At 45.5% G+C, this 57,671-nt stretch carries 51 protein-coding genes and 1 tRNA gene (1 of these 52 running past the window's edge); 13 read left to right on the top strand and 39 right to left on the bottom strand.

Annotation, left to right across the window (positions count from 1 at the left end):
- The 22 genes from AMS66_RS17210 to rpsF form a co-directional block, all read right to left on the bottom strand.
- Positions 1-247, bottom strand: the start of a protein-coding gene (locus AMS66_RS17210) for a peptidoglycan DD-metalloendopeptidase family protein (RefSeq protein WP_053781973.1). 1,286 nt of this gene lie to the left of the window's left edge; the window shows 247 of its 1,533 coding nt (coding positions 1-247); it begins with the start codon at positions 245-247; the stop codon falls past the left edge of the window.
- Positions 248-859: 612 nt separating this feature from the next.
- Positions 860-1,570 carry a hypothetical protein gene (locus AMS66_RS17205; RefSeq protein ID WP_053781972.1) on the bottom strand — a complete coding sequence of 237 codons (711 nt, stop codon included), beginning with the start codon at positions 1,568-1,570 and terminating at the stop codon, positions 860-862.
- A gap of 225 nt (positions 1,571-1,795) precedes the next feature.
- The gene (locus tag AMS66_RS17200; RefSeq protein ID WP_053781971.1) at positions 1,796-3,082 is read right to left on the bottom strand and encodes an adenylosuccinate synthase; all 1,287 of its coding nucleotides are present in this window, start codon (positions 3,080-3,082) and stop codon (positions 1,796-1,798) included.
- 444 nt (positions 3,083-3,526) lie between these two features.
- Positions 3,527-4,888, bottom strand: a complete 1,362-nt coding sequence (gene dnaB / locus AMS66_RS17195; protein WP_053781970.1) for a replicative DNA helicase — start codon at positions 4,886-4,888, stop codon at positions 3,527-3,529.
- Between the two features lies 1 nt (position 4,889).
- Positions 4,890-5,333, bottom strand: coding sequence for a 50S ribosomal protein L9 (rplI, locus tag AMS66_RS17190; protein WP_053781969.1), 444 nt, complete (start codon positions 5,331-5,333; stop codon positions 4,890-4,892).
- Positions 5,330-7,318: a DHH family phosphoesterase gene (locus AMS66_RS17185; RefSeq protein ID WP_053781968.1), complete on the bottom strand. Its 1,989-nt coding sequence runs from the start codon at positions 7,316-7,318 to the stop codon at positions 5,330-5,332. Before AMS66_RS17185 ends, rplI begins: the two co-directional genes overlap by 4 nt.
- An 11-nt stretch (positions 7,319-7,329) precedes the next feature.
- Positions 7,330-8,250 carry a DUF2232 domain-containing protein gene (locus AMS66_RS17180; RefSeq protein ID WP_269084552.1) on the bottom strand — a complete coding sequence of 307 codons (921 nt, stop codon included), beginning with the start codon at positions 8,248-8,250 and terminating at the stop codon, positions 7,330-7,332.
- Positions 8,247-8,549, bottom strand: coding sequence for a MazG-like family protein (locus AMS66_RS17175; RefSeq protein ID WP_017691445.1), 303 nt, complete (start codon positions 8,547-8,549; stop codon positions 8,247-8,249). The genes AMS66_RS17180 and AMS66_RS17175 overlap by 4 nt, the downstream gene beginning before the upstream one ends.
- A 265-nt stretch (positions 8,550-8,814) precedes the next feature.
- The gene (locus tag AMS66_RS17170; RefSeq protein WP_024629546.1) at positions 8,815-9,240 is read right to left on the bottom strand and encodes a CBS domain-containing protein; all 426 of its coding nucleotides are present in this window, start codon (positions 9,238-9,240) and stop codon (positions 8,815-8,817) included.
- 183 nt (positions 9,241-9,423) lie between these two features.
- Positions 9,424-10,458: an LCP family protein gene (locus tag AMS66_RS17165; protein WP_053781967.1), complete on the bottom strand. Its 1,035-nt coding sequence runs from the start codon at positions 10,456-10,458 to the stop codon at positions 9,424-9,426.
- Positions 10,459-10,779: 321 nt separating this feature from the next.
- Positions 10,780-12,372 carry an MFS transporter gene (locus AMS66_RS17160; RefSeq protein WP_053781966.1) on the bottom strand — a complete coding sequence of 531 codons (1,593 nt, stop codon included), beginning with the start codon at positions 12,370-12,372 and terminating at the stop codon, positions 10,780-10,782.
- A 237-nt stretch (positions 12,373-12,609) separates the two neighbouring features.
- Complete coding sequence (locus AMS66_RS17155; RefSeq protein ID WP_236703474.1) at positions 12,610-15,030, bottom strand: S9 family peptidase; 2,421 nt, start codon at positions 15,028-15,030, stop codon at positions 12,610-12,612.
- Positions 15,031-15,194: 164 nt separating this feature from the next.
- Complete coding sequence (locus AMS66_RS17150) at positions 15,195-16,085, bottom strand: D-alanyl-D-alanine carboxypeptidase family protein (RefSeq protein WP_082350754.1); 891 nt, start codon at positions 16,083-16,085, stop codon at positions 15,195-15,197.
- Between the two features lie 304 nt (positions 16,086-16,389).
- Positions 16,390-18,216 (bottom strand): oligopeptide ABC transporter substrate-binding protein, encoded by a 1,827-nt coding sequence (locus AMS66_RS17145; RefSeq protein ID WP_053781964.1) that lies wholly within the window; start codon positions 18,214-18,216, stop codon positions 16,390-16,392.
- Between the two features lie 19 nt (positions 18,217-18,235).
- On the bottom strand, positions 18,236-19,141 hold the full coding sequence (locus AMS66_RS17140; protein ID WP_053781963.1) for an ABC transporter permease: 906 nt from the start codon (positions 19,139-19,141) through the stop codon (positions 18,236-18,238).
- A gap of 29 nt (positions 19,142-19,170) precedes the next feature.
- Positions 19,171-20,133, bottom strand: coding sequence for an oligopeptide ABC transporter permease (opp4B, locus tag AMS66_RS17135; protein ID WP_053781962.1), 963 nt, complete (start codon positions 20,131-20,133; stop codon positions 19,171-19,173).
- 7 nt (positions 20,134-20,140) lie between these two features.
- Entirely contained in the window at positions 20,141-21,073 is a 933-nt protein-coding gene (locus AMS66_RS17130; protein WP_053781961.1) for an ABC transporter ATP-binding protein, read from the bottom strand.
- 4 nt (positions 21,074-21,077) lie between these two features.
- Positions 21,078-22,076: an ABC transporter ATP-binding protein gene (locus AMS66_RS17125; protein ID WP_053782005.1), complete on the bottom strand. Its 999-nt coding sequence runs from the start codon at positions 22,074-22,076 to the stop codon at positions 21,078-21,080.
- A 730-nt stretch (positions 22,077-22,806) separates the two neighbouring features.
- Positions 22,807-23,400 (bottom strand): M15 family metallopeptidase, encoded by a 594-nt coding sequence (locus AMS66_RS17120; protein WP_053781960.1) that lies wholly within the window; start codon positions 23,398-23,400, stop codon positions 22,807-22,809.
- A 220-nt stretch (positions 23,401-23,620) separates the two neighbouring features.
- The gene (gene rpsR, locus AMS66_RS17115) at positions 23,621-23,893 is read right to left on the bottom strand and encodes a 30S ribosomal protein S18 (protein ID WP_017691433.1); all 273 of its coding nucleotides are present in this window, start codon (positions 23,891-23,893) and stop codon (positions 23,621-23,623) included.
- Positions 23,894-23,949: 56 nt separating this feature from the next.
- Positions 23,950-24,435: a single-stranded DNA-binding protein gene (gene ssb, locus AMS66_RS17110; protein WP_053781959.1), complete on the bottom strand. Its 486-nt coding sequence runs from the start codon at positions 24,433-24,435 to the stop codon at positions 23,950-23,952.
- Positions 24,436-24,483: 48 nt separating this feature from the next.
- The gene (gene rpsF, locus AMS66_RS17105; protein WP_036611944.1) at positions 24,484-24,777 is read right to left on the bottom strand and encodes a 30S ribosomal protein S6; all 294 of its coding nucleotides are present in this window, start codon (positions 24,775-24,777) and stop codon (positions 24,484-24,486) included.
- A 201-nt stretch (positions 24,778-24,978) separates the two neighbouring features.
- Here rpsF and AMS66_RS17100 point away from each other — a divergent pair, with 201 nt between their 5' ends.
- The gene (locus tag AMS66_RS17100; RefSeq protein WP_053781958.1) at positions 24,979-25,173 is read left to right on the top strand and encodes a YjzC family protein; all 195 of its coding nucleotides are present in this window, start codon (positions 24,979-24,981) and stop codon (positions 25,171-25,173) included.
- Positions 25,174-25,602: 429 nt separating this feature from the next.
- Here AMS66_RS17100 and AMS66_RS17095 read toward each other — a convergent pair.
- The 4 genes from AMS66_RS17095 to AMS66_RS17080 form a co-directional block, all read right to left on the bottom strand.
- Positions 25,603-25,693: transfer RNA gene (locus AMS66_RS17095), tRNA-Ser, on the bottom strand.
- Between the two features lie 112 nt (positions 25,694-25,805).
- Positions 25,806-26,015: a DUF951 domain-containing protein gene (locus AMS66_RS17090; protein WP_053781957.1), complete on the bottom strand. Its 210-nt coding sequence runs from the start codon at positions 26,013-26,015 to the stop codon at positions 25,806-25,808.
- Positions 26,005-26,940: a mechanosensitive ion channel family protein gene (locus AMS66_RS17085; protein ID WP_053781956.1), complete on the bottom strand. Its 936-nt coding sequence runs from the start codon at positions 26,938-26,940 to the stop codon at positions 26,005-26,007. The genes AMS66_RS17090 and AMS66_RS17085 overlap by 11 nt, the downstream gene beginning before the upstream one ends.
- Positions 26,941-26,954: 14 nt before the next feature.
- On the bottom strand, positions 26,955-27,218 hold the full coding sequence (locus AMS66_RS17080; RefSeq protein ID WP_029880815.1) for a DUF3343 domain-containing protein: 264 nt from the start codon (positions 27,216-27,218) through the stop codon (positions 26,955-26,957).
- A 116-nt stretch (positions 27,219-27,334) separates the two neighbouring features.
- Between AMS66_RS17080 and yyaC the strand changes: the two genes are divergently transcribed.
- Complete coding sequence (gene yyaC, locus AMS66_RS17075) at positions 27,335-27,940, top strand: spore protease YyaC (protein ID WP_024629529.1); 606 nt, start codon at positions 27,335-27,337, stop codon at positions 27,938-27,940.
- On the opposite strand, the gene AMS66_RS17070 is transcribed toward yyaC, so the two are convergent.
- The 12 genes from AMS66_RS17070 to rpmH form a co-directional block, all read right to left on the bottom strand.
- Positions 27,915-28,415: a DUF4446 family protein gene (locus tag AMS66_RS17070; protein ID WP_024629528.1), complete on the bottom strand. Its 501-nt coding sequence runs from the start codon at positions 28,413-28,415 to the stop codon at positions 27,915-27,917. The genes yyaC and AMS66_RS17070 overlap by 26 nt on opposite strands.
- A gap of 235 nt (positions 28,416-28,650) precedes the next feature.
- A complete protein-coding gene (locus AMS66_RS17065; protein ID WP_053781955.1) occupies positions 28,651-29,811 on the bottom strand; it encodes an aminotransferase class V-fold PLP-dependent enzyme in 1,161 nt (386 codons plus the stop codon).
- A 152-nt stretch (positions 29,812-29,963) separates the two neighbouring features.
- The gene (locus AMS66_RS17060; protein ID WP_024629526.1) at positions 29,964-30,809 is read right to left on the bottom strand and encodes a ParB/RepB/Spo0J family partition protein; all 846 of its coding nucleotides are present in this window, start codon (positions 30,807-30,809) and stop codon (positions 29,964-29,966) included.
- Positions 30,802-31,563 carry a ParA family protein gene (locus AMS66_RS17055; protein ID WP_024629525.1) on the bottom strand — a complete coding sequence of 254 codons (762 nt, stop codon included), beginning with the start codon at positions 31,561-31,563 and terminating at the stop codon, positions 30,802-30,804. The genes AMS66_RS17060 and AMS66_RS17055 overlap by 8 nt, the downstream gene beginning before the upstream one ends.
- Positions 31,564-31,748: 185 nt before the next feature.
- Positions 31,749-32,567, bottom strand: a complete 819-nt coding sequence (gene noc, locus AMS66_RS17050) for a nucleoid occlusion protein (RefSeq protein ID WP_053781954.1) — start codon at positions 32,565-32,567, stop codon at positions 31,749-31,751.
- A 739-nt stretch (positions 32,568-33,306) separates the two neighbouring features.
- Positions 33,307-34,029 (bottom strand): 16S rRNA (guanine(527)-N(7))-methyltransferase RsmG, encoded by a 723-nt coding sequence (gene rsmG / locus AMS66_RS17045; RefSeq protein WP_053781953.1) that lies wholly within the window; start codon positions 34,027-34,029, stop codon positions 33,307-33,309.
- Positions 34,029-35,918, bottom strand: coding sequence for a tRNA uridine-5-carboxymethylaminomethyl(34) synthesis enzyme MnmG (gene mnmG / locus AMS66_RS17040; protein WP_053781952.1), 1,890 nt, complete (start codon positions 35,916-35,918; stop codon positions 34,029-34,031). The genes rsmG and mnmG overlap by 1 nt, the downstream gene beginning before the upstream one ends.
- 221 nt (positions 35,919-36,139) lie before the next feature.
- A complete protein-coding gene (gene mnmE / locus AMS66_RS17035; protein ID WP_053781951.1) occupies positions 36,140-37,516 on the bottom strand; it encodes a tRNA uridine-5-carboxymethylaminomethyl(34) synthesis GTPase MnmE in 1,377 nt (458 codons plus the stop codon).
- A gap of 269 nt (positions 37,517-37,785) precedes the next feature.
- A complete protein-coding gene (gene jag, locus AMS66_RS17030; RefSeq protein ID WP_053781950.1) occupies positions 37,786-38,487 on the bottom strand; it encodes an RNA-binding cell elongation regulator Jag/EloR in 702 nt (233 codons plus the stop codon).
- Complete coding sequence (locus AMS66_RS17025) at positions 38,484-39,365, bottom strand: YidC/Oxa1 family membrane protein insertase (RefSeq protein ID WP_024629519.1); 882 nt, start codon at positions 39,363-39,365, stop codon at positions 38,484-38,486. The genes jag and AMS66_RS17025 overlap by 4 nt, the downstream gene beginning before the upstream one ends.
- A gap of 74 nt (positions 39,366-39,439) precedes the next feature.
- Entirely contained in the window at positions 39,440-39,790 is a 351-nt protein-coding gene (rnpA, locus tag AMS66_RS17020; protein WP_053781949.1) for a ribonuclease P protein component, read from the bottom strand.
- Between the two features lie 270 nt (positions 39,791-40,060).
- The gene (gene rpmH, locus AMS66_RS17015) at positions 40,061-40,195 is read right to left on the bottom strand and encodes a 50S ribosomal protein L34 (RefSeq protein WP_024629517.1); all 135 of its coding nucleotides are present in this window, start codon (positions 40,193-40,195) and stop codon (positions 40,061-40,063) included.
- A gap of 781 nt (positions 40,196-40,976) precedes the next feature.
- On the opposite strand from rpmH, the gene AMS66_RS17010 reads away from it, so the two are divergent.
- The 9 genes from AMS66_RS17010 (at position 40,977) to gyrB (ending at position 52,097) form a co-directional block, all read left to right on the top strand.
- The gene (locus tag AMS66_RS17010) at positions 40,977-41,651 is read left to right on the top strand and encodes a GntR family transcriptional regulator (RefSeq protein WP_053781948.1); all 675 of its coding nucleotides are present in this window, start codon (positions 40,977-40,979) and stop codon (positions 41,649-41,651) included.
- A 243-nt stretch (positions 41,652-41,894) separates the two neighbouring features.
- Positions 41,895-43,256 carry a GntP family permease gene (locus AMS66_RS17005; RefSeq protein WP_053781947.1) on the top strand — a complete coding sequence of 454 codons (1,362 nt, stop codon included), beginning with the start codon at positions 41,895-41,897 and terminating at the stop codon, positions 43,254-43,256.
- Between the two features lie 87 nt (positions 43,257-43,343).
- Positions 43,344-44,891, top strand: a complete 1,548-nt coding sequence (gene gntK, locus AMS66_RS17000) for a gluconokinase (protein WP_053781946.1) — start codon at positions 43,344-43,346, stop codon at positions 44,889-44,891.
- A 772-nt stretch (positions 44,892-45,663) separates the two neighbouring features.
- Complete coding sequence (gene dnaA, locus AMS66_RS16995; RefSeq protein ID WP_053781945.1) at positions 45,664-47,010, top strand: chromosomal replication initiator protein DnaA; 1,347 nt, start codon at positions 45,664-45,666, stop codon at positions 47,008-47,010.
- A gap of 221 nt (positions 47,011-47,231) precedes the next feature.
- Positions 47,232-48,374 carry a DNA polymerase III subunit beta gene (gene dnaN / locus AMS66_RS16990; protein WP_053781944.1) on the top strand — a complete coding sequence of 381 codons (1,143 nt, stop codon included), beginning with the start codon at positions 47,232-47,234 and terminating at the stop codon, positions 48,372-48,374.
- A 16-nt stretch (positions 48,375-48,390) separates the two neighbouring features.
- A complete protein-coding gene (gene yaaA / locus AMS66_RS16985; protein ID WP_024629511.1) occupies positions 48,391-48,606 on the top strand; it encodes a S4 domain-containing protein YaaA in 216 nt (71 codons plus the stop codon).
- 57 nt (positions 48,607-48,663) lie between these two features.
- Positions 48,664-49,776 carry a DNA replication/repair protein RecF gene (gene recF / locus AMS66_RS16980; RefSeq protein WP_024629510.1) on the top strand — a complete coding sequence of 371 codons (1,113 nt, stop codon included), beginning with the start codon at positions 48,664-48,666 and terminating at the stop codon, positions 49,774-49,776.
- Between the two features lie 13 nt (positions 49,777-49,789).
- A complete protein-coding gene (gene remB / locus AMS66_RS16975) occupies positions 49,790-50,038 on the top strand; it encodes an extracellular matrix regulator RemB (RefSeq protein WP_017691405.1) in 249 nt (82 codons plus the stop codon).
- Positions 50,039-50,186: 148 nt separating this feature from the next.
- Complete coding sequence (gyrB, locus tag AMS66_RS16970) at positions 50,187-52,097, top strand: DNA topoisomerase (ATP-hydrolyzing) subunit B (RefSeq protein WP_053781943.1); 1,911 nt, start codon at positions 50,187-50,189, stop codon at positions 52,095-52,097.
- A 69-nt stretch (positions 52,098-52,166) separates the two neighbouring features.
- On the opposite strand, the gene AMS66_RS16965 is transcribed toward gyrB, so the two are convergent.
- Positions 52,167-53,117, bottom strand: a complete 951-nt coding sequence (locus AMS66_RS16965) for a YheC/YheD family protein (protein WP_053781942.1) — start codon at positions 53,115-53,117, stop codon at positions 52,167-52,169.
- Positions 53,118-53,543: 426 nt separating this feature from the next.
- Between AMS66_RS16965 and gyrA the strand changes: the two genes are divergently transcribed.
- Positions 53,544-56,099: a DNA gyrase subunit A gene (gyrA, locus tag AMS66_RS16960; protein WP_053781941.1), complete on the top strand. Its 2,556-nt coding sequence runs from the start codon at positions 53,544-53,546 to the stop codon at positions 56,097-56,099.
- A gap of 217 nt (positions 56,100-56,316) precedes the next feature.
- Positions 56,317-57,435: an HD-GYP domain-containing protein gene (locus AMS66_RS16955; protein ID WP_053781940.1), complete on the top strand. Its 1,119-nt coding sequence runs from the start codon at positions 56,317-56,319 to the stop codon at positions 57,433-57,435.
- Positions 57,436-57,671: the final 236 nt, after the last annotated feature.

Genomic DNA, 57,671 nt, shown 5'->3' with positions numbered 1-57,671 from the left:
CCATCACTTTATAATATGGAACGGTGTTTGCAGCAACGTATTGTTTGCCTGCGAATCCGATCGATGCAGCGATGAATAAACCGCATGCTGCTGTAATGATCCATTTGCGCGAGGCCAGAACGCGCCTTTTGTTACCACTGAAGTTGGACATGCTCATGTTGTTTTTGTCTTCGGCCGTCCGGTGTTCTCCGGATTGTTCGTGTTCCCGGTTCTTGCCCGGTTGGCGTATGCCTCTGAAACCTTTCATGATTCTCTCCTTTTCAGCACTTCTCAGTTCGCATTTCTGTCAAGACATCACCCATTGTGTCTGTCCCATGCTTGTCGATATTTGTATTCGGGTGTCCGCAAATCCGGACTTTAGCTGCGCTCGTAAAAGTGTCAAAATTTTAACCTTTTATCACACCCGTATACTTTAACACAGGTTTTACACTCATTTCAACTGTACACGTCATAGCGCAAAGCCGCGCCACGCTTGGTTTTCCTGTATTATCCATAAGATGGCAGGTCAGTATTGTTCCTCATAATGCCTCTACTTCAGGTATACTATGTACTTTTGGTCATTTTTTAAGACTAGGTTCTAAGACCCACTGTAATGTGATTTCTTTTTCATAAAAATACAAGTTGAAAATCCCTCGCCAAATCATCTCTGGTAAGGGATTTCATGAAATTCATGCTATAGGATGCCTCAAATTGGCAGGATTGTATGCTAACCAATTTCTGCTTTTATTTTATCGCCCAAATTGCCGGAATTAATAAATCTTTTCTAAATTAACCGCTCAGAATTCGATCTTTCGATCCCCTTTTTGAATATTCAGCAAAGGGTCTCGGATTTACGGATTTTCCCCTATATGAACTTGGTTTATTCCGCCTGAAGGACTTCCATCAGGTTATCGTATTCTTCACTGGTCAGATACTTGGAGATTACCTGCTCAATATCGCGCAGCTCCTGCTCAGTCAAGCCACCTTCCATAGCGCCTGAGATTTGTTGCATTTCTTTCTGAGGCAGCTTATTCATCAGCAGACTGAAAATCTTTTCTTTTTCCTCCAACGGTAGCTTGTCCTTTTTGCCTGTGATGTCATCCGGAGATACTACAATCTCATCATTCCCTGAAGAAGCCGTACCATTGGAACTCGTACCTGTTCCATTGCCCGATGCTGTACTGTTGCCAGGTGTTGTCCCAGATTCGGTGCCCGCATTTGTGCCAGCATCTGCGTCTGTCCCCGCGACTGAGCTCCCCCCTGAGCTGTTGCCAGTATTGGCGCCTGTTTCTCCGCTTTCTGTTCCATTGCCCATGACAGATATCGCATCTTCTGGAACGTGTTCCTCCTCCGCTCCTGCTGGCTGATCTGTCGTACCTGTTCCCGGCTTCTTCTCTTCACCGGACTTACCTCCCAGTGCACCCTGAAACATGGCCGTTAAGCCCATGGGTTGGCCTTCCCACTGAATATTGAAACTCGCCAGCAGCGATTTTACATAAGACTGAACGATTAATCCGGTTGTCAGCAGGGTCAGTGAACTGACCAGCATCACGGTAAGCAATATTTTAATGAACCATTGAAGCAACTTCATTCCCGTTCTCTCCCTCCGTTTTCCGACCCCATATCACATTCGATGTTCAGGATCTATGAGTCTACTGTTAACCAGTATTGACGGAAATTCGGGGATTATATCAGGGAGGCGTGCGAAAAACCCCAGCCATCGCTATTTAAGCGATAACTGGGGCTCTATGATGCCTGTATAGGCATATCATTTGGATAAACGTTTAACTTAGTATTGCCGGGTTAACCTAGCTGCTTATTCGTAGATAGGAAGAACCTGATTCGTTTGCTCACGATTCCGGCCTACGGAGAAGATGGCAATTGGAATGCCAGTCAGTTCGGAAACACGTTTCACATAATTCTGTGTGTTCAGAGGCAGATCTTCCAGCTTCTTCGCTGCAGTGATATCTTCGCTCCAGCCTGGAAGCTCTTCGTATACCGCTTCGCATTCTGCCAACATTTTCAGGCTTGCCGGATAGTGAGTGATGACCTCGCCGCGGAATTTGTATCCTGTGCAGATTTTCACCGTTTCCAGACCTGTCATTACATCCAGGGAATTCAGGGAAAGACCTGTAATCCCACTAACACGACGTGCGTGACGAACAACGACACTGTCGAACCAACCAACACGACGTGGACGTCCCGTTACCGTACCGTACTCATGACCCGTCTCACGGATTTGGTCACCAATCGCATCATGCAGTTCTGTCGGGAAAGGACCATCTCCTACACGTGTTGTATAGGCTTTAGCCACACCGATAACCTGCTGAATACGAGCTGGGCCAACGCCAGAACCGATACATACGCCGCCTGCAGACGGATTGGATGAAGTAACAAATGGATAAGTTCCTTGATCAAGATCCAACATAACGCCTTGTGCGCCTTCGAACAATACTTTTTTGTCCTCATCGATGTATTCGTTGAGCACAACTGATGTATCACGCACATAATGACGCAGGATTTCTGCATATCCCAGGTAATCTTTCAGAATTTCTTCTACATCTACAGGCTCGCCGCCATAGACTTGCTCGATTACACGATTCTTTTCTTTGACCAAATGACGCAGTTTCAGTTCGAACTCTTCCGCATCAAGAAGATCAACCATACGAATACCGATACGGGCTGATTTGTCCATGTAACATGGACCAATTCCCTTGCCAGTTGTACCGATTTTGTTCGGGCCTTTGCTCTCTTCCTCCAATGCATCCAATACCATGTGATAAGGCAGGATGATGTGTGCGCGTTCGCTGATGGACAGGTTTTTCGTCGTAAAGTCATTGTCATGAATATAGTTAATTTCTTCGATGAGTGCCTTCGGGTTGATAACCATACCGTTACCAATTACACATGCTTTATCCGTATAGAAGATACCCGATGGAATCATCGTCAATTTATATTTTTTGTTATCAATCAGAATCGTGTGTCCTGCATTGTTACCGCCTTGGTAACGAGCAACCACGTCTGCGGATTCCGCCAAATAATCCGTAATCTTGCCTTTACCTTCGTCTCCCCATTGCGTTCCCACTACAACTACCGTTGACATAGTACATACCTCCGTGGGTGCCTTGCGCACCTTTGTATTGGTCTGTCCGTCCTCTATCTCGGCAGGAATTTGAAGTGAAATTACCAGCGGAGAAGCGTGCTAACGGACAGTGAAAATCCCCCTCGGTTTACATCCAAGGGAAGGTTTTCGCTGCTTTAACGCAGCAGTACTAGTGTACCAGTCCCTTTTTTCAAAGTCAAATCAAATGGCGAACAATTAGATATAGTCAAACTCTAATGTTCGGAATTGACTCAATATTCCGACGCAAAAAACCGGCGAAGCCAGTCAAATCTTGCTTGACGGCTAACCCCGGTTATACGCTACGTAATCCAATCCGACGCTAAATGTCGTATTCACAACGTATTTATGAGTTCATATGATCTAATGGTTGATGTCGGGGACAGACGAATTCGCTTCCTTATCGAAGCAGCCTGTACCTGTCCCCTACATGGCAAAGGCATCATTATGTGCCCGCTCGTAGTTAACGAATTTATTAAAGTTTTTCAGGAACACCAGTTCCACCGTACCTACTGGACCATTACGCTGTTTGGCGATAATAATCTCGATAATGTTTTTCTTCTCGGTCTCCTGGTTATAGTAGTCATCCCGGTACAGGAACGCTACGATGTCAGCATCTTGCTCGATCGAACCCGATTCCCGCAAGTCACTCATCATCGGACGTTTATCCTGACGTTGCTCTACACCCCGGCTGAGCTGAGACAAGGCAATAACCGGAACTTCCAATTCCCGGCCAATCTGTTTTAGTGTACGTGAGATCTCAGATACCTCTTGTTGACGGTTCTCCCCGGCTTTACCACGTCCACTAATCAGTTGAAGGTAGTCGATCAGAATCATGCCAAGGCCTTTCTCTTTCTTGAGACGACGGCATTTGGCACGAATATCAGCTACTGTGATTCCTGGCGTATCATCAATATAGATGTTTGCTTCGTTCAAGGCAGCAATGCCCATCGTCAGCTTCTGCCAATCTTCATCACCTTTGAAGTCACCCATACGCATGACACTCGCATCCAGATTGGCTTCTGCACAGATCATACGCTGAACGAGCTGCGCGGCCGACATCTCCAGACTGAATATCGCAACCGTCTCCTGCGCCCGAATCGCTACGTTCTGAGCAATATTCAGGGCGAAGGCGGTCTTCCCTACAGATGGACGTGCCGCTACAATGATCAAGTCACTCCGCTGGAACCCGGCGGTCATCTTGTCCAGATCAATGAACCCGGACGGAATGCCCGTTGTTGTGCCCTTGTTCTGATGCAGCGTCTCCACACGATCGAATACTTCCATCAGTACATCCTGAATAGCTATAAAACCGCTACTAGAACGTCGATTTGAAATTTCCAGAATACGCCGCTCTGCTTCTCCAAGCATAGCTGCGACATCCTCGCCGCCCGTGTATCCTTCACTCACGATCTGGGTAGCTGTACGAATCAGGCGACGCAGCATGGATTTCTCTTCGATAATCTGCGCGTAATAATCCACGTTCGCGGCAGTCGGAACACCATGAGCCAGCTTGGCCAGATAACTGACGCCGCCGATGTCCTCGAGCTCGCCTTTATCCTTCAGCAGCGAAGTCAGTGTCACGAGGTCAATCGGTTGATTTCCCTCGCCAAGCTGGATCATCGCTTCAAATATTAATTGATGGGGTTTATCATAGAAATCCTCGGTTTGCACCCGTTCCATCGCTGTAATCAGGGCTTCGCCCTGCAACAGGATTGCACCCAGCACGGCCTGTTCGGCTTCCAGGTTCTGTGGGGGAATCCGGTCGAATAACATTTCGCCGCCCATCTTACTCCTCCGTTACCTGTACCTTCAAGGTAGCCTTCACTTCAGGGTGAACCTTGACGGAGACTTGCGTTACGCCGAGTGTGCGAATAGGCTCGTCCAGCTCAATTTTGCGTTTGTCGACTTTCAGACCTTTCGCTGCCAGAGCTTCTGCAATCTGTTTGCTTGTGATTGCACCAAATAGACGGCCGCCTTCGCCGGCTTTAGCTTTCAATTCAGTCACTTCAGCTTCCAGCTTTTTAGCCAGTGCTTCCGCTTCAGCTTTCTCTTCCTGTTTACGTCTGTCTTCCGCTGCCTTCTGGTTGTCCAGTGTCTTCATGTTTCCGTCTGTTGCTGGACGTGCGATTCCCCGTGGCAGAAGGAAGTTCTGTGCGTATCCCTCGGACACTTCCTTCACTTGTCCTTTTTTCCCCTGACCCTTAACATCTTTTATAAAAATGACTTTCATTCGAACAGCCCCTCTTCCTTTTCGATTTCAGCCAGTACGTTCGTCAGCCGTTTTTCTGCCTCTCCAAGCGTTCCTTCAAGCTGCACGGCAGCATTCGTCAAGTGTCCGCCACCGCCCAGTCGTTCCATGACCACCTGAACATTCATACGCCCCAGCGATCTCGCGCTGATGCCAATCAGTCCATCTGGACGTTCACTAATGACAAATGAAGCGACCACGTCGGTCATATTTAGCAATGTGTCCGCCACTTGGGCGATCATCATCTGTGGAATCTTGATGCCAGGGTCCGTGACCGCCAGCGCAATGTTCCCGTATACCATTTTAGCATGCTTTATGATTTCTGCCTTAGCAATATATTCTGACAGATCTTCCTTCATCAGCCGCTGTATCATAATCGTGTCTGCACCACTACGACGCAGGAAGCCTGCCGCTTCAAACGTTCTCGAACCTGTGTGGAGTGCAAAATGCTTGGTATCCACCGTAATGCCGGCCAATAAGGCGGTAGCTTCAAGCGGAGTGAACTGTACTTTGTCGTGAATATACTGTAAGAGCTCAGTCACCAGTTCTGCAGCAGAGGACGCATAAGGCTCCAGATAGATCAAGACCGCATCGTTAATGAACTCTTCACCCCGGCGATGGTGGTCCACAACCACTACACGTGTAGCGGATTGAACCAGCTTCGGCTCCATGGTCATGGATGCCTTATGCGTATCCACAACAACAAGCAGCGTATGCTCCGTCATCATCTGAGTAGCCTGTTCCGGCAATACAAAGGCTTTGGACAGCTTCTCATCCTTGTTCACCTGTTCCATCATGCGTTCAATGGATGGGTTGGGTCCATCCAGCACAATTCGTGCCTCCACATTGTACAGACTCGCAGCTTTCCATACACCAATGGACGCGCCAATCGCATCCATATCGGGCATTTTGTGGCCCATGATAATTACCCGGTCGCTCTCCTGCATCAGATCACGCAATGCATGGGCGATAACCCGGGCTCTTACCCGTGTACGTTTCTCCACCGCGTTGGACTTCCCACCATAGAAGGACAATCGTTGTCCAGATTTTACGGCAGCCTGATCGCCACCACGGCCAAGTGCCATATCTAGACTGGACTGAGCCAGTTCTCCCATCTCACTGATGGTATCCGAACCAAATGCCAGTCCAACACTTAATGTCATCGGTACCTTAAGATCAGCGGTCATCTCCCGGACTTCATCCAAAATGACAAATCGGCTCTGCTCCAGCTCCTGCAAAGACTTATAATTCAGCATCATGAGATAACGATCAGAGGAGAGTCGACGCAGGTATACCTCATACCGTTTCGCCCAAGACGTAATCTCACTTGTTACACGAGCAATCAGCGCAGTCCGCTGTTGGTCATCCATGCCCTGAGAAGCCTCGTCCAGGTTATCGAGAACCAGAATACCCAGTGCAATACGTTCATTCTCATATTTATCACGAAGAATGGCTAGCTCCGTAATCTCGTAGACATATACATACCGCTCCTGCGGATTATGAATGACTCCATAATAGCGGTCATCCAGTTGGAATTCGTCATGAAGTTCCTTGGACGACTCCTTGTTCCCATCCTTCTTCTCCTTAGGTTGAGGAAGTTTGGGAAACAAATTTTGCAGCGGATTGCCCACCATCGTCTTCTCTTGGAACATGTCCGCGACGAAGCGGTTATGCCACTCTACCGTACGATCCTCACTGTACAGCACAATACCGAATGGAAGCATGCTGACCGCTTCCCCCTCCATTCGCTTGATACGAATGGAAAGGCCATTAATGTAGTCGTTAAGCTCACGACGGAATGCGAGCTCCGCCTTAATCATGACGATTCCCAGCGCCGAAGCCAGTATCAGACTAATCAAACCAAGCGTCCAGTTGTAGATGGTCACGAACATAACAAGCAGCAGCAGCAGTATGAACGCCCATACGGTATAGTAGCCGTGCCAGCGTTTCTTCAGAAATTTAGGCATGACTCATCACCCTATCGTTTTGGTTTCGATATTGCCTCGCGAAGCGGGAACGCCAGATCGATAATCCCGATAATCCGCAGCGGTCCGATGAAGAAGACTGCTGCCGCCAGCAAATACGGTACAACCGGATTCCATTTCTTTGCATGTGAGAGAAAGAAGAAGAATCCGATGGCTTGAATCATGAAGCCCAGATTGATTAGAGGCGACAGGTTCACAGCAATCATGGTCCAGTACGTTCCGTCACTCTGTCTGGATATCACTTCGAACAACAATGCCAGGAAGTAATACCAGATCAGGGCACGCGGCATACGCCATTCACGCGCAGGTGGAAATTTCGGTACAACCACGCCCATCACTTTCAGAATCGGACGTGCAATGAGATGTGTGATTAGAGCCATGACCAGAGACGTGACCACCAAGGCGAATGGAATCATAAGCTGCGTCTGCCTTGCAACATCCTGAGTCATTTCAGGTGTCCATACAAACCCATTTACCATCTGACTGGATGTATTCGTCAGGGGTTCAATCGTCAATCTGACCACATCATCAATATAACTCGACAAATCAAATTGGAAGATTACACTTCCAATCAACAGGAGCAACAGATATTCGGCCAGCATGGCTCCACTTCCCGCCATTAGTGCAAACAGGGCCGACTTCTTTTTCTTATACGCATTGCCCATGATGATCGCGGGCAGGGTGAACAAAAGCAGTAATAACAAATAAATCGGGCTAAATACGACCAAAATAATCGCCACTGGGACGAGATGCCATATAAATGATTTTACCGGTAATGAAGCAAACAAAATAACTCCTGGTATCATCATGAAAAATATGGCCAAAACCGATAAAGGAGTTAACAGCGAAAGTAGCAAGAGCAGATAGACTACGCTCCAGACAGCTGATTTAAAGCTAAATTTCAACAAATTCACCTCTTACGCATGTGATCTTCTAGCGCGGAAATATCCTGGTACCAGTCTTCCAACTGGTGACCTTCCTGTTTATGCTTTTTTAATTTCTCAACAAGCAGTGCATCCAGATCCTTGAAAGGAATACCGAGCCTGCGGCCCAATATGTAACTACTCATTATCAAACTGGCGAGACTGTCCCCGATTCGGGTTGTACTGCCTTCCCATAACGCTTTGAATAATCGGGATACCTGATCAAGCACTTCGGTTTTAAGCCATTCAATCACTTTAGCGCGTTTGGCTACATCCAGTTCTTTAGGCATATTGGCGAAAGTCACTCTCCCCCGAAAAAGCTTTATTCTCCATTATAGCATAAAAAGGGGTGCCGCAAAATCACCCCAAAAAGCGGAGAAGTCCTCCGAAACTCATTTTAGGAACTTTGCGGGGACCCCGTACAACGAATTCGCACTTTATCTTGTGGAAAATTCATTTAAGCTCGCTCTTGTTCTGCTCTTCTTAAGTTTAACATGATACCGGACGGCTATGATTATCCACGCAGTTTGCAACAATATTGAAAATTGTTTCGGCTTACTTCACTTTCATGGATTCCTTCGCCACAATACCCTCGCAATACTCAATAATCTGACTCCGTCTTACGATCCCAATGAAGCGCTCCATATCATCGACGACCGGCACAAAGTTCTGAACTTTGGCCAGATTGATCAGGTCCTCCATATTGGCTTCAATGGATACCGGCTTGATATCCAGGCGAAGCGGAACGTCTTTGAGCAAGAATTTTGAAGCGTTTTCAAATGAAATCTTTCCCTCAGAGTTCTTCATATACCACAACAGGTCACCTTCGGTTACCGTGCCAATATACTTGCCTTCCTTATTCAAAATGGGCACTGCTGTGAACCGATGATATTCCATCCGTTCCAACGTTTGCCGCAGAGTAGAATCCGACGTTACACACGTAACCTCTTGTTTGGGCAGCAAAAAAAATGCAATGTTCATACCCTTACGTATCCTCCTTGTGAATTTCATCATTCAGCTTATCTCACTCAACTTATATAATACGAATCAGGACGCCAGATGTTCCAAAAGGATGCTATTCCTTCTACAAAGAAAAAAAACAGCAGTCCGCCAATAAACGCACTGCTGATCGTTCTCTGAAACATAACGTCTGTATGGAATTGGTTATTCGATCTTCTGCCGGTCAGGAATCATCACTTCACCGGCTGGGGTCGACTCATCCATCCAGTTGTTAATCAGCTCTTTGGCATATTGGACATCTTTCTCATCTGCCTTACCGTAATAAATTCCGTCTTTCCGCATCCCTTCGCCCAAGATAGTGAAGCTTGAGATCTGCGGTTTTTCCTGAGTCAGTACTTGCTTGGCCAGATCGATAATGAAGGAAGGTTGCATATCCGTCTGGAAGCTGTCTCCCATAATCTGAATCAATTCAGGAATTTTGCTGATGGCGTTCAGATTAAGCATCTCATTCGCCATAGCATTCAGGAAAATTTGCTGCCGCTTGGTCCGATTAAAATCGCTATCCTCGCGGTATCTTACATAATAAAGTGCTTCCTGTCCGTCATAGATCGGCTTGCCGCCTTCTATTGTGAACTGCACATGTTCTGGGTTCTTGTTCACAATGTCCTCATCAATCGGCAGCTTCACGCCACCAAGTGCATCAACGACTTTTTTGATCCCGTCAAAGTTAATCGTTGCATAGTAGCCTACATCCGCATCGAGAAACTTCTCCACCGTATTGATAGACATATTCTCCCCACCGAAAGCGTAGGCATGCGCAAGCTTGTCATAATCATCCTCGCCATCCTTGTTCGCATCACGTCCAACAATCTGAACATAGGTGTCACGCGGAATGGATACCAGAAGCACGCGAGATTCTTTCGGACGAACAACGGCATAGATGACTGTGTCTGAGCGCCCACGCGTCTTCTCATAAGCACGTTTGTCCGAACCGAGCAGCAACACCGAGAACGGCTCTTTGCGATATACGGTTGGGTCGGGCGTATTGTTGCCTTCCTGGGGAACATAGGAACGAGACAATTGATCTTCAACCGAACCAGCGAGAAACAGATCGAAGGCTGCTACAGCAAGCTGCTGACGAAACAAATAGCCCCCGATTAACAAAACAACGAGCGATACGAGCGTTATATATAGACCTTTTCTTCTTTTCTTCTTCTTATCTTTAGTTCTGCTTGTCATCCATCGATTCCTTCTTCACTGTCAAAATGAAATTCGTTACTACCTACTATATAAGTTGAATATAACTTGTCCTGACCCCGCAATGGTTCAGTGTTAATTATTCGTTCAACTTATATACTTACCATTAAACGTGTGGAATGGCTTGTGACACGGTGTTCTCTGAAGTTTTCTCTATTTGAAAGGGAACGCCGCTCACGCTCGTTCTATTGTAATCATTGCTGGATGATGAAAAGTTACAATACGGTTAAATTGAAAAGAACAGCGCCCCTTTTTTTAATGGCAAAAGGTGCACTGTTCTCTTGATGTGGAATGTCCAACCATTCAGTTCGTTGATGCCGTATCCACACGATTGCTCTTCTCTTTATGACGCTGACGTCCTGTAATAATCGCAGCTACCAGCGTTAGCACACTGAAAATAACCGCAGACCAGAACAGCCCACTATAACCCTCACCGGTTGTCTGATGTAGAGCTTGTAGCAGCACATCTCGAATGCCCAGATCAGGAATTTGGGATAGTCCTTCGGTTAAGCCGGAAATATCGCTCCCTGAAGCTGCGCCGTCGCCAGAGGCATATTGTTGAAGCACCTCAGTTGGCACCTGAATGCCCCGATCCTCGAGCCCCTGCTGAATATTAGATCCTAGGTTAGAGAAGGAGCGAGCCAGGAAACCGGCAAAAATGGTTGGCGCGATTGCCATAGCCATCTGGCGGAATAAGGAACTGGTCGCTACCGCAATGCCCTTGTTGTTCTCGCCAGCCTGCTCGGTAACGAGCACGTTCACGGGAGCTCCCAGCATCATTCCGAAGCCAATCCCCACGAGTACACTCGCTATCACGAATTGCCAGATATGCTCCACCCATAGCGGGAAGAGTAGGAATCCAATAGCCGACAGCAAACCTGCCACAGATAATGTCCAGATTGGCCCTTTGCGGTCAACGAGATAACCGCCACCCCCCGCACCAATTCCCGAAGCCAGTGCAAGCGGCGTAAACCAGTAGCCAGAGGCTGTGTTGGATACCCCGAGGTATTGTTCCACATAGCCCGGAATAAAGATTACCGAGGCAAGAATGGCTCCGGAGAAAAAGGCAATCAGCAGCGTCCAACGAAAGGACGCAATACCTAGCAGTTGTGTGGACACAACAGGTTCACGTTGTGATCCTTCCAGCCCTTTTTCAAGAAAGTAGAAGAGGACTAGAATGACCACGCCTGCCAGGAAGAAGCCATAGAACATCGGTGAGCCAAGACTTTGCAGCATATTTACGCCATTCAGGTTGCTGAAGCTATACATCAGACTGAGCACACCGAGCGTCAGGACCGCGATACCACTCCAGTCCACCGCTGAACGGCTCAGCTCCTGTTCTTCATGAATATAACGAATGCCTGCAATAAGCAGCAAAATGGCGATCGGTACATTGATTAAGAACAACCAATGCCAATTCCCCGTGATGTCGAGGATAAAAGCACCGATATTCGGCCCAAGAATCGCGGCTACCCCGTTCATACCTCCCAGAAGACCCAATGCTGTGCCCTGACGCTCCGCTGGGAACTTACTTAATACGTAAGAGCTCGCAATGATAAAAATCCCGCCACCACCCAACGCCTGGATGACACGAGCAATCAGGAAGAAGGTAAACGATGTGCTTAGCGCAACGAGTAAAGACCCGATTCCGAATAAAGCCACTTCAATCAGAAACAGCTTCTTGCGTCCATAACGGTCGGAAAGCTTACCCGCTATGGGCACACTCACCGCAAGCCCGAGCGTATAGAGTGTGATTGTCCATGCTCCCCACGTCGGCGACACGCCAAACGATGCATTTAAAGTTGTCAGGGATGACGTAATAATCCCGTTATCCAACGCAGCCATAAACACTCCGATAGCAAATAGGATAAGCGGCCATTTCATTTGTTTTTGCATCACATGTTTCCTCCCCGATCAGATTGCAATCCAGTAGCGTAAGGCTGTAATAATACATATATATTAAACTGAACCGAACATTAATGACTCACTGGTCATTTTAAAACAGAATGATTTCATATGTCAATTTATTAATATACTTCGATACCTCATTATTTAATTCCCTGCTCTACAAAATAAAACCGTCCCTCAGGTTCGATAGAACCGGTGGGACGGCCTTCTTGTTGAACTAAACTACTATTGCTGCATTAAGTGGCGATTCAAGAATTTCTCGATTGCACGATACAAATCCAATTGGTTTTCAACATTGCCGAAGCCATGTCCTTCATTTGCTTTTAACATATATGGCACATCCACGCCACGCTTGCGCAGTGCCTCCACGATCTGATCAGACTCAGCCTGTTTGACACGAGGATCATTTGCGCCCTGAACCACGAATAATGGGGCTTTCATCTGATCGATATGGAACAGTGGTGAGACAGCTGTCAGCAACTCCTTGTCTTTCTCCGGATCACCCATACGTTCATAGAACATGTTGCGCTCCGACTCCCAGTAAGGTGGCAGTGAGTCCAGCAAAGTGAATAGATTGGATGGCCCTACATAGCTAATTCCTGCGGCATACACTTCCGGCGTGAATGCCAGTCCTGCCAGAGCAGCATAACCCCCATAAGATCCACCATAGATGGCTACACGCTTCGGATCAACCGTTCCCTCTTCAACCAACCAATTTACACCGTCTGTGAGATCGTCCTGCATCGCTTTACCCCACTCTTTGTTCCCGGCAGCCAGGAATTCCTTGCCGTATCCAGTAGAACCACGGAAATTCACCTGAAGTACGGCATAGCCACGGCTTGCGAGAAATTGAATTTCCGGATTAAAGCCCCACGAATCCCGGGCCCAAGGTCCACCATGTGGAACGACAACCAGCGGCAATTGAGAAGCCTCGGCTCCTTGTGGGAGCGTCAGATAACCATGAAGCGTCAAACCGTCACGTGACTTGTACGTAATGGGTTTTACATCCGACATTTTACTCTCATTAATCCAAGGAGCTGCGTCAGCTAATTTATCGAGCTTACCCGTTTTGGAATCGTAGAAGTAATAGGTACCCATTGATTTATCGCTATACGCAGCGAACAGAACCTGACCTTCTTCAACCATGTTTGAAATACTCACTTCTTTACCTGGAACCTTTGCCTGAAGATCCTGCATCAATTTTTTGAAATCATTGTCGAAGTATTCATAGTTAACCTTGTCCGTCTCATAGACAGCTGCAAGGATTGTGCCTTTTTCTTTAGAAGGAACGAAGCTGGATACATCCGCATCCTTGTTTTGATAGATGGTTTTCGTTACTTTTTTGCTGCTTGGGCTGTATTCGACAATAGCTGTTTTATCCCGATCCAGATTGGATACAGCATAGATGTTTTTGTTATCATATGTGAACATCACCGGAGCAAATGTTTCCCCGAGCTTGGTTGTCATTAAGTTTTCGAATGGTTTATCTTCCGATTCACGATACATCAGCGAAGAGACATTACCATCACTGGATACAGCCACACGGATTTTCCCCTCATGGTCAGTAAGCCAGCCCGTAATATTGCCCGGGTTCTCCGCAGCAAGCACAGCCTCACCTGTCTTGATGTTAATCCGGTACACGTCAAAGATTCGAGGATCTCGTTTGTTCATGCCCACTAGAATTTCATCCGGAATATTTTCCAGGGAGTCTACCAGGATCGCTCTTGTATTGGGATATGGGGTCAGATCCTTACTGTTCTTACCATCGATATCCGTTACATAAATATGATAGTTCTCATCCCCAGCTTCATCCTTTACGTACAGCAGCTTATCATTCGTTGCCCATACGAATGCGGCTATACTGCGCTCTGTCTCACTCGTGATACGTACCGACTTGTCCTGGCCATTCTCTTTCACCACAATATTCATTCGGTTGTTCCAAGGCTCCATGTGAGCCAGATGTTTACCATCCGGAGACATCTGGAATCCTGCTTGAGCCGGCTGTTTGAAGAAGTCTTCCAGCGGTGTGAGACCCTCTGACTGCACATCAAGTCCAAGAGCGAGGTACAGCGCATCTGCAAAATCACCATGGGTCACCGAATTTTTGGCGTTAAACGCACTGCCTTCGATAATAAAATGCTGCTTCAGACGAATGGCGTCCTCCATATGTACCTTCGGAATTTGCTCCATATCACTGTATACAACCTGAATACCGTTATCTTTCAGTTCGAACGCCCGAGTAAACAACGATGCCATCTGTGCTCTTGTTAGAGGTGCATCTGGTGCGTATCCTTTGGCTTGTCCTTGAATAAGACCGCTTTGCTTCAGTGCGTAAATGGCAGGAGCAGCTTCATCCTTAGCCAACACATCTGTGAAACCTGTAAGAGACGCTGGAGCATCCAGTTGAAGTACACGCTGCAGGATGATTGCCGCCTGAGCACGTGTAATTGGTGTTTGTGACTCTTTCATTCCATCTGTTGTGCCATCTATGTATCCCAGTTGCTGCAGTGTCTGTGTTGCCTTCGAAGCAATGGACTCAGCGACTGTCGCCGTAGGCTTCACCGCTTCTGCTGCCTGGACGGCTGGTTGAATCAAAGCGATTGACATCGCCATGCTAAGCGTGAGAGCGTATACTTTTTTACTCATTGCGTTCAAATCATTTCCCCCTTTAAAGTGAACTACATAATAATTTGGAATTATACGTAAACTACTTTACCATAATCATCCAGGGGTTGGTAGCGTAGACTACCCCGAGAATCCATTACAGAGCACGGGTTGCGTAACAAGTCATGTAAAGTTCATAATATGATCTACTTCGAACCGGAAAACCCATAATTGAACAGCTTACGGGTTTCAATGAAACGACCTTCACGACTATCTGAACCCAATACAACTGAAATCAGTCGTTTGCCATTCCGCTCAGCTGTTCCAACGAAGTGATAACCGGAATCTTCATCATATCCGGTCTTCAATCCATCGTTTCCATCGTAGGCGTATGACCCACCGATAGAGGACAACATCCAGTTGGTGTTGCTCATGTACATTCCTTTTTGGTGAATCGACACCTGCATTTGGCTGGAAACTCTCAATATTTCGGGGTAGTTATTCAGCAGATAACGTGCAAGCTTGCATGCATCTACAGCGGTCATTACGGTCTGCCCTTGTATTTCCTTCGGACGATTCGGACCAAGTAGTTTTACGCTTAAACCTGTTGCATTGGTAAACACCGTCTTGTCAGACAGTCCGATCTCAGCAGCCTTCTGATTCATCTTTTGTGCAAAAGTCTGTTCTGTCCCACTGATATGTTCGGCTAGAGCAACAGCAGCATCATTCGCGGAATAGACGGCTACAATCTGGAATAGCTCCTGCACAGTAAATTGCTCCCCTTGTTTCAAACCCAAGTGGCTGCCACCTACTGAACTTGCATACAGGCTGATATTCACAGGGTCGTCCCAACGCAACTCCCCGTTGATAACGGCTTCCATCACCAGCAGTTCAGTCATCAATTTACTGATCCCTGCAGGGGCAATTTCCTCTGAACCATTAAAATTGATCAAAATCTGTTCCGAGCTCATATCCATTAATACAGCCGATTCAGCTTTAATTCCCGGTTTGCCCACCAGCATGTCCGGTTTTACACCTAAATATATAATGACCAGTAGAGCCAGCAACATTCCTGCCCGTATCCACCATTTTTTCATCAGAAAATCACCTCTTACAGATATAGACGAAGTGAAGAGGCATTTTGTCTGCAATTTTTATAAAAAAAGTTAAATTTTTTTTATTTATTTGTTACCAAAAAAAACATGAACCCCATACCCCCATGCCAGAGTGTACGGAATCCATGTTTTTCAAGACTTTTTCTATTCATACCTAGAAGAATCTTTTCAATTAGATCTAGCAACCGAACACTTTAAAGGACCCCAATCCTTATTGTTGCTACATCATCGAGAGTAACCTTTTCCTGAAACCAGGGCACTTAGAGATAGATCAAGAGCCTTTTTATTATTCTGCTACAGCGGCTTTATCCGCATTAACTGCCAGATCGCTCAGGTAAATGCCAGTTCCATCACCAATTGCGTAGTTCATTACACGTTTGTTCACTGGTGCTACAACGGCACGGTACAGTGTCGGGAATACAGGAACTTCATCAACCATGTACTGCTGCCATTCGTTGTAGATCTCTTTCCGTTTGTCTACGTCAAACGCTTCAGCGGATACACCTTGTGCCAGCAATTTGTCGTTTTCTTCGCTAGAGAATCTAGAGAAGTTATACAACGCATCGCGGCCATACAAACCTGCTGGATCTACGTCAATACCAACGCCCCAAGCAGCTTGATACATATCAATGTTTGGATCATCTTTACCAGTGTTACCTACACGATCATAGAAGTTGTTGAACTCAACCATTTCCAGGTTTACTTTCAGACCGATTGCTGCCCATGATTGAACGTAGTAACGTGCCAGTGGTTCAGCTGTGTCGCCACCTGTCATGGATACAAAGTTGATTTCTAGTGGGGAACCGTCCGGTTTCGTACGGAATTCTCCATCCAGCTTGTAACCTGCTTCGTCGAGCAACTTTTTCGCTGCTTCTGGATCATAAGTTACACCCGGATTGCTGGAATCATGGAATTCTGGGTGAGAAGGTGGAATCAGTGTTGTTGCATTCCAACGCAGACCGTTATAGAAACGTTTACCAACTTGGTCGTTATCTACAGCCTGCCACATTGCTTTACGCAGGATTTTGTCAGCCATTTTTGCATCTGGATTTGTTACAACTTTGCCATTGTCAGCGTCCCATGTGCCCAGTTTGAAACCGATGTAGGTGTAAGCACGATCGATTGCACCCAGGAATTCAACGTTGGACATATTGGCATTGTCTTTATATTGATCTGTCGGGAATGAATCCACGAGGTCTACCCCGCCAGATTTCAATTCTTGAACAACCGTTGTTGGGTTGATTACTTTCAAAGTCACTTTGTCCAGTTTTGGAGCTCCGCGCCAGTAGTCATCGTTTTTAACGAAAGTTACAGACTCACCTGGAGTGATTGTTTCCACTTTAAATGCACCAAAACCGATTGGTTTCTCACGTACTTCTTTGGAAGAAGACATTTTCGCTACATCCATATCACCAAAGATATGTTTAGCCAACGGATATGTCCACACGCCACCTGTCAGCAGGGAAGGTGTAGATTCCTTGTACGTAATGCTGATTTGTTTTTCGCTAAGAACCTTGATCCCAGAGATCGTTTTTGCTTTCCCAGCATGATAATCATCCATACCTACTACACTTGTAAAGTTGGAATCGTAACGTGGGCCATCATAAGCCTTGTTACCGATAACTTCATAAGCCAACTGCAAATCTTCAGCCGTTACAGGCTTGCCGTCATGCCAATTTACATTATCACGAATCGTCAGTGTGAACGTTTTGCCATCTTCCGATGTTTCATACGTTGCTGCACCATCGTTGGTATACACATAGTCTTTATCCCAAGTCAGCAAACCTTCGTCAAACCATTGTAGAACATTTGCATCCGGATTACCGGAATAGAAAGTATAGTTCAAAGTTCCTTCAAAGGCTGTATCTGACACGAGTCCATAAGTGATCGAACCGCCTTCAATAGCAGTACCTTCATTGGTTTTAACGTTGTTAAAATCTTCGATAGAGTAAACGCCCTCTTCTTTAGTAGGCTTCTCCTCTGTCTTTGTTTCCCCTGTGTTCGAAGAAGGCGTTGGTGTTGCTGCCTCTTTTTCCGAGCACGCCGCAAGTACAAGTACGAAGACCAACATCATCGTGAAAAATAGTCCCCGTGAAAATAATCCCTTTTTCATGAACCTTTCCTCCCTTTTTTTAACCTCTTCTTTGTCTTGCATCAGTCGCACGCTTCAGGGCCTGTCCGACATTATTTATACTCAACATCAATACCAGAATAAGTACTGACGCAGGTAGCCATATCCACCATCTGTATTCCAGTGTTTGCGGATTACGAGCATAGCTTACGAGTGTTCCAAGACTGGGTGTACTTTCCGGGAATCCAAATCCCAAGAAGGACAGTCCCGATTCGAGGCCAATGTTGGCAGCGAGGTTCAACGTCATCGTTACGATGATGATGGAGCTAAGATTAGGAAGAACCTGTGAGAGCATAATCTTCAGATGGGACGAACCTAATGTTTTTGAAGCTTTTACATAGTCCAGTTCCCGTTCCTGCAATGCTTTGGAGCGGATCAACCTGGCAATCCCCATCCAGAGAAAGGCTGTCATGATTAATGAGAAAGATACAATATTATATTTGGGTACTGCAGTAACAAACGCGATAACAATCATCAGCATCGGAAGAATCATGAAGAAATCAACAACGCGCATAAACAAGTTATCGATCATTCCACCGAAGTAACCGGATAACAAACCAACCAGGATACCTATACAACCAGTCATTAGCGTGACGATAATACCAATGGTTAGAGAGTTACGCGTACCGATAATCAGCTGTCCAAACACATCACGACCGCCGTAATCAGTTCCCAGCCAATACTGCGCGGAAGGCGGTTCATACAAGGCGAACAAATCTACCTTAACAATTTCAGCTTGATCCAGGATCAAAGAAGTACCATAGACCAGCAAAATGACCAGTCCCAAAAATATGAGCGAGATTAGTGCCACCTTATCTCTGACAAGCTCCCGCCACAAGATACTCAAGCTGGAGGGGCTCTTATCAATCTTCTGTGAAGTTATAACGACATCATTGGTCTTGCTCATCTTATTTTCACCCCGAAATCTTCAAGTTCTTACTTGATCCGTATACGCGGATCAACAATACCCAGAATAATGTCAGACAGCAACGATCCCAGGATTGTTGCTATGCCATATAACAGGACGAGTGCAGTTACTACACTGAAATCCCGAAGAGAAATAGAATTCAGGAACAACTGTCCCATACCTGGATAACTGAATATACTCTCAATGAAGATGGTACCTCCGATAAGTCCCGTAATCTCATAACCGAAGAAAGCGGCAATCGGCAACAGGGAGTTTCTTAAAATATGCCTGTTGTAGATTCGAGATTCTGAGGCGCCCTTGGCTCTCGCAGTAAGAACGAATTCCTTGTGCTTGATATCGATAATTTCACTACGCAAATATTGGACGGTAGATACCGTTGCAATTAACGCCATGGATAGTGATGGTAATAACAAATGATAGAATTTGCTTGTTATATAGCTGAACGAACCTGGTGTAAGTCCAGGTTCCACGCTTCCCCCGGTTGGGAACCAGCCAAAATGGAATCCAAAAATCCATAACATCACCAGTGCGAAGATAAACAATGGGGCTGCAAAGCCCAAGTAGGTGTAACCTGTGATCAACCGATCAGACCAAGTATCGTTGTAACGACCACTGATAATGCCAAGTGGAATGGCAATCAGATAAGTGAACACGAGTGTCGCCAGTGCAAGCCAGAACGTATTGGCTACACGCTGACCAATCAAATCAGATACGGGCATTTTGAATCGGAAAGATTGTCCGAAATCACCTTGTGCAGCATTTTTGATCCAATCCCAATACTGTACATACCATGGATTGTTTAATCCCAGTCGTTCCCGTTGTTCATCCAGCGCTTTTGGATCAATACTCGGATCCAGTAATCCGGTAAGTGCATCCCCAGGCATCGCCTTGGCCATCAGAAAGACCAACAGGCTAAGCAAAAAGATCTGAGGGATCATTATGATAATTCTACGTACTATCGTTTTCCACATATGGTCTTCAACCTTTCTGAGGTAGAGCTACTCGGTGAGTATTGGAAATGGATTGGAGCGAGTAAGCCAGCCCTTCCTCATCAAAGAAATTTCGGTATGAATGTTCATACTCGGATTTGACCTGCTGACGGAAGGCTACCATTTCTTCACGTTTGGTTGGGTCCATATCCGGAATGGCTGCAAGTAAACGCTTGGTATAGATATGTTGTGGATTCTCAAAAATATCATCCGTTGTGCCTTGCTCCACATATCGGCCTTTATACATAATTCCGATCTGATCACACATATGGCGAATAATGCCGAGATCGTGACTGATAAACAGATAAGTCAGATTCAACTCTTTTTGTATTTCCTGCATGAAGTTGAGCACCTGAGCTTGTACGGATACATCGAGTGCGGATACTGGCTCATCTGCGATGATCAGCTTCGGCTTCAATGCAATCGCACGTGCGATGCCAATCCGTTGCCGCTGGCCCCCGGAAAACTCATGAGGATACTTATAGATCGATTCGGGACTCAATCCGACCTTCTCCAGAAGATCTCGAACCTGGCGTTTCTCTTCCGTAGCCGTCAGTCGTTCATAATTGCGGAATGGTTCAGCAATAATGTCGATAACCCGTTTCTTGGGATTCAACGAAGAGTACGGATCTTGGAAGATCATCTGTACATCCCGCTGAAGTTGGCGGTCTTTACGCCGCTCCGAAGCCAAGTCTTTTCCGTTGAAAAGAATTTTCCCGGCCGTTACATGGTTCAGACCAATAATGGCTCTACCCGTAGTCGTTTTGCCTGAGCCTGACTCACCTACAAGACCGTACGTTTGCCCCTGCTCAATGGAGAAGCTCACATCATCGACCGCTTTGATGTTACCAATTTCACGCTTGATCAACCCTCCGCGAATCGGAAAGTGAATTTTTAGTCCTTCTACTTCGAGTAATGCCATTATGTTATTCCTCCTCAGCTTGATCAGGGAAATGAAAGTGCTGATAACAGGTACACCGTACAAAGTGACCTGGTGCAATTTCATGCATCTGTGGGTTTTCTTCATGAGCCGAATCACTTATCCATGGAATTCGAGCCTTGAATCGGCACCCTTGGCGAGGAAGATTTTTCAGTGAAGGAACAATGCCTTGAATGACATGAAGCTTCGATTTTTCTTCAGAAATGGTAGGAATAGAGTTTAGTAGAGACCGTGTATATGGATGCTTGGCATCCGTCATTAGAGTATAGATATCTGCAATCTCAACAATTTCACCTGCATACATAACTGCCACGCGATCAGCCATCTCGGCAACGACTCCCAGATCATGCGTGATCAGGATGATTCCTGCGTTAATCTCGTTCTTCAATTCGCGGATAAGCTCCAGAATTTGTAGTTGGATTGTAACGTCAAGTGCCGTCGTTGGTTCATCGGCAATCAGTAATTCAGGTTTATTGGCAATCGCAATCGCGATAACAACTCTCTGTCTCATACCACCCGATAGTTCGTGAGGATATTGCTTGTATAATTGTTCGGGACGCGGAATCCCTACTTGGTTGAGTAAATCAATTACTTTATCTTTCTTTTCTTTCGAAGATAGCTTGGATTGATGCAGTGTCAGAATCTCTTCGATCTGTTCACCGATCACCATCAGAGGATTTAATGCGGAAAGTGGGTCCTGAAAGATCATCCCCATTTCTTTACCGCGGAGTTTGTTTAATTTGTTGGGAGATATATTCGCTATATTCTGCCCTTTGTACAAAATCTCACCATCAATTTTGGCTTTGTTATGCAGTCCCATAATTGAAAAGGCAAAGGCACTTTTTCCTGAGCCCGACTCGCCCACAATAGCCAATACTTCATTCTTTTTAACCGTTAGGTTAACGTGATCCACTGCTGCATAATAATCATCTTCAATTCTGAATGATGTAGTTAGATTTCTGACTTCTAATAGCTCTGTATTCAAATCAATCACCCTAACCCCATAATTTCTGCAGACTGTATTCATGTGAAGAAGAATGCATCCACTGTATATTTCCATGTTCTTGAAGATATCGAACGAAAGTGTATACAAAATACCAAATCATTAGGAGAATCCATTTTTCATACTGCTATTTAGACCGTTGGTCAATTAATGCTGATAATTCCTAGCGGGATAATAAATCAAAATAATTAATGTAATCATACGTGTAAATTTAGATGACGTCAATGCTTATTTTGAGATTTATGGTATAAATGTTTTTTATACTACAGTTTTGGGTATTAGTTATACTTTAAAGGGAATACGTCAAGGAATTCTAGAGCCAACTGGCTCCTTTGAATGGTAGAGTTCGAACTTTAGAAAAATAGAATATCTAAATATATGACATTAGCATTACACGATGTGTGTAGTTAAATATTAGAATTGTAGATATAACAAACTATTATGTTAGGTATGAGGGAATTGTAGAGGAAATATTTCGTTTGGAAGTAAAATTGATTTCTAACCAAAATTTGTACGGTTAGGGGTATAATTTAGATATTACTAAAGGATTGGAGATAAATTTCTAGTTATTATAGTATAGTTTCATTTATTCGCTTATGTAAAGAACAAATTGTCATCTTTTATCATTTATTTTACAAAAGCAAGCAAAAAGCCCTGCAAAATGCAAGGCTTTTCTAATATTTATACATATAGATGAATATATAATAACGTTTCACTGCGTTTCTGGAGGTCTTTTACCACGCTTCAAATCGTTGATGCTTAACCCAAAGTCCATCTGCAAGTGAGGGTAATCCGGGAAGTTAGCCCAGTCTCCACCCCATGTAAACCCTAGTTCTTTGGCAAGCTCTACCACTTCCATCCAATCCGCCTTTCCATTGCCGTTATCATCACGTTCCATATCCCACACCACATCTCCTTCAGGAGTCCGCAATGCAAAATCAATGGCCAAACCATAGTTGTGATAGGACTCTCCCCCCTGGGCATTGGTCACAATATTACCAGCGATCGAGCGTCCTTGATTAAACAGTGCATTCTGTTCCTCATTGCTGCGAAAACCATGTGTTATCACGACTTCAATGCCTCGTCTAGCCGCCTTTCGAACCAACAACTTCTCACTTTCCGCTACTATTGGGTGAAGTCCTGTAATCGGCACCAATTCTTGTACGTTGGTGTGTGGCCATATATCATAGGTGTCTCCTTTTTGCTGCAACCACACATATATAATGGAAAGTAACAACGTAGCTACGATCCAAAATCGTAGACTACTCTTGCGTCTCTGTTTTACTTTACGTTTGGGTGTATTCATGCTCTCTCCTGATGGTGGAATCTATATTCGTTCATACTCACGCTACCTGATATCAGCAATATATTAGACTCTATTATAAATCATTTACGCTTTAATTGCTTCTATCGTGGTAGCTCCTTACTAAATCCAATGACCAGGAGAGATATCTTTTTAATATATTATTAAATGCAAAAAAGCAGCCGGCTATAAGCCGACTGCTTTGTATCCAAGCTGAGTAAGACTACTCAGTTGTGTATGGCAGTAATGCGATTTGACGGGAGCGTTTGATGGCAATCGTCAGCATGCGTTGATATTTAGCGCTAGTACCTGTTACACGGCGTGGCAAAATTTTTCCACGTTCGCTGATAAATTTACGAAGCAAGTCCGTATCTTTATAATCGATGTGAGTAATTTTGTTAGCTGTGAAGAAGCACACTTTACGACGTTTATTACGGCCGCCACGACGTGCCGGTCTTTTATCGTTGTCTCCGCCTTCTCTTTGCTTGAAGCCCATGCTTTTCAGTCCTTTCCTATCATGTAACCCATATCTCCTAAGAGTATCAGCTCATGTTAAAATGGCAAATCATCATCCGATATATCAATCGGTTTTCCGTCATCGGAAAAAGGATCCTGATTGTTGCTACGCGAATTATTGTTAGTGTTCGCGCGTCCGCCGCCTCCATAAGAAGGCTCTTCACGCATTGGTTGCCCACCGCCGCCACCGCTATTATCACGGTTAGCTGACTCCAAGAAACGAACATTATCGGCAATGACTTCGGTCACGTATACACGTTTTCCTTCGTTATTCTCGTAGTTCCGTACTTGAATGCGTCCTTCGACTGCAGCCAGGCGTCCTTTGCGCAAGTAGTTTGCACAGGTCTCGGCAAGCTGTCTCCAGGTTACGACCGGAATGAAATCCGCTTCCTTTTCTCCCCCTTGGCTTGTAAACGGTCTGTCCACTGCCAAAGTAAATTGCGTAACTGCTACTCCTGCTGGAGTATAACGCAACTCAGGATCCCGGGTTAACCGGCCGATCAGAATGACACGGTTCAACAATGTAATCCCCTCCTTCAGAGCGTATTGGTGCGTTAATCACGAGTTGTCTTAAGCAGACTTAACGTCGTTGGTAATGAGATAACGAATAACTTCGTCAGAAATCTTCATGAGACGCTCAAGTTCAGTTACAACTGCTGGTTCAGCAGTGAAATGTACCAGAACATAAAAACCATCACGGAATTTCTTGATCTCATACGCAAGACGGCGTTTACCCATAACGTCGTGAGCTGTAACTTCACCACCGCCGTTGGAGATGATGCCTTGGAATTTATCGACTGTAGCTTGAACAACTTCTTGCTCAATGTCAGGACGAATAATGTACATCACTTCATATTTGCGCATAATTTTCACCTCCTTATGGACTCTGGCCCTCAATCTAGGTTGAGAGCAAGGAACGAGCACAAACTCGAACTATATTAATATAACAAAAATGATGTCTCAATGCAAGCAAACGTTCCCTCTTCTTATTACACATGATCATAGCTCCAATGGAGCACACTACAGAAGCAACATTGAAATCCATTATGCCAAGGAGGTTTTATCATGGGTGAAAGAACCGAGTTTGAACCAGGAGACAAAGCTCCAAACGATGGTGAATACACCGAGGTTGGTGAGAAGAGCTTTCATACGGAGATTAACAATCCGAAACGTGTAACCCTGCAAAAGGGTGAAGCTTTCCCTGAAACAAGCAACCAGAATCGTAAGTGGAAGAAGCTTACCAAGGCCCGTGTCCACTAATCGTAAAGAATTTTTTTCAGGCTGCTGTATATAAAACGAACTAATGCACATAATACAATCAGGCGATGCACGAGAGAGGTGTGGTTCCGTTGGACAACGAAGCCGAACATTCAATGTTGGAGATTCATCACGTAATTTAAGAAGCACGATGGTTGTGTGTAAGGCCTTTGTCTGAAGCACAAGTATTGTTAATCGCAATACGCCTGCTTTCTGATTGTTACGACCGATTGTTTCCTAACAAACCGAATGCATCGCCGAATGAAGAGCCCTTAGGGGCTCTTTGTTTTTCTTAATTACTAAATGATCAGATAACTCAAAATTGATAATAAAAAGACCTTCCACCCTGGAAGGTCTTTTTACATATATAGGACTCAACCACGTTGAGTAATTTATAAATTACAATTTCATTAATTAAGCAAGATTTATTAGTGGCGGAAAGGGTGGGATTCGAACCCACGCACGCTGTGACACGCCTAACTGATTTCGAGTCAGCCCCCTTGGGCCTCTTGGGTACCTTTCCGCAGCAATAATGATTATAGCATGATCATTTACAGAACGCAATACCCAAGCCACACCTACATGTAAACGGTGTTATAGGCAAGAGAACAAGTAAAAATTGCCCTGTTATTTCATTAGGATTCAGATAAATCCTCTGTTGAACGAAGTACCTTTTTCATGTTTTTCTCGAATTTCGCTCTGGGAATTAGTACGCTGTGTTTACACCCTACACATTTGATGCGAATATCCATGCCCATTCGGATAATCTCCATCTCATTGCTGCCACATGGATGCTGCTTCTTCATCTGCACAATGTCCCCAAGCTGAAAAATTTTACGCTCCACCTATGCCATCCCCCTCATCCTTCTCCTGAGCTGCTGCTTGCTCTAATGCTGCCTGATTACTCATCTCATAATACTCCAGTGTTTTCTTCACATCACCCTGAATTTGACGCTCTACAGAGGCTCTGGAGTTCGGCAAGCACTCAGCAACAATGCGTACCACATATTCCGAGGTGGACATCGACTGGATGCCAAGCACGTCTGGTACTTTGACAATGTTGAGGTCACGCTCTTCAATCCCCACCAACGCTCGTTTCACCAAATGTACGGACTCGTCCAAGATCTGATCACCCTTCATGGGAATGTCCACAACTGCAAGGGAATTCGACATAGAGAAGTTGGTTACACTTGTAATCGAACCATTGGGTATGATATGCACCTCACCCTGCCAGCTTACCAACTTGGTCGTTCTAAGGCCTATGACTTCAACCGTTCCTTTATATGTTCCTGTCTGAATGACATCTCCGACAGCAAATTGATCCTCTAATATAATGAAAAAACCCGTAATAAAATCTTTCACCAATCCCTGGGCACCAAAACCAATAGCCAGTCCAAGCACACCGGCACTAGCTAGCAAAGGCCCCACTTTCACATTGATCTCAGATAACAGTAACAGAATCATTATGAAATTACATGTTATGGAGGTCGCATTTTTCATCAACTCTCCCACCGTTATAAATCTCCGCGGATTGACGCGAATCTTGCCTTCCTGCTTGCGTGCCATCGTGCGATCTATAATACGTGATACAATCTTAATCACAATACGCGTAATAATGAAAATAATAATGATGCGGATCGAACTGAACAGAATATTAAACCACATATCTGCATCGGCAACTTTATTCCATAATCGATCTGTCCAGCGAATGGCTCCCTCTATAGTATTCACTGGATCAGCCGGGGCCTCAGCAAACTTAAATGGCAACATAGATCAAACCTCCTCTACATGGGTATGTTATCATAGCTGTCAGCGGTTTTGAAATAGAGGCCACGGATCTCCACAAATTCGTTACGAATGATCTGTTTTACTCTTTCCAGATCTTCTTTTGGAAACTGAATACATAGAGCACAGCCCGCTGTGATCTCTTTCGGGGTAGGAAATAAGTCGATCTCAATCTCGGCAAACTCCAGCAGCATTTCTGCCCGCAGCGCCTGCTGGGTGGAATCAAAAGCAATCAGCATCCAATCATCTATCCACTCGTCCATGTGCGGCTCCTTTCACGATACATTCATCCCTTTGAAAAAGCTTGTCCTCACGAAGTATAAAACGTTCTATCCTTCCATATACTGTTACTACTATTCCAAGGGAAAGGATAGATCCTATGAATCCCATTTCGCATTCCTTCTCATCTCAAGACATGGCCAGCCTGAAAATCCCACATACAGATCCAGGCATTCACTCTGCCATCATTCATCGTTTAATGTTCCATCTCTATAAAGCCCATTCTTTGCAGAATGTAGTTGTCGTCTGTATCGGTACAGATCGCTCTACCGGAGACTGCCTTGGCCCGCTCGTCGGCTCGTCACTTGCTAAGTGGGACAGCCCTCTATTCCATCTCTATGGCACATTGGATGAACCCGTACATGCAATGAATCTGCAGGACACCCTTCACAAAATACACACCACCCATCACAACCCTTATGTGATTGGTATTGATGCCTGCCTCGGACAGTCCTCGAGTGTTGGATGTATCCAGGTCGTGAATGGACCGCTCAAACCGGGAGCGGGTGTAAATAAAGAATTACCGCCGGTCGGCGATATCCATCTTACAGGTATCGTTAACGTCGGCGGCTTTATGGAATACTTTGTTTTGCAGAACACACGTCTCAGTCTCGTCATGCGCATGTCCGAAATTATATCCAGCAGTCTCTACTCCGCCATTCGTGAATGGCATACACGCTCTACTCTGCTTGCTGTGCCAGAGTAATGGCTTCTTTTTCCTCAGGGGAAAGTGTATACGTGGACTCTCCCCCTTTAAGAGGTTTGGCATATACATAGGAACCATCACGGTTATAAATGCCGGTAAGTACCATACCGTCCTGGCTATCGTTTACCATCGCCATTGAGAAACTCAGATCACTGCCATTTTCTCCGTAGGCGTTATACCTTTTCACACCCACTTTACCCTGGATGCGGGTCAGCTTCTGCATCACAACCTGTAACTGATTCGTTTGCAGCATGTGTTCATCCTCAATGCTGTCCATCTGGATTTTCAGATTGATTAACAGCGACTCCAGATCCTCCACTCCACTGCCAGCCATCATGGCCTCATATTTCCGTTTAAACTTCCGTAGCTTTGCGCCTTGAGCAATACTTATAATAAGCAAAATCACCATAAGTACTGCCATGCCGCCAATAATCCATATCAGCTGTTCCAGAATCAGCCCATTTAATTCAGCCATGTAGTGCAACTACCCCTCTGTTGGTTTGTTCAGGTTACCGTTTGTAGCTTCAAACGTGTTCCAAATCATCGATCCATTCAGCCAAGTAAAGCCATCCAACAATCTAATCTAACCCTCAAGCTTATCCCTATTATTCACCAGATAACCCCTAAGGTTAATCATTCGTTTTGGCTACTTGCCTCTTTTTCATTTTGCTTATTCAAGCGATTAAAATTCATGTTTTATTAGGCATGCTTCATACAGGTTTTGATGTTGTTAATTCAATAACCGCTTCGACCAAGGCATTAACATCATCTTTTGTTGTATTATATCCCACGCTTGCTCTGACAGCCCCACTTGCCGTTGTCCCAGCCGACTCATGGGCAAGAGGTGTGCAATGAAAACCCGAACGCACAGCAATGCCATAATTTCGGTCTAATTGGAAAGCGAGCTGTGCCGAATCATATCCTTCAACAGTAAAGGATAACAATCCGGTACGCGGCTGTCCAAGTTCAGGACCAAGCATTCGAATCCCCTGTACTGATGATAACCCATGCATCATATGCTGAGTCAAATCCCACTCCTGTTTATATATGAATTCAGGTGTAAGTTCAAGTACATGCTGCACTCCGGCTGCCAGACCTGCTATACCCACGGTATTCGGCGTACCCGCTTCATAGCGATCAGGACGAACAAGTGGCTGCTCAATCGCCTCGGATTGGCTTCCTGTCCCTCCGTGAAGCAAAGGCTGTACATCCAGCTCAGGAGCGATGTAAAGTCCACCCGTCCCCTGCGGGCCCAACAGTCCTTTATGCCCTGGAAAGGCAAGCATATCAATGCCAAGCTGCTTCACATCCACAGGCAGAATCCCAGCACTTTGAGCAGCGTCAACAAGCAAAGTTACCTGATGTTTTTGACACATCAGCGCAATTTCACCAATGGGCAAAATACTGCCCAGCAGGTTGGAACTATGCGTGCAGACAACCAATCTTGTATTGGGACGTAACATGCGTGCGAATTGGACCAGATCGATCACCCCGGCAACATTAACAGGTACATAATCGACCTCTACATTACGAGATCTGCGCATATACTCCAGGGGTCGTCTTACTGAATTATGTTCAGCCATCGTAGCAATGACATGATCGCCTTCCCTTAACCAACCTTGAATAGCCAGATTCAAAGCTTCTGTGGTATTAGACCCCAAAGCGATATCGTTGGCATTACGAACACCCAAAAGAGTGGATATCGCTTTTCTGGCACCAAATAAAACTCGGCTCGCCTGTACAGCCATCCGATGGCTTCCTCTGCCCGGGTTGGCCCCTGCAACATCCAGAGCCTTCATCATGGCTTCCCCGACAGCAGGTGGCTTAGGCCAAGATGTCGCTGCATGATCCAGATAGATAACTCCCTCCACCTCATAACCACCTCTGTCCCTAATTGATTGTTCTGTTTGAATAGATTCCCTAGAAACAAACAATGACATATCGTTTCTCCATGGTACAGAGGCGATATGTCATCACATGAAAAAGCCCCGCATGTTGTTCATCGATCATGGAATCAAGACTATTATTGCAACAGTTCCAACAGTCGCTCCAGATCTTGTTTGCTGTAGTAGTTGAGCTCAATTTTACCTTTATCTTTGTTATGCTTAATTTTCACCGTTGTTTTGAACCGTTCACGCAAAGACTCTTCCAATGTATCAATGAATGGATCTTTTTTCTTCAATTTGGATTTGGCTTTCGCTTCACCCGTTTTGGAACGATCCAATTGTTGAACAGCCTCTTCCAGTTCACGAACACTCCATTGCTGATCAATGGTTTGTTTTGCCAACTGTTTCACAAGGCTCTCATCTTTAACACCGACGATAGCACGTGCATGCCCCATTGACAATGTTCCACGTGAAACATGATCTTTCACTTCTTCCGGCAATGATAACAAACGCAGGAAGTTAGCAATGTGAGAACGTGATTTACCCACTTTCACGGAAAGCTCTTCTTGGGTTAGTCCGAATTGGTCCATCAGTCCTTGATAAGCAACTGCGACCTCCATCGCATTCAGATTTTCCCGTTGCAGGTTCTCGATTAAAGCAATCTCCATAACCTGCTGATCACTGAAATTACGAACTACAGCTGGCACAGTGGCATTACCGCAATATTGGGAAGCTCTGAAACGTCGTTCGCCGGCAATGATCTCATAACCTCTCAAAACAGGACGTACAATAATAGGTTGTATGACACCATGTTGACGGATCGATTCGGCTAGTTCATGTATTGCATCCTCATCAAATACTTTACGAGGTTGGTAAGGGTTCGCCCGCAGCTGACTAATCGGGATTTCTACGACTTTATCATCGTCATTAATTGAAAGCGAAGGAATGAGGGCATCAAGACCTTTTCCAAGCCGCTTACTCATAAGAAATCACTTCCTTTGCGAGCTCTAAATACACTTCAGCCCCTCGGGATCGAGGATCATACGTAATGATGGACTGACCATGTGAGGGTGCTTCACTAAGCCGTACATTTCGCGGAATAATCGTCTGATACACCTTTTGTTGAAAATACTTTTTCACTTCTTCAATCACTTGAATGCCCAGATTCGTTCGTGCGTCAAACATCGTCAGTAATACCCCTTCAATCTGCAGGGAGGTATTCAAATGTTTCTGCACCAAACGAACGGTGTTGAGCAATTGGCTCAACCCTTCGAGCGCATAATACTCACACTGAATCGGAATGATCACCGAATCGGAAGCTGTCAACGAATTGATCGTCAACATACCAAGGGATGGTGGGCAATCGATCAGTATGTAGTCATAGTTTTTTTTCACCATGGCGAGTGATTTTTTCAGGCGAACTTCCCGTGATATCGTGGATACCAGCTCAATCTCGGCTCCGGCAAGCTGAATCGTTGCAGGTATGATATGAAGGCCTTCAATCTGAGTTTCCACAATGGCTTCCTGCGGAGGAACCTCATTAATGATGACATCATATATACAATTGGCCACATCTGCTTTGTTGATTCCGACTCCGCTGGTTGTATTCCCCTGGGGGTCAATATCGACAAGCAGCACCCTTTTCCCGAGCGAAGCCAGCCCTGCACCCAAGTTAACAGATGTCGTCGTTTTCCCCACACCGCCCTTTTGATTTGCTACGGCCATAATCTTAGACAATACCTTCACCTCAAATAAAATAGGAGTCTTTTCTTGTAGGTTGTGAGCTACAGTTAACAAAAAGCAGGTGGCTATCATCCACACAAACATCAACTACCGTTTCTTCATGGTGCTATTTTATGCTGTTCATGCCACTCTCAACTTTATAGACAGAAAAAGCGGCCCATTGCCGCCTGAAGCTTCAATTATTTGCGTTTCGGAATATGGATAACGATCTCGTAATGGTCCTCATGGTCTGCTTCCTTTGTTTTGATGTCCAGACCGGAGCCCGATACCATATCAATGGATTGACGAATCGTATTAAGTGCAAGTCTAACATCCTTAGTGAATGAGACACGTTTGGATTTTTTGATCTTCGAAGATTCCTTGTAAAAGGCAACCCTCGCTTCCGTTTGTTTTACATTCAACTCTTTATCAATAATCTCGCCAAGCAGTTTCATTTGTAATTCTTCCGTATCCAATGAAAGTAAAGCTCTGGCATGACGCTCCGAAATCTTACGTTCCATCAGTGCTGTCTTAATACCATCAGGAAGCTGTAACAACCGAATTTTGTTGGCGATTGTCGACTGGCTTTTGCCTAATCGCTGCGCAAGACTTTCCTGTGTAAGTTGGTGCAAATCAATCAGTTTCTGATAAGCAACAGCCTCTTCAATTGAAGTGAGTCCCTCACGCTGCAGGTTTTCAATCAACGCGATGGACGCTGCCTGAGAGTCGTTGAACTCACGTACAATGGCCGGAATATGATCCAAACCAAGTTTTCGAACTGCACGCCAGCGACGTTCCCCGGCGATAATCTCATATGATCCATTTCGTACGCGGACGACAATAGGTTGTATAACTCCATGTGTCTTGATCGTCTGCAACAACTCATCAATTTTATCATCATCAAATATAGTACGGGGTTGATATGGGCTGCTCACAATTTCGTTGACCGGAATATGTTTAATCTCATCTCCGTTATTGCGCTCCGCCAAACCAAACAACTTCGAAAATTGTTCTTTCATTCCGTATATTACCACCTAGTTTCGTAATAGCTCCCGCAGAGTTGCAGGTGCTTCTTATTCAAAATGCGACACTTTCATATGCTGTCGTTCTTCGAATAAGTTTTGCCTTTCATGACGCTTTCTGTTACCTATACCGTATTGCTAGAAAATCTATCTATACATATAATCTATGATCTCTGAAATCCAGGACCGGCTACTTCTATTCTATCATCTTTTCTTCCATAATCCTATGTTTACCTATTCTTTAAACTCTTCTAATTCTCCTGCTTTTTCTTCATGAATATTAGCTATATGACGGCTTATACACAATAAGATATGGACGATCTCTACACACAGCACCTGCTCATAGTAGCTACATTTGTGTACTCGTTTTATACAACTTGAAATTGAATTTTCGTAAGACAACGTCCGTGGCAGAACAAACTTGCGCTTGCTTGTCTCCCCTATCAACTTTCGTACCTTTCTCCTAAAAGCAGCACACCATCCAACAAAGCATATCTTTAATTAGGAAACAGCTTTAACAGAATAACTTTCTTTCCTAAATAAATTTTCAATTTCCTTTTTTAGCTTATGTAATGAAATGTAGATGCAATCTATACATAGATAATAAATCAAAAAACAAAAAGAGGATGTTTCACGTGAAACATCCTCTTTCTCTTATCTTAAATTTTTCGTTAAAATTAAAAAACCGAATAAATATCATCTTACCTTTGACATACATACGATGTTACCCCAAGAACTATATCAAAGGTGTTTTTAGTGGCGTTCCCGCTTTACGTGGATATTTATAGGGTGTCTTATCAAACTTCTGAATCAGAATGATATGACGTGCCGATTCTTCAACGGGTAACTGGAACGGATGAACAGCTTTTACCCGTCCTTTCAGCTGATTAAAGCTGAATTCAGCTTCCTTCATTTCTTCGCGCGGGTCTCCGCCCTTCATTGCAGCGAATAATCCACTTTTACGAACAAATGGCAGACAGAATTCGTTAAGCACCGCCAGCTTGGCTACTGCACGGGCAGTAACGAGGTCATAGCTGTCCCGGTACCCATCTTTGCGTCCAAGTTCCTCCGCACGCCCATGAATCAGTTCCACATCCGTCAACCCGAGCGTATCCACAACATGCTGCAGAAAGCCAATACGTTTATTTAGGGAATCAATGATGGTCAGCTTGATATGTGGGAAACAAATTTTAAGCGGTAGTCCAGGGAACCCTGCTCCAGAACCAATGTCTGCAAGTTTGTTTACCTTAGACATATCAGTATAAAATGCCAGCGATACCGAATCATAGAAATGCTTTGTATATACTTGTTCGCGTTCGGTAATTCCGGTTAAATTCATCTTTTCATTCCAGGCTACCAGCTCCTGAAAATACAATTCGAATTGCTCCAACTGGCGTTCATCCAGCTCCAGTCCATGCTTCTTCAGGCGCCGTTGTAGCTGCTGTTGAATATCGTCCATTATTGACCCCTTGCTGCGGTTACACGGTTATAATGCTCCAGGTAAACCAGCAGAATGGAGATATCCGCAGGAGTGACCCCGGCAATACGAGACGCCTGTCCGATCGAGATTGGACGAATCGTGGCGAGCTTCTGCTTCGCTTCCATAGCAAGGCCATGAATTTCGTCATATACAATCGTATCCGGAATTTTCTTTTTCTCCATTTTTTGCAAACGTTCCACGTGGATCAATTGTTTCTCAATATAACCCGCATATTTAATTTGAATTTCCACTTGCTCTTTCATGTCAGCAGTCAGTTCTACCTCAGACGGTGAGATCTGCTCAATCCAGTCATACCCGATCTCTGGGCGACGCATCAATGTCAGAAGTGTACTACCATCCTGAATCGGTGTAGAACCGATCTCTTCCAGCTTCGAATTCACTTCCACAGGGCGAACTTTGGCTGCCTTCAGACGAGCCACTTCCTGCTCTACTTTTGCCTTTTTATCCAGGAATTTGGTGTATCGCTCTTCAGGAATCAATCCAATATCATGACCCATTTCTGTCAAACGCATATCTGCATTATCATGACGAAGCAACAAACGATATTCTGCACGGGACGTCAGCAGACGGTAAGGCTCATTCGTACCTTTGGTAACGAGATCATCGATCAGTACACCAATGTAACCTTGGGAGCGATCAAGTACGACTGGCTCTTTACCCTGTACTTTACGTGCAGCATTAATACCGGCCATTACGCCTTGTCCTGCTGCTTCTTCATACCCGGAGGTACCATTAATCTGCCCTGCTGTAAACAGACCTGGTAGACGTTTCGTTTCCAGTGAAGGCCACAGCTGTGTAGGCACCATGGCATCATATTCAATGGCGTAACCGTTACGCATCATTTCTACTTTTTCCATACCCGGGATGGAACGAAGGACCGCCAGTTGAACATCCTCTGGCAGACTGGTGGACAGACCCTGTACATAGTACTCCGATGTGTTTTTGCCTTCTGGCTCCAGGAAAATCTGATGCTTCGGCTTGTCGCTGAAACGCACAATTTTATCCTCAATTGATGGACAATAACGTGGTCCGGTACCTTCAATAACCCCCGAAAACATGGGTGCACGGTGAAGATTATCGTTAATAATCTGATGTGTTTCCACAGACGTATACGTCAACCAGCAAGGCAGCTGCTCATTATCGGAAGATTCCGTTTCATAGGAAAAGAACTTCGGCTTGTCATCGCCAGGCTGAATTTCTGTTTTGCTAAAATCAATCGTATCCTTATGCACCCGTGGTGGAGTACCTGTTTTAAAACGAACCAGGTCGAAACCAAGCTCACGCAGATGTTCGGATAACTTAAGTGAAGGCTGTTGGTTATTCGGACCACTCTCGTACATTAACTCACCCATAATTACTTTACCGCGCAGATACGTACCTGTTGTCAAAACAATAGCCTTGGCCCGATACTCTGTACCCGTTTGAGTAACCACACCTACGCAATGTCCGTCTTCAACGATCAGGCGATCAACCATGCCTTGGCGCATCGTCAGGTTGCGTTCATTCTCCATCGTTTCTTTCATTGTATGCTGGTAAGAAAATTTATCCGCCTGAGCACGAAGTGCATGAACAGCAGGTCCTTTACCTGTGTTGAGCATTCGCATCTGAATAAACGTCTTATCGATGTTCCGTCCCATCTCTCCACCAAGTGCATCAATCTCACGTACCACATGTCCTTTTGCCGGTCCCCCAATAGATGGGTTACAAGGCATGAAGGCCACCATATCCAGATTGATTGTAATCATCAGCGTTTTAGAGCCCATACGAGCTGCAGCCAGTGCCGATTCCACACCAGCGTGTCCTGCACCAACGACGATTACATCATAACTGCCGCCATCAAAAGCCATTCCAGTTTACCTCCTTTTTGCCGCTGCACGCCTAAATTCATGCACACGATCAATTTTTTGTAAAAATCGCGAAACACACTCCACACTCCACGGGATGCATTTCGATCTATATTAAGCCATCAAGTCTATAGGTACTTCAGACATTTTCGCGGATTCTTTGACCACCCACAGATGGACTTTATTATCATACTACTTTTCAGAGCCGGTATGTTTACCCCGTGTTATTTTCCGAGGCAGAATTGAGAGAAAATCTGATCAATCAACGCATCATGCGCTGTATCGCCCACGATTTCACCCAACTGCTCCCATGCCAGACGAACATCAATCTGGATCATATCAATGGGAATCAGCTGCTCTGCCGCTTCATAGGCATCAATGAGCGACTGTTTCGCTTTTTTGAGCAAAGCAATATGACGCACATTGCTGACATACGTCAGGTCGGCCGACTCCAGCTTGCCACTGAAGAACAATGTCGAGATGGCATCTTCCAATCGGTCCACGCCTAGATCATCTTTCACCGACATCGGAACAAGCCGTTCCTCGGGGATGTAACGAAGCAGCACATCGCGGTCCGCCTGCGGCGCTAAGTCCATTTTATTCATTATAATAATGGATTGTCTACCGCGTATTTGTTCCAATAATTCAATCTCGTCCGGATGTAGCGGCTCGGCAGCGTTGATAACCATCAATAACAGGTCCGCCTCATTCACAGCAGAGCGAGAACGCTCCACCCCGATTTTCTCCACAACATCCATCGTTTCCCGAATACCTGCCGTATCGAGCAGCTTGAGCGGTATATTGTTAATCGTAACAAACTCTTCGATGACATCACGCGTTGTACCCGGGATATCCGTTACAATTGCGCGATTGTCCTGGGCCAACGTATTCAGCAATGAAGATTTCCCTACGTTTGGCCGGCCCACGATTGCTGTTGTGATTCCTTCTCGCAGTATCTTTCCTTGCTCTGCTGTTACCAGCAATTTATCAATTTCAGTCATCACCTGACTGGATTTTTCTTTAATAAAATCGGACGTTAACGACTCCACATCATGCTCAGGATAGTCGATATTTACTTCGATGTGAGCAAGCGTCTCCACCAGCGTGTATCTCAGCTCGCGTAGCTTGGATGACAACTTTCCCTCTACTTGCTTCAAGGCAATCGAGAAAGCCCGATCGGATTTGGAACGAATGAGATCCATGACCCCTTCCGCCTGGGACAGATCAATCCGTCCGTTGAGAAAAGCACGCTTTGTGAACTCGCCGGGTTCGGCGAGACGAATATCGAGCTGCAACAACAAATCCATTACACGCTTAACCGAAACCACTCCGCCATGAGCGCTAATCTCCACGACATCTTCTGTTGTGAAAGAACGTGGTGCGCGCATCACCGTAACCAATACTTCCTCGATCTTCTCGTTGGTCCCCGGATCTATAATATGACCGTAATGAACCGTGTGGGATGCTGCTTGGGTTAGTGGGGTTTTGCTGCGAAAAATTTTCTCTGTCTCCGACACTGCATCCGGGCCGCTCACCCGGATTACAGCGATACCCGCTTCTCCGACAGCTGTTGATATCGCCGTAATCGTATCACTAATCATGGTTATCTCTCCTTGCTCTATTTTAAAATTGCGTCCCTCGGGACGCTATATGAATTTCAATATAAGTTCAGTTCACAATGCTTCTTGCCGTTTCTTTCATCATTGGCTTCCAACGCTAGAAGGATACAATATCTAGAGTGAAAGAACCATCTCTATCTTTAATATGGCTATACTAAAGCCGCTCTTTGGTTTTGAAAAAATATACTTCTGTACGAAAAAAGCAATGGCTTCTGCACCGGGCAGGAAGCCATTGCGTCTTCAATTTCAGGTTATTTCGTCGTAATGACCACGCGCCGATTGGGCTCCTCGCCCTTGCTGTATGTCTTAATCTGCGAGTGATTTTGCAACTTCGCATGAATGACTTTGCGTTCGAGTGGGGGCATCGGCTCCAGCACAACTTCCTTGCCGGTGCGAATGGCCTGTCCAGCCAAACGTTCAGCCAGATCCTCCAGCGTCTTGCGTCGACGTTGACGGAAATTCTCTGCATCAAGTACGATGCGAACGAAGCTTTCCGAATAACGGTTGGCTACAATGTTCGTTAAATATTGAAGGGCATCCAGCGTCTGTCCACGTCTGCCAATAATCATGCCCAGGTCTTCACCGGCAATATTGAAGATATGTCCGTCACGCTGTTTTTTGATATGCACTTCAACATCCAGTCCCATACCTGCTGCCACTTCTTTTAGGAAAGCAGCCGCTTCCTCATAGGGATTTTTAGCTGCCACACCCTCAAGTGTTGCTTCAACCTGAGGTATATGTGCGGCCGGTTTGATCGGCTGTGGAACAGGTTCGGGCACAGGCAGAAGTTTTACTTCAACTTTAGCGGCCTTTACCCCGATCAAACCCAGGAATCCTTTTGACGGCTGCTCTAACACTTGTATCTCGACCTTGTCCCGGCTCACGCCAAGCTCAGCCAATCCTTGGTTTACAGCATCTTCAACGGTTTTTCCTGACGCAATGACTTTGGTCATTTCGATTTTTTGGCCCCTTTCGACCCTTTTCCAGAGACAGTTGCTTTGCCACCGTTTTTGCGTTTAGCTCCATTTCCATTTTTGGAAGTGCTGCTCTGCTTCACGTTGACCTCAGCCACGACTTTATCATTATTCCGGTAAAGGAAATAGTTTTGCACGATCGTGTAGATGTTACTGTAGAACCAGTACAACGGCAATGCAGCCGGGAACTGATACGACATTACGAAGATCAATATCGGATAAACCCACAGCATGAACTGCATCGGTCCAACTTGCTGTGCAGGATTCATGCGCATCATCATCCACGTTTGCACGAATGTTGTGATGGCAGCCAGCACTGGCAAAATAAACAGGTGATCCGGCGATCCGAGTTGAAGCCACAAGAAATCATGCGTTCTCAGACTCGAGTTTCCGTAAATTGAGTTATAAAGTGCGATGTAAATCGGCATTTGAATCAGAAGTGGTAAGCAACCCGCCATCGGATTAACTTTGTTCTCCTGAAACAACTTCATTGTTTCTTGCTGAACTTTCTCAGGTGTATCTTTATACTTGGCTTGAATTTCTTTCAATTTCGGTTGAATAGCCTGCATCGCCTTGGAACTGCGTACCTGCTTCATTGTCAGCGGCAAGATTAACGTCCGTACAATCAACACCATCACAAGGACGGCTAGTCCATATTCACCGTTAAACCAGTTGGCAAATGTATCGAGCGCCAGGGAGAACCAGTAAATAACATTGCTTTGCCAGAATGATCCGTTTCTTAAATCTTCCGTAGTGACCCCGGCCCCTTGCGGAGTACATCCGGCGAGCACGGTGACCATTGCAATGACTGCAATGAGGAGAATCCACTTCCCCTTTGATGTCTTCAATCGCGACACTTCATAACCCCTCTCTTAACCATTCCATTCCACCGTAAATCATACCATAATTAGGAGGACAAATAAACCGAAGCTTACCGCTTGCCCGACTTCAAAAGAGAGCCCTTGCGCATCGCATGCAGCAGGCTTTTTTCCATCTCCTTGTAGGACATGTCCAATGCACCTTTTCTGACGATAAATATCAGATCCATCTGCGTCACAATCTCTTTCTCATGATGGCGTACAATTTCCTTAATCATGCGTCTCATCCGGTTGCGTACGACAGCGTTTCCGATTTTCTTGCTACAGGATACACCTACTCGGAATTGTTCTGTATCTTTACGACGACAGCCATACACCACAAACTGATGATTGGCAAACGATTTCCCATACCGGTATACGCGGCTAAAGTCCGCCCGGTTTCGTAAACGCAGTCTTTTATACACGGCGCTTCTCCTTGCTGTTCTCCACCAACATTATTGACGAAGGCCTTATTACTGAATTAGTATAGGCTTTCTTGAATAACGATAAACCGTCTTGGCGGCAACTTCATTATATAAGGAACGTTTTCGAAAAAACGGACAACTCATTCATCATACCTGGATGTGTATAACCAAGCTTTTTCGCAGCCAATTCAGACCTGATCTATACCAGCATCCAGTCTGAATTGACCTATTTAAGAAAAAAAAGACCACCTCGGTGGTCTTCACAGTGCATTAAGCACTCAGGACTTTACGGCCTTTAAGGCGACGTGCAGCCAGAACTTTACGTCCGTTGCTCGTGCTCATTCTTTTCCGGAAACCATGAACTTTTTTACGTTTGCTAACGTTCGGTTTGAATGTAGGTCTCAATGTATTGCACCTCCTCACAAGGAAATACTTATGTGATGAATCACTTTCATCTTCACAGAAAACACCTTTATACATTTAACCATGAACACCTGGAAAAGTCAACTCCGGGCCTCTTGGCTCCTCTCTCCTTTGAATACCTATTCTACCCAGTCTGAACGGTCATGATTGCGTCCCCCTGTATATACCCTTCTTGAAGCAGCATTTAGAAGCTCCAAAAGTTATCCCCAAGACCTGATGCATTCCCCAAAAATCACTTTTTAAGGTTATCCACACCCTTCGAACCCCTTAATTTGATGTTTGATTATCATTTCCAACTTATTCACATGTGGATAAAGATTGTTTGTCGATGCAAGAATGTTTCATTGGCTCTACTTTCGGTTAATATGGATATGTTTCAGGGAGACTTCAGTAGTGTAACGATAAATAGCTATACATTAGTTAACAATGAATTAGGGCTTTTAAAATGACATTCTTTAAATTTAATGTATCCGCTTTATTCTTATGGTTTACAAGTTTTAGAGAAAGGTGTAGGATAAAAAAATCACATCTTGTATACAAGTATACTTATCTGAAATAAAGTACAGATCTAGCTTTATTTAAGAGACAACATTACGTTCTCTAGCTCTTTGAGAAATCCATTTGAAGCAGTATGACGCTCCTAAATTCAGCATGCGCGTAGAGCATACTCGTTATAAGGATTGATTAGGTATGCTCTATGAGCAAAATAGTTATGCTATGATCAGTATTGAACTGATTACTTATAATAGGAGCGTTAGCCATTATGCTGTTTCCTTCATCCTGGCTTCAGGGAGCTTCCCGCGGGGAAGCCATTGCCTGCGAATTAAGGCTGCGTATCATTAGCGGAACCCTTCGTCCTGGCGAAATTTTGTCAGAAAATCGGATTGCTGCTGATTTTGACAGCAGTCGCTCACCTGTACGAGAAGCGTTAAGAACATTGTCGAATGAAGGTCTCATTCGGCTGGAGCGTATGGGTGTTGTTGTCATTGGATTGAAAATTAAGGATGTCGAGGAATTGTACGACGTTCGTTTCCTAATTGAAAGTTTTGTGCAGCAACGACTTGCAGGGGATGTCCCGGAACAATTGATTACCCAGCTTCGCAATGTGATGGACAAAATGGACTTGGCTGGACGCCACCAAGATGCGGTTGAATTCGCTTATCAGGATCTGATCTTTCACGAGACCATTATCGAAGCCGCCAAGCATTCCCGTATTTTACATCTATGGAAAAGCATTCGTTATGTTGTCATGACAGTCATGCTGCTCACCACGCGCAGGGTATTTATTCAGGGGGAGCAGAAAGTAAGCGCTGTAATTAATAAACACCGTCTGCTGATTGAGGCCCTTGAATCGGGTGACAAAGAACGGATTCAATCTGGAGTCCGTACGTATTTCCAGGATTCAGGCAAGACATTGCACGAAAGCTTTGATTCCTAATGACAAGGTAATGGAATTTCATTCATTACTGGCATATCGTGCAGGGAGTGTGCAATCATATCCATTGTGAATGATTGCACACCAACTTGTCGACAAGTATACAAAATGCGATTTGTTTCAATTTTTTGGGGCATATTAAGGGGGATTTAGCAGCCCACACTACATGAATTGTAAAGCAACTTCCCTCCACCTGATCATAGATCAGTTGTAAGCGTTATATATCAGAATAAAGGAGCATACCTCATGAGCACTCTTTTTGGGCTATCCCACAATGCAACGTTATTGGTCTGGACATTGATTGCGATCGTATTTCTGATCGTATTGATCTCCAAATATAAATGGAATCCTTTCATCACTCTTTTGATATCGGCATTAATGCTTGGTTTACTCGCTGGTATGAAGCCTGCCGATGTAATTACTTCTATTACTGGCGGACTTGGCGGCACACTTGGAACGATCGCCATCGTTATCGGTCTGGGCACCATGCTTGGTAAGATGATGGCTGAATCCGGCGGAGCCGAGCGTATTGCTACCACACTTGTGGATCGTTTCGGTGTGAAACGTGTGCATTGGGCGATGATGATTGTTGGTTTTATCGTCGGTATTCCTGTTTTCTTCGAAGTCGGCGTCATTCTGCTGATTCCGATCATTTTTACCGTTGCACGTAAAACCAATATGTCGCTTCTACAGATCGGTATTCCAATTTTAGCAGGTCTCTCTACTGTACATGGTCTGGTTCCACCTCACCCGGCTCCCATGATTGCCATCGAAGCGTTCAGCGCCGATTTGGGTAAAACGATCTTGTACTCTCTTATTGTAGGTATCCCTACTGCCATTATCGCTGGACCTCTGTTTGGTAAATTTATCGGTAAAAGAATACATACCGAACCGCCTGCGGAGCTGGCTGAACAATTCGCTACGAAAAAAAGTAACAACTTGCCTGGTTTCGGAATAACCCTGTTTACCATCTTGCTGCCGGTCATTTTGATGCTTATTGGCTCTATCGCCAATATCGTAGACCCGGATGCCACAAGCGGATTTACGGTTTTCTGTGAATTTATTGGCCATGAAATTATAGCGTTGCTGATCTCCGTCGTGTTCGCCCTCTTTTCACTCGGATTCTCACGCGGGTTCAACAAACATGACATCTCCCGCTTCACCAGTGAATGTCTGGCGCCTACGGCGACCATCATTCTCATTATTGGCGGAGGCGGTGCGTTCAAGCAGGTGTTGATCAATAGCGGCGTAGGTAATGCCATTGCTGAGGTCGCCACACATGCCAATATTAACGTAATCCTGTTCGCTTGGCTTGTAGCTGCACTCATTCGGGTTGCTACCGGTTCAGCGACTGTTGCAATGACGACAGCTGCTGGTATTGTAGCTCCGGTTCTTGCACTAACACCAGGTGCCAATATTGAGCTGGTTGTACTCGCTACTGGTGCAGGTTCACTTGTTCTCTCCCACGTGAATGACGCAGGCTTCTGGATGATCAAGGAATTTTTCAATATGAGCGTATCACAGACCCTGAAGACGTGGACCGTTATGGAAACACTACTATCTGTCGTTGGACTGATCTTTATTTTGCTGCTGAGTACAGTTGTATAAATTGAATATCTATATAGAAGAAGAATATAAATTCACACAATTAGAGTTTTAATTTTACGGGTTCAAAAGAAAGAAGGTTTATGTAAAATGAACAACTATATGATTGGTATGGATATCGGTACAACCAGTACCAAATCCGTACTCTTTACGGAACAAGGTGAAGTCGTAAGCACATCGACTCAGGAATATCCTTTATACACCCCAGCTCCAGATGTGGCTGAGCAGGATCCAGAGCAAATCGTACAAGCTGCCCTTCGCTCTGTACGCGGCGTGATGGATCAAAGCGGCGTAGCTGCGGAACAAATTATGTTCGTGTCTTGCAGCTCTGCCATGCACAGTGTTATTGCTATGGGACAAGATGGTACCCCCCTCACCCGCTGCATCACTTGGGCTGATAACCGGAGTGCAGCTTGGGCTGCCAAACTGCAGGAGAATGGACTGGGACATCACATTTATCTGCGAACAGGTACACCGATTCACCCCATGTCGCCACTGACCAAATTAATGTGGCTACGCCATGAAGAGCCTGAACTTTTTCAACGTACCGCCAAATTTATCTCTATTAAAGAATATTTGTTCTTCCGTCTGTTCGGTCAATATGTCGTGGATCATTCCATCGCCTCCTGTACCGGTCTGCTCAATTTGGAACAGCTGGAATGGGATGCCGAGGCCCTTGAGGTTGCAGGCATTACACCTGACCATCTATCGAAGCTCGTCCCGACCACACATATTATAGAGGGAATGGATCGTACATGGGCTGAAAAAATGGCTCTCTCCCCCTTCACTCCCTTCGTCATCGGTGCAAGTGATGGGGTATTGTCCAATCTGGGGGTGAACGCTATTGAACCTGGTGTTGTTGCAGCAACGATCGGCACCAGCGGTGCCATTCGCACCGTCGTTGACCGTCCTGTAACTGATCCAAAAGGTAGAACCTTCTGTTATGCGCTCACCGAGAATCTTTGGGTCATCGGCGGGCCTGTGAATAACGGTGGCATGCTTTTCCGCTGGGTACGGGACGAATTTGCTGCCTCGGAAGTCGAAACAGCCAAACGGCTCGGCATCAATTCCTATGATGTACTCACTAAGATTGCTGAACGCGTCAGTCCCGGTTCGGAAGGGCTTCTATTCCATCCGTACCTTTCAGGGGAACGCGCCCCTTTATGGAATCCGGACGCCCGAGGTTCCTTCTTTGGTTTGACCCTTCATCACCAGAAGGAGCATATGATCCGCGCTGTGCTGGAAGGGGTTATTTTCAACCTGTACACCGTACTTTTGGCCATGGAAGAACAGATCGGACAACCTACCTCCATTCAGGCAACGGGTGGTTTCGCTCGTTCCCCACTCTGGCGTCAGATGATGTCCGATATATTCAACCAGGAAGTCATTGTGCCTGAGAGCTTTGAAAGTTCCTGTCTTGGGGCCGTCGTGCTCGGTCTTTATGCTACAGGGCGAATCAAGTCGCTTCATGCCGTTTCATCTATGGTAGGTACAACGCACAAGCATACCCCTATCAAAGAACATGCATCGATCTACCAGGAGCTGCTCCCCATCTTTATTCGCATTTCGCGAAAATTGGAAGAAGAATATGCAGACATCGCCGAATTCCAACGTAAATTTTCCGTTCATATCAAGTAAATCATCCTTTTATAACCACCAAAAAGAGGTTGTTCTCTTTGACCACCATTCCGGTCTTAAAGAACAACCTCTTTTTGGCATACGCAAAACTGCGGCGGCAATGGGGCCAAATTTACCTCCAATTTCGCGCGCATGTCCAGCCTACCTCTTTTAGGAATAAATTCTACGTTCGGTTCATACAAATCATTAACTGCTCCTTCCATACCAAAAGGTCTCTCCTTGATTTCCTATGCCTTTGATTTTGTCGTTCCTCCATTCCGCTTTTCGAAAAAAGGAAAACGAGCATGAAGAATCACTCTCCTGTAAATCTCCAAAACAGCCATTTTCACTTTACGGTTATCCACAGAGAGGTTATTCACAAACAGAGAATACTTTTACACACAATTCAGCATCATTTGACGAATAACCTGTGTATAAAATAATTTGGGTTTTTGGGTCATCTTGTCGAAAGTTAAACAATTTATAAACAATATATTGTGTTGTGATTAAAAATTATACACAAGTTATTGAATTTGTGGATAAAATCACACGATACATTGAAATGCCGGGCTTCTTTTGCTATGATTGTATTACTTTTGGATGTGAATATGTGATCTGACCCATAATATTATCAACAGCCTGTGGATAAAGTTGTGAACAATTTTCCGTTGTTCATTCTTTTTTTGTTTTCGACCTGCGGGGGTTTGGGGATAAATTCAACAATATATCTCGTATTTCGACACTGCATCATGGCTTAAGCCACACTTGGAACATGTAAAAGGAGTGACAGTCTGTGGACAGCCATACTTCTGATTTATGGCAGCAAATTTTATCAATTATACAAAACAAGCTCAGCAAACCCAGCTTTGACACTTGGTTCAAAGCAACCAAAGCGACCAAGCTGAATGATCGTTCGATCGTCATATCCGCGCCAACCACGTTTGCCGTCGAATGGCTGGAGAGCCGTTACACCAAACTGGTCGGATCGACGGTATATGAGCTGCTTGGCAAACAGGTCGATGTGAAATTTGTCATCGAAGAGAACAAGCCTGCTGAACCGGACCCACAACTGCCAGCGCCAACGCCTAAAGTTGTACAGGAAGAAGCGGTACTCAGCATGCTGAATCCGAAATATACATTCGATACATTTGTCATTGGGCCGGGCAACCGTTTTGCCCACGCCGCATCGCTGGCGGTCGCTGAAGCGCCCGCCAAAGCATACAATCCTCTGTTTCTCTATGGAGGGGTAGGCCTCGGCAAAACTCACTTGATGCATGCGATTGGACATTACGTTCTGGAGCATGATCCGGGCAGCAAAGTCGTTTATTTGTCATCTGAGAAATTCACGAATGAGTTCATTAACTCGATCCGTGACAACCGCGGGGAGAGTTTCCGTAACAAATACCGTAGTGTCGATATTCTGCTCATTGATGATATTCAGTTCTTGGCTGGAAAAGAATCGACGCAAGAGGAATTTTTCCACACGTTTAATGCGCTGCATGAGGAACGGAAACAGATCATCATCTCCAGCGACAGACCGCCGAAGGAAATTCCGACCCTGGAAGAACGGCTTCGTTCCCGTTTTGAATGGGGGTTAATTACGGATATCCAGCCTCCAGATCTGGAGACGCGGATTGCTATTTTGCGTAAAAAAGCGCGTGCGGAAAATCTGGATATTCCGAATGAGGCGATGATGTACATCGCCAACCAGATTGATACCAATATTCGTGAACTGGAAGGTGCCCTGATTCGGGTTGTTGCCTATTCTTCGCTGACTAATCAAGATGTAACTACTCATCTGGCAGCTGAAGCACTGAAGGATATTATTCCTTCCAGTCGTCCGAAAATGATCACTATTCACGACATCCAACAAAAGGTCGGCGAGTATTACAGCCTTAAGCTTGAAGATTTCAAAGCACGGAAACGGACCAAGGCCGTTGCCTTCCCAAGACAGATTGCCATGTATCTCTCTCGTGAACTTACAGACTTTTCTCTGCCCAAAATCGGTGAAGCATTCGGAGGGCGAGATCATACCACCGTCATACATGCGCATGAAAAGATCTCCCAAGCGATAAAAAACGATCAAGATCTATATAAAGTTATCAACAACTTAACCGAAAAAATAAAGAATCCAACCTGAACAAGTCCCAAGCCTATGCACAACGTGTACACATGTGGATAGGCTTGGGTGTACGGGTTTATACCCACTTATCCACATATTCAGTGCCCCTATTACTATTATTACTATAAAGATCTAAAAGATATCATCTCCAAATAAGCGATTTCGAAGCTTGGCCTCCGGCCTTTTGAAAAACACATTTCAACACCTCTAAATCTAAAAAACCCGCTAGGAGTGAAACCATGAAAATCAGCATAATGAAAAGCTATTTGAACGAATCCATCCAGCAAGTTTCCAAAGCCATCTCAAGCCGTACGACCATCCCAATTCTGAGTGGTATCAAATTCGACGTTAATCATCAAGGTGTGACGTTGACAGCAAGCGACACCGATATCTCAATCCAATCCTTCATCCCGCTTGAAGATGGAGATAAAAGCGTTGTTCAGGTGGAACAACCAGGCAGCGTTGTACTGCCAGCCAAGTTTTTTGTCGAGATCATCAAAAAGTTGCCTTCTCAAGAAGTGCACATGGAGGTAAAAGCAAACTTCAACACCTTTATCTCCGCAGGAGCTACCGAAATTCAACTGGTTGGTCTTGATCCGGAAGAATTCCCAGTATTGCCAAGCATCGAAGAAAACCAAACCGTCTCTATTCCAGGAGATTTGCTCAAAAATATGATCAAACAAACCGTATTTTCCATTTCCACACATGAAACCACTCCGATTCTGACAGGTGTACTCTGGAGTTTGGGTGACAATGAACTGAAATTTGTGGCAACGGACCGTCACCGTCTTGCTACTCGTTCAGCAATGCTGGATAATGCAGAAGGTGTGCGATTCAACAATGTGGTGATCTCGGGTAAAACGCTGAACGAACTCAGCAAAATTGTGCCGGATCAAAATACGCTTGTGGATATCGTTGTCGCTGACAATCAGGTTTTGTTCAAAATCGACCGTGTTCTGTTCTATTCGCGCATTTTGGACGGAACTTATCCGGATACTTCTAGAATTATTCCGACTTCGTACAAAACAGAACTCGTTTTGGATACAAAAAAATTAAGTGAATCCATCGACCGGGCTTATTTGCTGTCGCGTGAAGAAAAAACAAACATTGTGAGGATGCAAACGATGGATTCGGGATCGATCGAAATTTCATCGAGCTCTTCCGAACTGGGAAAAGTAAGAGAAGAAATCGAACCTGCGGACTTTAACGGCGAACCGCTGAAAATCTCGTTCAACTCCAAATATATGCTGGATGTGCTGAAAGTGGTTGAGAGTGAGCAGCTGATGATCGCTTTCACCGGTGTCATGAGCCCCATCATCCTGAAACCACTGGACGACAGTCACAGCTTGTACGTCATATTGCCTTACCGGACGACCAACTAACGAGAGGAAGATCATAGTGAACCAAGTAGCGATTCGTACGGAATATATTAAGCTTGACCAATTTTTGAAACTGGCCGATTGCATTCCAACCGGAGGTATGGCCAAAGCACTGCTTCAAGATGGACTTGTACGTGTGAATAAAGAGCCTGAGGAACGCCGGGGACGCAAGTTATACCCTGGGGATATCGTTGAGGTGGACGGAGAAGGTTCGTTCGAAGTTGTCGCACAATAAGAAGACCAGTTAGATCCTGCTGCCTCCTGACGGACGGGATAAAAGGGAGGTTACCGCGTGTTTGTGAACAGCATAGATCTGCAGCAATTCCGCAATTATGAACATCTGAGACTGGATTCTTTTGGTCCTGTGAATCTATTGATCGGGCAAAATGCCCAAGGCAAGACCAATCTTGCAGAAGCCATTTTCGTGCTTGCACTCACCAAGAGCCACCGTACATCCCGCGATAAGGAACTGATTCGTTTCGGTGAAGAACGTGCCAGGCTTGCAGCAGAGGTCGACAAAAAGTACGGATCGGTCAAGCTGGAGCTATCTTTGTCGCAACAAGGCAAAAAAGCAAAAATCAACGGACTGGAACAGCGTAAGCTGAGTGATTTTGTCGGAGCGCTCAATGTGGTGATGTTTGCACCTGAGGATCTTGAGATTGTCAAAGGCACACCGGGGGTCCGCCGCCGGTTTCTTGACATGGAGATTGGACAGGTGGCTCCTGGCTACTTGTATCATTTGCAGCAATATCAAAAAGTGCTCGTCCAGCGTAACAATCTGCTCAAGCAATTATGGGGACAGAATGCTTCAGCCCAGACCATGCTTGAGGTGTGGAATGAACAACTGGTGGAGCATGGTGTTAAAATCGTCAAAAAAAGGAAACAATTCATAAAGAAACTGCAAAAGTGGGCCGAAACGATTCATCAAGGAATCACCGGAGGCGGAGAAGTCCTGCGCCTGGCCTACCTTCCTTCCTTCAGCGAAGCCGCTGAGGAAGATGAAGCTGTCTTAATGGACCAATTTATGATAAAATTATCACAAATGAAAGAGCAGGAGATTCGCCGAGGCACAACGCTTAGTGGGCCGCATCGGGATGACCTGTCCTTTTTCATTAACGATCGGGAAGTACAAACGTATGGCTCGCAGGGGCAGCAGCGCACAACGGCGTTGTCCCTTAAACTTGCGGAAATTGAACTGATTCACGAAGAAATCGGAGAATATCCGGTCCTGCTGCTGGACGATGTACTGTCTGAACTAGACCCTTTTCGTCAGACGCAGCTGATCGAAACGTTCCAGAGCAAGGTGCAAACCTTTATTACGGCTACCGGAATCGAGAGCTTGAACGTTGACAAGCTCAAAGATGCCAGTATTTATCACGTTCATGCCGGACAGGTTGAACGCTAAGGAGTGAGGGCTTATGTACATTCATCTGGGCGGTGAGAAGATTATCCGTTCTTCCGAATTGGTCGCTATTTTTGATATATCGATTGAAAAATCCTCAAAAATCTCCAAGCAGTATGTCACGCATGCCGAGCAGGAAAAAACAGTGGAGCATATCGGTGAAGAGGAAGCCAAGTCCATTGTCGTGACCAAAAACATTGTGTACTACTCGCCTATTTCCTCAGCTACGCTTAAGAAGCGAGCTCACATTTTTCCTGATCTCTAGCCTAGCTGCGGTACGAGTTATTGTACCTTCTGCTGCTTGTCTTTATTTGGACTACATGCTGGAATTAACGGAAGATGCCCATTACAGCATGCATTCTTAGTTAACGCATATTTACGATATTGAATCTATAGAAGTAGGTGAAAGGCACATGTCTATGAATCAACCGTCATATGATGCGAATGAAATTCAGGTCCTTGAAGGACTGGAAGCCGTACGGAAGCGTCCAGGGATGTATATCGGTTCCACCAGTGCCAAGGGCCTGCATCATCTGGTCTGGGAAGTAGTGGACAACAGTATCGACGAAGCGCTTGCAGGTTACTGTGACCATATCGAGGTCAGTATCCATGAAGATAACAGCGTAACAGTCGTCGATAACGGACGTGGTATTCCTGTCGGTGAACATGCCAAAATGAAACGTCCTGCACTTGAAGTGGTTATGACTGTTCTTCATGCGGGCGGTAAATTTGGCGGCGGCGGGTATAAAGTATCCGGTGGTTTGCACGGTGTAGGTGTATCCGTTGTGAATGCCCTCTCTGAAAAAGTGGTTGTTACGGTTAAACGTGAGGGACATATCTACCAACAGGAGTACCGTCGCGGTGCTCCACAGTATGACTTGAAAACGATCGGTACAACGGAGGATACGGGAACAACGGTTACGTTCCATCCGGATCCGGAGATATTCACGGAAACAAGAGTTTACGACTACGACATCTTGTTGACTCGTATTCGTGAGTTGGCCTTCCTGAATAAGGGCATTGGCATGACCTTAACCGATGAACGTACGGGTGTAACCAACTCGTTCCTGTATGAAGGCGGCATTATCGAGTATGTTTCCTTCCTGAACCAGAAGCGCGAAGTATTGCACGAAAACCCGATTTACGTGGAAGGATCAAGAGACAACATCCAGGTGGAAGTTGCGTTGCAATACAACGACAACTACACCGAGAATATTTATTCTTTTGCGAACAACATCAATACGCATGAGGGCGGAACACACGAATCGGGCTTCAAGAGCGCTCTTACCCGGATCATCAATGACTATGCACGCAAAGCGGGCGTAATCAAAGACAGCACAGGCAACCTGTCCGGGGATGATGTACGTGAAGGTCTGACAGCAATCATCTCGGTTAAGATCCCTGATCCGCAATTTGAGGGACAGACCAAGACCAAGCTGGGTAACAGTGAAGTGCGCGGAATTGTCGAATCCCTGTTCGCTGAGAAGCTGCAAGAATTCCTGGAAGAGAATCCTTCCGTATCCCGTCGCATTTTGGAAAAAGGACTGCAAGCGGCACGTGCACGTGAAGCAGCACGTAAAGCCCGTGAACTGACGCGTCGTAAAGGTGCACTCGAAGTCAGCTCTTTGCCAGGTAAATTGGCTGACTGTTCATCCAAGGATGCTTCAATCAGCGAATTGTACATCGTCGAAGGTGACTCCGCCGGTGGATCAGCGAAGCAAGGCCGAGATCGTCATTTCCAGGCGATTTTGCCGCTGCGTGGTAAGATCCTGAACGTGGAAAAAGCACGTCTTGACCGGATTTTGGGTAATGCGGAGATCAGAGCGATCATTACCGCAATGGGTACCGGAATTGGTGATGACTTCGATATTGCCAAAGCGCGTTATCACAAAATTATTTTGATGACGGATGCCGACGTCGATGGCGCCCACATCCGGACATTGCTTCTGACATTCCTTTATCGCTACATGCGCAAAATCATTGAGGCGGGTTATGTATACATTGCCCAACCGCCATTGTTCAAGATTGAGCGCAATAAAGTGATTCGTTATGCTGGCTCCGAGAAGGAACGCGATGAAATTATTGCAACTCTCGGCGAAAATGTGAAGTTCAACATCCAGCGTTATAAAGGTCTCGGTGAGATGAATGCCGGACAATTGTGGGAAACGACGATGGACCCTGAGAGCCGGACTATGCTGCAAGTTTCGATCAGCGATGCGATTCTGGCCGATACCATGTTCGATACCCTGATGGGAGATAATGTTGAACCACGTCGTGACTTTATTCAGGAAAATGCAAAATACGTGAAAAACCTCGACATCTAACGATATTCGAAGAGGCGCCTACGAGGGCGCCTTTTTTACATTATGGGATGGACCGTAGCATAGAGAATTTTAATTCGGACTTTGGAGCGGCTCACCCCGATGTATACGGCGTTTGGCAGAGGAGGCCTTGGCTCTGGGGGAGGTACGAGATGTTTTCCCTTTTTTGGAGGGTAATCTGCCGTACGCCCTCGCATAACGCTTGATCTTACGGTACGTTTCCTTATCAGGCAGCAAGCCAAAAGCATAGATGCCTGGCAGTGTGTTGACTTCAATAATCCATGGCCGTCCATCTTCATCCAGTGCAATATCGATACCGATCTCTTTCAGTCTTGGAAATGACTTCTGGAGCTGTACCGCTGTATGAATGCCTAAACGATATAGCTCACTACGCAGTTGCTGGAACCGAACCTGGGCAAAATGAGGGCGTACCAACTCCTCAAAGGTGGCCAATCGTCCGCCACCATGAATGTTGGTAATGATCTTGCCTGGTGCAGCAACCCTTCCCAAAACACCTGTCGTTTCCCAGTTGCGCTGTAGATTTTTTTGGGTTAATACCCGCAAGTCAAAAGGCAATTCATCATGCTTCATCAGTGGAATTCCTTGTTGAATGATGTAGTCCCGCTGCTGAATACGTTCAGTGAGCGCCAAGTCCAGTTCATCTAGGGAATAGAAGTATCTCTCCTCTGTCCCATATCGAAGCTCATATGTTGTCAGGTCGACTGTAGTAGAGATCTCAGCATCGACATCAGCTGAAGAAGAGGGGAGCGGATGAACTAAGTTCTCCGATGTGTTTGCATCGGTAATCGGGTGCGGGTTTATGCGGATGGTTTTTACACGCATGACGCCATTGCCATAGGTTCCCCGATCCGGTTTGATATAGTTTGACTCGAATAGTTCAGTCATTCGTTCCAGGGCTTGGCGGCTATACTGTCGTGTTACCGGTATATATCCATTCACATTACGGCTGCGTTGTAACACAGCTGTCTTGGTCCATTTGCTGGAGACACGCTGGATACCCAAGAGCCATCAGTCCTTTCCTGTTTTGATGGGGTTTCTAAGAGTGACAGACGCGGAGAAATCAAAGGACAAGAGATGATTTCAGTGGTATAATAGAGAAATATGGCGTATTGTGCGGTTTTGTTGCACAGATGTAGTTTGATCGTAGAACGGGAACGGTCTCAGCCTGAATATACACAGTACATTTGCCGCTTTTTCTAGCATTGTATGTGCAAATGGAGAGGAAGGCAGGGCGAATCCCCAGACTCTCTGAAGTTCCCGGAAGAAAGGCTATTGCCCAGCGGACGTTTAATTGTTTACCTTTTGTGAAAGTAATATAATAAAGAGTAGCGTCCTTGTGCGGTTTTAGCCTTGTTAGGCTCTTCACATATAATCGATTTTTGAATGACCGAATGGAATGTTTGTTGAAGGACAAGAAGGAGGTCCAGCATGGCGGAAGAAATGAACTCGCAGATTAAAGATCGGGATATTGGCGTCGAGATGCGTGAATCGTTTATGGATTATGCGATGAGCATTATTGTGAGCCGTGCCTTACCTGACGTGCGTGACGGATTGAAGCCGGTTCACCGGCGTATTCTTTACGCAATGTCCGAGCTAGGCATGACACCCGATAAACCACATAAAAAATCAGCCAGAATCGTCGGCGAAGTTATCGGTAAGTATCACCCACATGGTGACTCTGCCGTATACGAAACGATGGTACGGATGGCACAGGATTTCTCCCTGCGCTACATGCACGTAGATGGACATGGTAACTTTGGATCGGTGGATGGCGATATGGCAGCAGCCATGCGTTATACGGAAGCCCGGTTGTCCAAGATTGCGATGGAAATGCTAAGAGACATCAACAAGGATACGATTGACTTCCAGCCGAACTATGACGGTGAAGAAAGTGAACCTATCGTTCTTCCAGCTCGTTTCCCTAACTTGCTTGTCAATGGTGTTGGCGGGATTGCGGTAGGTATGGCGACTAATATTCCTCCTCATAACCTGGGAGAGGTCATTGACGGCGTGCAGGCCATGATCAAAAATCCGGACATCACTTCCATGGAATTGATGGATTACATTCATGGACCAGACTTCCCTACTTCCGGTTACATCTTGGGACGCTCCGGAATTCGTCAAGCGTATCAAACCGGACGTGGTTCAGTAACGATGCGGGCCAAAACCAACATCGAAGAGAACAACAACAAGGCACGGATTATTGTTACGGAACTTCCTTATCAGGTGAACAAGGCAAGACTCGTTGAGAAAATTGCTGAGTTGGTACGTGATAAAAAGATTGATGGCATTACGGATCTTCGTGATGAGTCTGACCGTAACGGTATGCGGATTGTGATTGAGCTTCGCAGAGACGTGAATCCGGGTGTTGTGCTGAACAACCTGTACAAGCATACAGCGATGCAGTCTACCTTTGGGATTAACATGCTCGCGATTGTAAATAAAGAACCTAAGATTCTGAACCTGCGTGAAGTGTTGTATCACTATTTGCAGCATCAGATTGAGGTAATACGCAGACGTACGCAGTTCGAACTGAAAAAAGCCGAAGCACGCGCACACATTCTGGAAGGGTTGCGTATCGCGCTGGATCATATCGACGAGATTATTGCGTTGATTCGTTCATCCAGCAATACCGATGCAGCCAGAGAAGGTCTGATCGAGCGTTTCTCACTCAGTCATGATCAGGCTCAAGCTATTCTCGATATGCGTCTGCAACGCCTTACAGGTCTGGAACGCGAACGTATCGAAAATGAATACAACGAACTGATGGTCAAAATTAAGGAGTATCGCGAAATTCTGGCTAACGAGCACCTGGTGCTTGAAATTATCAGCACGGAGCTGCAAGAAATCCGTGATCGCTTCAGCGATGATCGTCGTACCGAGATTACTGTAGGTGAAGAGAGCATTCTGGACGAGGATCTGATTCCACGTGAAGAGGTTATCATCACCATTACCCATACAGGCTATGTGAAACGTCTGCCGGTATCCACATACCGCAGTCAGAAGCGTGGCGGACGTGGGGTTGTGGGTATGGACACCAAAGATACCGACTTTGTTGAGCATCTGTTTGTGACCAATTCTCACAATTACCTCATGTTCTTTACCGACAAAGGTAAAGTGTACCGTCTCAAAGCTTATGAGATTCCAGAGCTTGGACGTACAGCACGGGGAACGCCGATTATCAACCTGATTCAGATCGAGCAGGGTGAATCGGTCAATGCCGTGATTCCAGTTCAGGAATTCGAAAGTGACAAGTATCTGTTCTTTGCTACCCGTCAAGGGGTTGTGAAGAAGACACCACTTGAGGATTACACCAATATTCGCAAAGGCGGTCTGATCGGGATTTCCCTGCGTGATGATGATGCCCTCATTGATGTTAAGCTGACAGACGGACAGCAAGAGATCATTATGGGTACAGCTCACGGGATGTCCATCCGATTCTCGGAAGGAAATGTCCGTTCCATGGGACGGAGTGCAACCGGGGTTAAAGGGATCACGTTGGATGAGCAGGATGTCGTAATCGGCATGGACGTTGTGGATCAGGAGCTGGATGTTCTGATTGTTACAACCAAAGGTTACGGTAAACGTACCCCTGTAAGCGATTATCGGATGCAGACCCGTGGCGGTAAAGGGATTAAAACCATTAACGTCACAGATAAAAATGGTGCGGTAGTCAGCCTGAAAATGGTTAAGACGGAAGAGGATCTGATGATCATTACTTCCAGTGGTACGTTAATTCGGATGAGTATGGAAGGCATATCCACTATGGGTCGATACACGCAAGGCGTGAAGCTGATTCATATTCGCGATGAAGATGCCGTAGCTACAGTCAGCCGAATTGACAAGAATGAGGAAGAACCAGAAGATGAAGAATGGATTGAAGGTGCAGAATCCTCTGATTCTGAAGGTCAAGACTCAACACTGGATGAGGGCTCGGTTTCCGACGCTGAAGTTGAGGGCGATGATTCAGGTTCCGAGGCATAGGATCAATTTTTCTATAACGAAAATCATTTCATGATTGAAATGAAGTTGAAGGGCTCCCATATGGGGGCCCTTTGTTATTTTCACAGCTTCAGGACTTCTCTCCTCGAAATCTAGGATGTACAGCCTGAATTTTGAGTAATATAATGGGAATTAACGTGAAAAACCGGGACTATGGTCTTGTTTCATCATAGAAGAACGATGAGTGAGGGGAATAAACATGGGATTAATCACCCTGTCTGAGGTCAAACCAGGACTTAAACTGGGAAATGATGTGCAAACGTTTCGTGGCAATGTTCTGTTTCAGAAGGGCAAAGTCATTTTGCCCAAAGATGTGGAAGTGCTCAGAGCTTTTATGATTCATCAAGTAGACATCGAGCAGGAGAGAGCAGGGACAAACGGTACAGGTTCCAAGGATTCATCCACGTCTTCAGCCCATGCAGGTAACGAGAAGAACGGAGAACGGGCAGGCAAAGGCGGCAGTGCAGTCTCAACCCCGGTATTACCATCCCTGCACGAAGAGTATGAAAAGATGGTTGGATTGACCAAAAAGGCCTTTCTGTCCTCCCTGGCGGCTGAATTACCTGTATATGAGCTGCGTACACAGCTTGAGGCATTGTTTGTTCATCTCAAACAGTATAATGTGCTTACTTTTAGTCCACGAGTCATTCAAGAACATGATTATGTATATCACCATGCCGTATTGAGTGCTATTACATCCTATCAATTGGCCCAGTGGATGGATTTGCCGTCTAAGGATTGGATGCAGGTAGCTTTTGCAGGATTGTTCCATGATATCGGTAATAGCAAAGTGGATCCACAGATCCTCCATAAGCCATCAACGTTAACGGCTTCAGAGCAGGCAGAGATTCGGCAGCATACGAAATATGGCTATCAGGTGCTGAAACAGGCGAAGGCCATCAATGAAGGAGCCAGACTCGCAGCGTTGCAGCATCATGAAAAAGTGGATGGATCGGGTTACCCGCTGCAGCTCAGCGGCACGCAGATTCATATCTATGCCAAGATTGTAGCTATCGCTGATATCTTTCACGCGATGACTCTGGAGAAGATCTATCGTAAGGCACAGTCTCCCTACCTGGTTTTGGAACAAATTCAGAGTGAGGCTTTTGGCAAATTGGATCCTGCTATCGTGAATGTATTTGTTCAGCGTTCTACACAGATCCATAATGGTATCCGAGTGAAGCTTAGCAATAATCAAATTGGTGAGATCATATTCTCGGATCGGGATCATCCTACAAGACCGATGGTATCGGTAGAGGGAACGATCATCAATTTGATGCAACAAAGACAGCTCCATATCCAAGAAGTCATCGGTTAACCCACTTGTCAGTTCATATATGAGAATGAAGCCTTTCCGATTAGGGAGAGGCTTTATTTAATGGTTGAACCAGAAGTAAAGTATGGGAAGCAAGCGAGTAGCACAAATAAGGAGAGGCAAGTTTTTCAATCTTGATATAAATAACTAGTTAATATAAAGGTGAATATCCATGTAGGTGGCTTTATTTTCAATAAAGTATAGAAGAAATAACTTTATTGAAAATAAAGCTTGCGTTC

The organism is Paenibacillus xylanivorans (assembly GCF_001280595.1).
GTDB classification, from domain to species: Bacteria; Bacillota; Bacilli; order Paenibacillales; family Paenibacillaceae; genus Paenibacillus; species Paenibacillus xylanivorans.
Note: the sequence above shows the minus strand (reverse complement) of the source record. Positions and strands in the feature narration are given on the sequence as shown.

Bases quoted from the DNA above. Each gene is read 5' to 3' on its own strand.
- mnmG (WP_053781952.1), bottom strand. From the start codon at position 35,918: ATGGCTTTTGATGGCGGCAGTTATGATGTAATCGTCGTTGGTGCAGGA.
- AMS66_RS17070 (WP_024629528.1), bottom strand. From the start codon at position 28,415: ATGGCTGAATTAAATGGGCTGATTCTGGAACAGCTGATATGGATTATT.
- noc (WP_053781954.1), bottom strand. From the start codon at position 32,567: ATGAAAGAACAATTTTCGAAGTTGTTTGGTTTGGCGGAGCGCAATAAC.
- AMS66_RS17150 (WP_082350754.1), bottom strand. From the start codon at position 16,085: ATGAAAAAATGGTGGATACGGGCAGGAATGTTGCTGGCTCTACTGGTC.
- remB (WP_017691405.1), top strand. From the start codon at position 49,790: ATGTACATTCATCTGGGCGGTGAGAAGATTATCCGTTCTTCCGAATTG.
- AMS66_RS17175 (WP_017691445.1), bottom strand. From the start codon at position 8,549: ATGCCTAAAGAACTGGATGTAGCCAAACGCGCTAAAGTGATTGAATGG.
- AMS66_RS16955 (WP_053781940.1), top strand. From the start codon at position 56,317: ATGGGATTAATCACCCTGTCTGAGGTCAAACCAGGACTTAAACTGGGA.
- AMS66_RS17080 (WP_029880815.1), bottom strand. From the start codon at position 27,218: ATGGACGAGTGGATAGATGATTGGATGCTGATTGCTTTTGATTCCACC.
- AMS66_RS17140 (WP_053781963.1), bottom strand. From the start codon at position 19,141: ATGAGCAAGACCAATGATGTCGTTATAACTTCACAGAAGATTGATAAG.
- mnmE (WP_053781951.1), bottom strand. From the start codon at position 37,516: ATGATTAGTGATACGATTACGGCGATATCAACAGCTGTCGGAGAAGCG.
- AMS66_RS17120 (WP_053781960.1), bottom strand. From the start codon at position 23,400: ATGAATACACCCAAACGTAAAGTAAAACAGAGACGCAAGAGTAGTCTA.
- AMS66_RS17145 (WP_053781964.1), bottom strand. From the start codon at position 18,216: ATGAAAAAGGGATTATTTTCACGGGGACTATTTTTCACGATGATGTTG.
- gyrA (WP_053781941.1), top strand. From the start codon at position 53,544: ATGGCGGAAGAAATGAACTCGCAGATTAAAGATCGGGATATTGGCGTC.
- AMS66_RS17170 (WP_024629546.1), bottom strand. From the start codon at position 9,240: ATGAACATTGCATTTTTTTTGCTGCCCAAACAAGAGGTTACGTGTGTA.
- AMS66_RS17160 (WP_053781966.1), bottom strand. From the start codon at position 12,372: ATGCAAAAACAAATGAAATGGCCGCTTATCCTATTTGCTATCGGAGTG.
- AMS66_RS17100 (WP_053781958.1), top strand. From the start codon at position 24,979: ATGGGTGAAAGAACCGAGTTTGAACCAGGAGACAAAGCTCCAAACGAT.
- dnaN (WP_053781944.1), top strand. From the start codon at position 47,232: ATGAAAATCAGCATAATGAAAAGCTATTTGAACGAATCCATCCAGCAA.
- AMS66_RS17205 (WP_053781972.1), bottom strand. From the start codon at position 1,570: ATGAAGTTGCTTCAATGGTTCATTAAAATATTGCTTACCGTGATGCTG.
- opp4B (WP_053781962.1), bottom strand. From the start codon at position 20,133: ATGTGGAAAACGATAGTACGTAGAATTATCATAATGATCCCTCAGATC.
- AMS66_RS17130 (WP_053781961.1), bottom strand. From the start codon at position 21,073: ATGGCATTACTCGAAGTAGAAGGACTAAAAATTCACTTTCCGATTCGC.
- AMS66_RS17185 (WP_053781968.1), bottom strand. From the start codon at position 7,318: ATGCCTAAATTTCTGAAGAAACGCTGGCACGGCTACTATACCGTATGG.
- jag (WP_053781950.1), bottom strand. From the start codon at position 38,487: ATGACCAAAGTCATTGCGTCAGGAAAAACCGTTGAAGATGCTGTAAAC.
- AMS66_RS17155 (WP_236703474.1), bottom strand. From the start codon at position 15,030: ATGAGTAAAAAAGTATACGCTCTCACGCTTAGCATGGCGATGTCAATC.
- AMS66_RS17200 (WP_053781971.1), bottom strand. From the start codon at position 3,082: ATGTCAACGGTAGTTGTAGTGGGAACGCAATGGGGAGACGAAGGTAAA.
- AMS66_RS17010 (WP_053781948.1), top strand. From the start codon at position 40,977: ATGCTGTTTCCTTCATCCTGGCTTCAGGGAGCTTCCCGCGGGGAAGCC.
- dnaB (WP_053781970.1), bottom strand. From the start codon at position 4,888: ATGGGCGGCGAAATGTTATTCGACCGGATTCCCCCACAGAACCTGGAA.
- AMS66_RS17060 (WP_024629526.1), bottom strand. From the start codon at position 30,809: ATGAGTAAGCGGCTTGGAAAAGGTCTTGATGCCCTCATTCCTTCGCTT.
- gyrB (WP_053781943.1), top strand. From the start codon at position 50,187: ATGTCTATGAATCAACCGTCATATGATGCGAATGAAATTCAGGTCCTT.
- yyaC (WP_024629529.1), top strand. From the start codon at position 27,335: ATGAATCCCATTTCGCATTCCTTCTCATCTCAAGACATGGCCAGCCTG.
- rplI (WP_053781969.1), bottom strand. From the start codon at position 5,333: ATGAAAGTCATTTTTATAAAAGATGTTAAGGGTCAGGGGAAAAAAGGA.
- AMS66_RS17165 (WP_053781967.1), bottom strand. From the start codon at position 10,458: ATGACAAGCAGAACTAAAGATAAGAAGAAGAAAAGAAGAAAAGGTCTA.
- AMS66_RS17085 (WP_053781956.1), bottom strand. From the start codon at position 26,940: ATGTTGCCATTTAAGTTTGCTGAGGCCCCGGCTGATCCAGTGAATACT.
- AMS66_RS17005 (WP_053781947.1), top strand. From the start codon at position 41,895: ATGAGCACTCTTTTTGGGCTATCCCACAATGCAACGTTATTGGTCTGG.
- gntK (WP_053781946.1), top strand. From the start codon at position 43,344: ATGAACAACTATATGATTGGTATGGATATCGGTACAACCAGTACCAAA.
- rsmG (WP_053781953.1), bottom strand. From the start codon at position 34,029: ATGGACGATATTCAACAGCAGCTACAACGGCGCCTGAAGAAGCATGGA.
- rpsF (WP_036611944.1), bottom strand. From the start codon at position 24,777: ATGCGCAAATATGAAGTGATGTACATTATTCGTCCTGACATTGAGCAA.
- rpsR (WP_017691433.1), bottom strand. From the start codon at position 23,893: ATGGGCTTCAAGCAAAGAGAAGGCGGAGACAACGATAAAAGACCGGCA.